Genomic DNA, 56680 nt, shown 5'->3' with positions numbered 1-56680 from the left:
ATCTCGACGCGGCCGCGGTCCTCGCCCACCGGGACCACTACACCTCCCACTGGAAGGACGACGGCCAGGTCGGGTGGCTGGAGAACATCGGCGCCGACATCTACCGCGGCCACGGCCGCCTCTCCGGACCCCGCGCGGTGACCGTGACCGGTCCGGACGGCGAGCAGCACATCCTCACCGCCCGGCACGCCGTCGCCGTCTGCACCGGCAGCCGAGCCCAGCTGCCCGACCTGCCCGGGCTCGCCGACGTACGCCCCTGGACCAGCCGCGAAGCCACGAGCTCCCGAACCGTTCCCGGCCGCCTGGTCGTGGTCGGCGGCGGCGTGGTCGCCACCGAGCTGGCCACGGCCTGGCAAGCGCTCGGCTCGCAGGTCACCGTCCTGGTGCGCGGCAAGGGCCTGCTACCCCGCATGGAATCCTTCGCCGGCGAGCTCGTCGCCGAGGCACTTTCCGAGGCAGGCGCGGAGATTCGCACCGGCACCTCCGTCGCCTCCGTGGCGCGCGAGAACGGCACGGTCGTCGTGACCACCGACACCGGCGACCACTTCGAGGCCGACGAAATCCTCTTCGCCACCGGACGCGCACCGCGCACCGACGACATCGGCCTGGAAACGGTAGGCGTGGAGCCAGGATCCTGGCTGTCCGTGGACGACAGCCTCCTCGTCACCGGCACCGACTGGCTCTACGCCGTCGGCGACGTCAACCACCGTGCGCTCCTCACCCACCAGGGCAAGTACCAGGCCCGGATCGCGGGCGCCGCCATCGCCGCCCGAGCCCAGGGCACGCCCCTGCTCGAACCGGGCCCCTGGGGCGCGCACGCCGCGACCGCCGACCACGCCGCCGTCCCGCAGGTCGTCTTCACCGACCCGGAGGCCGCGGCCGCCGGCCTCACCTTCGCCGAGGCCCAGCAGGCCGGACACCGCGCCCGTGCTGTCGACGTCGAGTTCTCCTCGGTCGCCGGGGCAGGCTTGTACGCCGACGGCTACCGGGGCCGGGCCCGCATGGTCGTCGATCTCGACAGCGAGACGCTCCTCGGCGTCACCTTCGTCGGGCCCGGCGTCGGCGAACTCGTCCACTCGGCCACCATCGCCATCGCCGGGCAGGTCCCGGTCAGCCGCCTGTGGCACGCCGTGCCGTCGTATCCGACGATCAGCGAGGTGTGGCTCCGGCTGCTGGAGACGTACCGGGGCTGACCGCGCCCGCGCGTCCACCGGCCGGTCACCTCGGCGCGCTCGATGGCGGCTTCGAACGCCGCGACATCGAGGCCGAGCACGCGAGCGAGCCCGACGAACGGTGGTCTACCTGCAAGAAGTGACCTCCGACGTCCGACGTGGACGAAACCCGTTGGCACGAAGCGGTGTTTGACGGAGCAGCACACCATTGGCCGCTTGCCCGAGCACGCCGGTCAGTTGGGCGCCGGGAGCGGCTTCGCACCGCGCTCGGCGAGCATCTGGTTCATGACTTCGATTTCGGTGCTCTGCGCGTTCAGCATCTGCTGAGCGAGGTTGCGCACCTGGGGTTGCTCCGCGCGCTCCGCCGCCTCGCTCATCATCGGGGCTCCGCCCTGGTGGTGCCGCACCATGAGCTGGAGGAAGAACGTGTCGAACTCGGTTCCCGCCGAACCGCGCAGCTTCGCCAGCTCCTCCGCAGAAGCCATCCCCGGCATCACCGCTGCCGCCTGGGCTCCCTGTCCGTGTTGGCCGTGCGACGGCATCTGACGCATCCAGGTCATGTACCCGCCGAGGGGCAGTTCCGGCTGGTTCCACAGGCCGAGCCAGCCCTTCATGCGCCCGGCCTGCTCCAACTGCGACGTCTCGACGTCGAAGGCCAACTGCCTGATCGCCGGATCCCCGCTGCGTTCGCGCGCGATGTTCGCCATCTGGACACCCTGGAGGTGGTGCGCGCTCATGTCCTGCGCGAAGCCCACGTCCACCGAGTCGGCGGCCTTGGCCGCCACGCGATCCGGGGTCGCGACGAAGAACACCCCTGCGGCGATCAGCAGACCGACCGCCAGCAGGACGCCTGCGGCGAGGACGAACTTCAACGGACGGGATACGCCGCGTTCCCCGGTCATCTCGCTCACATCCAGTTCCCTTGCCTCGCACCGGTCCCGTTGCCGGCCGCCATGGGCACGGCGTCGGGGCCCGGCGGATTCGGGTCGAAGGGCGGCGGCGCGTCGGGGTCGAACTGGCCGGCGCCGAGAGCGTCGCAGGACGCCCCGACCTCGGGGTGGGTGTACTGGTTGGTGCGGGTGGCCCGGATGAACTGGTCGACCCGCGGGTCGTCGGCGCGCTCGACCTTGAGCTGACGTCCCCACGACTGCAGCGAGATCGGCTTGTCCAGCCCCGGGTACGGCGACATCGTCAGGTACTGCTGCCCTTGGACCTTCTCCCGGAGCGCCGCAACACCAGCGTCAGCAACGAGTTCCGGGTCGTAGGTGATCCACACGGCACCGTGCTCGAGGGAGTGGATGAAGTTCTCCGTCCGAACCGGACTTTCGTAGACCACGCCGTTGCACGACGCCCAGGCCCCGTCGTGCGGACCGCCGAAAGGCGGGCTGGCGTCGTAGTCGACGCGCTGAGCCGGCGTCACGTGCTTCCCCGCCTCGTAGTCCTGGACCACGACACCGGGAATCTTCCGCGCCGGATCCCGGTTCGCCTCCGATGGCGTCCACTCGGCGACCGCGGCTTCGCGCTCCGCCTTGGCCGAGTACTGCAGGTAGACGTACCCGAAGATGGATCCGGCGAAGGCGACGACGACCGCCACCGCCGCGACCACGGCCCAGGATACGGATCTGCCCCGCACCGCAGCGACGCCGTTCTTCCTGGCCTGCTTCCCGCTCACCATTCTCGACCGTCCCGAGTCCGTGATTTACCAATTTCGATGGTGGAACTGCACCCGGGAACGGGGCGACATCGCGCCGAGCGCCCCATTCCGCCGCCAGCTGGCCTTCGGTGGGGGCGTCGATCATCTTCCCGCCCCCGACGTACATGCCGACGTGGTGAATGGCCGAGGGGTTGCCGCTGCCGTCGTCGAAGAAGATCAGGTCTCCCGGCTGCAGCTGGTCCTTCGACACCGGCCGCCCCACACCCCACTGGGCCCGGCTGTTGCCCGGAATCGTGATCCCGGCCTGCTTGTACGCCCAATAGGTCAGGCCGGAGCAGTCGAACGTACCGGGCCCCTTGGAACCCCAAACGTACTCGGAACCCCGCTTGGACAAGGCCGCCTGCAGGGCGGTGTTCGCCGCACCGGGCGGCCCGAGGTAGCTGCCGGTGTCGACCGGCCCCTTCAGGCCGGCCCTTTCCTCGGAGCTCAACGCGTTCATCGCCTTGCGCAGGTCGCCGACCTGCTCGTCCAGGTCCTGCTTGCGCTTTCGCACGTCCTCCAGGAGCCTGGCCGCCGTATCGGCGGCCTCCTGCGCACGTCGCTCGGCCGACTCGGCCGTGCCGCGAGCCTCCGTGGCGCTCGCGGAGGCGCGGGCGTACCCGCCCAGGACTTCGTTGTTGTCCGCGGCCATCACCTCGAGAGCTGTGGCACGGTCGAGGAACGCGTCGGGATTCTCGCTGGCGAGCAAGGCCGATAGCCCGTTGAGCCGCGAACCGCGATATGCCGCACCCGCGAGCTCGTCGACCCGGCCCCGCAGGCGCGCTTCGTCCGCCCGGCTCTGCTGCTCAACGCTCCTGGCCGCAGTCACTTGCGCCTTCGCGGCGTCGAGTTCGGCCTGCTTCCTGTCAAGTTCGTCCTGAGCGACGAGAACGTCCTCGTTCGCCTTGCTCGCGTCCTCGCTCAGCTGCTTGTAGCGCCTCATCTCGGCGGAACCGCTTGCCGGATCCGACGGCTGCGCAACTGCGGGCAAGGCCACCGACACTGCCGCCACGGCCACCGCGGAGGCCGAGATCGCGCTCCGCATCGAACGCTTCAACTGGCGCAAAGCCACGCTGGACCGCTCTCCTTCGTCTCTACGGGCTCCCGCCGGCGGCCGGTCGGGCACATGGCCCCAGCCGCCGGAGAGCCTGCACTCGAGTCGTCGATGTGGGCTCCCCGCAACCCGGGAGCGGAACCTGCTCGACGATCGAACACTTGCCTACTATTCACGTTAGTACCCAATCTACTAGCTCGCCTAGTAGAAAATCCAGAGTGCCGCAGCCCAGGCTCCGGCATCCACTATCGACACAGGACGCCAGCCATCGGATAGCGTTGCCGCACAAGAAAGAACACGTCATCGACGTGCCGCCACCAATGCCAACCCCGCCGAGCAGTGACCGGCAGCACGCGCTACAGTCGTCACTGTGCGAGCTCAGTCGTTCACCGTCCGCCACATCGGCGGGGCTTGGTCGTGCATCGCGCTTCTCGTGTTGACGGCGTTCCTCGCCACGCATGTGGTGATCGGACTCGACCCAGCGCACTCCGCCGCCGTCCATGCGGGCGCCAACGCTTCGAACCTCCCCAGCCAGGAGTGCGACAACAGCCAGCACCCAGGCGACGACGACACCACGCGGCACGGCCCGATCGACTCGCATTGCGGGCTTTCAGCACGGGACATCTCGCCGTTCCTGGACACGGCCGCGCCGGAACCGGAGGCGTGGCCGCCCTTCCCCCGCAGCGACCACGGGTGGATTTCGCTCGCGAGCTCCTCGCACCCGGCACTACCGCCGAGCGGGCGTCAGATCCTCGCCTCCTCGTGCACCTCACGAACGTGATCAGCGTTCGCTTCCCACGCTGATCACGATCACCGTGCCTTTCCCAGCGCGACCGAGGTCCTCCTGGTCACGCCGGACCGGCACGCCTTCCTGCCCTGCGCCTGAACGCGCAGCGATCCGAGGAACACGAATGGATACCCTTCTCCCACCCGCGCGAACCGATGCCGCTCTCGCCCAGCTGGCGAGGAATTCCGCTGCTCCCGCCACTTCGAACACCATCGACACGACGGTCGGGAACACCCCGGTGCTGTGGATCGACCGGCCGTTCAACCCAGCGGGCTGCGGTTTCTGGGCGAAACTGGAATGCCACAACCCGGGCGGCATGAAAGACCGGCCCGCACTGCACATGGTGGAACGGGCCCGCCAACGCGGTGAGCTGGCGCCCGGCGGCGCGATCGTCGAGTCGACCAGCGGCACCCTGGGACTGGGCCTGGCGTTGGCCGGCATCAGGTACCAGCACCCGGTCACCCTGGTGACCGATCCGGGCATGGAGCCGATCATGCATCGGATGCTGCGGGCCTACGGGGCCCGCGTCGATGTGGTGGACGAACCGCACGCCACCGGCGGATGGCAGCAGGCGCGCCGCGAGCGCGTGACCGAGCTCCTCGCGGAGAATCCCGGCTCGTTCTGCCCAGACCAGTACAACAATCCCGACAACGTGGACGGATACGCGTCGCTGGCGTTGGAACTGGTGACCCAGCTCCGCAGGCTCGACGTCCTGGTGTGCTCCGTCGGAACCGGTGGTCATTCGGCGGGTGTCAGCAGGGTGTTGCGAACGTTCTTCCCCGAGCTGCGCCTGGTGGGCGTCGACACCATCGGCTCGACGATCTTCGGGCAACCTGCGCGCCAGCGCCTCATGCGCGGCCTCGGTTCGAGCATCTACCCGCGGAACATCGACTACGACTCGTTCGACGAGGCGCACTGGGTCGGCCCGAGCGAAGCCGTGTGGTCGGCGCGAGAACTGGCGGCCGCCACCTACGCCAGCGGCGGCTGGAGCGTCGGCGCGGTTGCGCTCGTCGCCGGCTGGACAGCACGCACGGCAGGACCGGACACCCGCATCGCGGCGGTCTTCCCGGATGGGCCACAGCGATACTTCGACACCGTGTACAGCGATGAGTACTGCGCTCGACACGGTCTTCTGGGGACGACTCCGCCCGAAGATCCGGACTTGATCGAGCACCCCGGGCAACGCGAAGTGACCCGGTGGACGCGGTGCGAGCACGTGTCGAACCCGACCGAGGCCGCACCTGCCGGAGGTGGGCTGTGATCCGGACGCTCCGCCAGTTCCGGTCCTTCAGCCGACCGGTTCAGCTGCTCGTCATCAACCAGTTCACCATCAACCTCGGCTTCTACATGCTCATCCCCTACCTGGCCGCGCACCTGTCCGACGGGCTGGGCCTGGCGACCTGGCTGGTGGGGCTCATCCTCGGGGTCCGCAACTTCTCGCAGCAAGGCATGTTCCTGATCGGCGGCACCCTCGCCGACCGCTTGGGCTACAAGCCGCTCATCCTCGCCGGATGCCTGCTGCGGACGGCGGGATTCGCACTGCTGGGCGTCGTGGACTCGGTTCCGGCGCTGGTGCTCGCCTCGGCTGCGACCGGCTTCGCCGGGGCCTTGTTCAACCCGGCCGTGCGCGCCTACCTCTCGCACGATGCCGGTGACCGACGAGTAGAGGCGTTCGCGCTGTTCAACGTCTTCTACCAGGCCGGCATCCTGCTGGGCCCGCTGGTGGGGATGGTGTTGACCGGCGTGGCGTTCCAGCTCACGTGCTTCGTCGCCGCAGCCGTCTTCGCGGCCCTGACGATCCTGCAAGCCCGTGCTCTGCCACAACGCAAGGCGCAGCGGGCGGACTCGCCTGCGGGCCCCAGTCCGTCAGTCCTCTCGGACTGGCGAACGGCATTCGCCAACGGGCCGTTCGTCATGTTCTCCGTCGCGATGATCGGCAGCTACGTGCTGACGTTCCAGGTCTACCTGGCACTGCCCCTGGAGGCGCGCCGGCTGGCGGGGGAGGGCCTGCCCGGAACGGCAACCGTGGCAGCGCTCTTCGCGGTGTCGGGAATGCTGGCGATCGCCGGTCAAGTGCGGATCACCGCGTGGTGCAAGCGGCGATGGGAACCCGGCCGATGCCTCACCGTCGGCCTGGTGTTGATGAGCGCGGCGTTCCTCCCGCCATTGATCACCGCGAGCACGCCCAGCGCAGCCGGGAGCCTCTCTCCGGCCGAAGTCGCCGTTCGAGCGGTCCCGCTGCTGCTGTCGGCGGCACTCCTCGCGCTGGGCCAGGTCATCGTGTTCCCCTTCGAGATGGAGACGATCGTGACGCTGGCGGGCAACCGGCTCGTCGCGACCTACTACGGGCTCTACAACACGGTCTGCGGCGTGGGCATCATGGCCGGCAATCTCCTGACCGGCAGCGCGCTGGACATCGCCCGATCGTCCGGGTTCGCGATGCTGCCCTGGCTGGGCATGGCGGTCATCGGCCTGTGTTGCGCCGCCGGAATCAGCACTCTCGAACGGACCAGCCGCCTGAGCGCGGTCCCGCAACCCGCGCAGAGCTGACCGGGCAACACCACCTACTGGTCGATCGGTGTTCCGGGGGGCCGCTGGAGACGTCCTGGCTCCGGCGGCCTCCCACATCAGGACGGTCGCTCGGCGTCACGCCCGAACTGGTCGCTCCTGCGCACCGGAAGATCGCCGGGCGTCCAGCAGTACGCTCCGCCCGGTCGACCGCGGACAGAGATCGGGCGCGGCGGATTTCCCTTCCGAGCAACAGGTTTGCTGGCCGTCAAGTCCACTTCGGACTTGTCGGATCCGCTGCTGATCCTGTTCGGCTATCACCCGAGAAGAGGTATCGCTCTCCAAAGTGGAACAAGGCGAGCACGCTCACCGGGCGCGTGGCGTGTCCTGCCTGCGAAAGCCTGTCGAGTCGGGCGCACCGCTACGAATGACGGACGCAGAACCAGCCGCCAGCCAAACCCGACTGGGGCAGGCGGCGAGCGTTGCACCGCGTCAAGACGCAACAGGTGGCACATGAGCCGGTTCTGATCGGCGCGGCTCGCCGAGTCGTCAGGGCGTCACCGTGCCTGGGTGATTTCGCTGTGCTGGAGCGCGCGGTCCGCCGCCGGGATCGTCCAGCCGCGGAGCGTTGCGGGGATTGTCGATCGGAATGCGCTCTCGGCTGTGGCGGTGTCGAGCGCCCCCGCCAGTTCGAGGGTCACAAGTCCGTGCAGGGTCACCCAGAACGAGAGCGCGATAGATGTTGCGTCGCCAGTGAACACGGACGCCGCCAAGGCGCGATCGATAGCGTGCAGGAGGGGTCGGACGGGGTCGCCGGTTCCGACCGCGCCCGACGGGTCGAAGGTCTGCACGCCACCGAACAACACCATGTAGAGGTGGGTGTGCTCGCGTCCCCATCGCCGGTATGTGATGGCGAGAGCGTAGAGGTCGGCGAGGGGGTCGTCGGAGGTCGGCACTGCCGCCAGGTCGTGGAACAGCCCTGCGACCGCTCTGTTGCGCACCTCGTTGATCAGTGCGTCTTTGCTGCCGAACAGCGTGTACACCGCCGCTGTCGCGGTTCCGGCGGCGGCAGCCAGGGCGCGGACAGTGATCGACTCACGTGGACGGGTTGCGAACAGCTTGGTGGCTGCCTCGACAAGACGCTCTCTCACGGTGTCGTCGTTCGTTCTCGGCCTACCCACGGTGACCAGTCTAGCTCGCGTGCTAACGTCGTTTTGAAACTTAGTTTTGAAACTCTCGCAGGGACTCGTGATGCCAAAAATCCTCATCCGTCTTGCCCGCTCCACCGGTCGCCTGGTACTGGCCTTGGGCGCCGTCGTGGGGCTGGTCGGCCTGTTCCTGGCGCTGCTCGTCCTGACGGATGGTGCGGGATCGGGGCTCGCGGCATGGCTGACGACCCTCGGAGTCGGGGCCGCCGTCGCGATATGGCGGGGCCGCCGCCGTGCGGGGCCGCGCAAACTCGTGCCGCTCCTACCGGTGGTCATCGCGGTAGCGCTGACGGCGTCGGTCTGCATCCCGAGCGTGCCAACCGACCGGCGATTCCCAGCCGACCTGCCGTTCGTGGCGACGCAGAAGTGGAGTCTGGCCACGGGAAGCCGGGTCGCGGTATACCACTACCCGCCCGCCCCGGGCAGTCTCCGCCGCGCAACACCCCTCGTGTACCTCCACGGCGGACCCGTCCGCAGCATCTCGGTGCTCGATCACCGTTTCCTGCAGCTCTTGGCACGACAGGGCTACGACATCTACGCCTACGAGCAAGCCGGCGGTGGACGAAGCGAGCTGCTTCCCATGGATCAGTACAACCCCTCCAGATCGGTCCGCGACCTCGAAGCATTCATCGACCACCTGGACAAGGGCCGGGTCGACGTCCTCGGATTCTCCGCAGGAGGGGGCATACTCACCCGGGCCCTGGCCGAGCCGGACGTCGCCGCCCGCGTGCACAAAGCGATCATCGCCGAGCCTGGCCCGATGGACGGCCCCACAGCGCAGATCGCCGGGCAACAAGGACGGCCGACCGCGCGCGGCATCGCTCCGGCCCCGACCGGCCCACGTTCCACGAATGTCCCCAGGTATGCCGTCGCCCTCGGCCTCATGCGACTTGGGCTCCTCTCGCCCGATACCGGGCTGCTCGGACAGGCCGAAGGCGACAACGCCTTCACAGCCGCCGACCTCGGCAGCGACACCGCATCCGCTTACTGCGCACAGGACGCTGACCGCATCCCCACCGAGGACACGGCCGAGAACTTCTCCTTCAGCCCCGCCCCGAGCCTGCAGTTCCAGCAAACGATCAGGGACTCATCCTCGATTGCTGCGCAACTGGGGCGCTCCGACATCCCCGCAATGCTGATGATCGCCGAGTGCTCTTCGCAGATTCGTCAATGGGCGACCACCATTCTGGCCAACGATCCCGCCATCGAACGAACCCAGTACATGCCCGGCGTCGGACACCACATGTGGAACGGCCTCGACGACAACGACGAACGAGCCTACGCCGTCGTCAACGCATTCCTGCAAAGCGAGCCAGCACCCTTGCCGAACTACCCGACCCGCAGTGACATCCCCGCATTCCTCCATGGCCAAAGGTGACCGTCCCAACGTGAACGGTCGGTCGCGAACTCATCCGCCGCGCACTTGACCCAGCCACCACCAGCGGCTTCCTAAGGGGGCAAGAACCACGCGAGCTGGTCGGGTCAGCCCTGCTGGCCGCCGGCGAAGCAGCACGCCGAGCCCGACCTGCTCCGCAAACGCATCCTGTTCGGCGACTGATCCCCGGCCGGACTCTCGGGAACGTCGATCGCCGACTGTCCGGCGTTGCAGTGCCAGGCAGCCGGCGATCTCTGCTGGTACCGGTCGTGGTCACGGGTTCGACGTCCCGACGCGCGATGCCTCCGCTTCGCGGACGGTTTCATCGGCGTCTTGCTGGAGGTCGGCGGGCGGTCCGGAAGCGCTCGGCGCCCTCGTCCAGGTCGACGATCGGCTCCGGGTAGTCCAACCGCCGCCGGATGTCGGGATCGAGGCGCCAGGGCTGGTGCACGGCACCGCCGTCGATGCCGCGCAGTTCCGGCACGTAGCGGCGCACGTAGTCGCCGTTCGGGTCGTAGCGCTTCGCCTGCGCCAACGGGTTGAGGACGCGGTTGGGGCGGGTGTCGGTGCCGGTGCCCGCGACCCATTGCCAGTTCATCTGGTTGTTGGCGATGTCGCCATCGACCAGCAGGTCGAGGAAGTGCCGGGCTCCCCAGCGCCAATCGATGTACAGCGTCTTGACGAGGAAACTCCCGGCGATCAACCGGGCCCGGTTGTGCATCCAGCCTTCGCGGGCCAGCTGGCGCATGCCGGCGTCGACGATCGGGTAGCCCGTGCGGCCCTGCTTCCACGCCTCCAGCGCGCGCCCGTCGTGGCGCCACCGGTCGCCTCGAGACCGGTAGTCGTGTTGCGAGGCCGCTGGTCGAGCGGCCAGCACCTGGTGGTGGAAATCGCGCCAGGCGACCTGCCGCACGAACGCTTCGGCGCCGGGATCGCCGGTGCCGACCCGGTCGACCAGTTCCACTGGGGACAGACAGCCGAAGTGCAGGTAGGGCGACAGCCGCGACGTGTTGTCCGCCGCCAGATCGTCGTGGTCGTCCGCGTAGTCGCGCACCGACCGGGTCCACTCGTCGAACAAGCGCCGCGCCGCGCTTTCCCCTCCGACGGGCCGGTCGGGCGAGGTCTCACCTGCGCACAGCTGTGCCACCGAGGGAGACCGCCCCGCGCTCAGGCGGGGCATCGTCAAGCATTGGGGTGGTCCGAGCGGGCGGCGTTTCGGCGCGGTCGACCAGCGGCGGTAGTACGGGGTGAACACCGCGAAGTGGTCCTTGCCCTGGGGTGTCACCTCTCCAGCTGGAACCGCGGTGATCACGGCCTCGTGCACCACCAGGTCACGGTCCGCGGCCGATAGTGCGCGGTGCAGCTCCCGGAGGCGACGCTGGGCATAGCCGCTGACGTCGGCGGCCACATGCACCTCGTCGGCACCGACTTCCTCCGCGACCCGGCTGACCTCCGCCACCACGGAACCGCGGCGGACGACGAGCCGGCCTCCGCGCTCGCGAAGTCCCGCATCGAGGTCGGCCAGGCTCTCGGCGAGGAACGCCGCCCGGTTCGGGCACGGGTGGTCGCCGCCGATGATCGCTTCGTCGAGCACGAACAGCGGAACCACCCGAGCTGCGGCGGCGGCCGCGGACAGCACGGGATTGTCGTGCACCCGAAGGTCCCGAGTGAACAGAGCGATCGAAACCCCGGCGTTCCCCACCAGGTACCTCCGCATCCGACCTGACTCGCAGCGGTCGACCCACCGCAGGCCGTCGACGGGCCGAGCCCAGGATAAAACTGTTCAGAACCTACGAGCAGTTTTCATCCTCTATGCGGAATGCCTGTGCCTCCGGGTCGTGAGTGGTCATGGCTGCTGTGGCGACCACAGGCACTCACGACCCCGGTACCGCGCACGCATGCCGCCTGCCGGCAACATGTTCCGGCCCGGCGCACTACTCAGGCCGAATGCGCGCGTGCCCTGAGTAGTTCACCCCGTACGCGGCACAGGTGTCGGGCGTCACAGTGGATAGCGCGACCAAAACAGCCATCCGCCGACGAATCGGGGTGTGTGACCATGTCCCAGCTCATCCTGCAATCCCACACCGAGTCGCTGACCTCCTGCCCCCTGGACGAACTCGATCGTCGCGTCAAGCTCGCCGAGCTCTGCATGAACCACGCGCTCGAACAGCAGTGCTGGGACCTCGTACGACGGCACCGCCGCGAAGCGCTCGTCGTCCAGGCGGAGATCAGCCGGCGCCTGAACGCGCTCGAGGACGTCCCCGGCCACATCGGAACGCGCCTCGCCGAGTGGACCGACGACACGGCCGACTCCTGGTGGGACCAGAACGACCCAGCCTGAGGCTGGGCCGCCACCACGAACGAGACCGGTCCGGCCCAGCGGACATATTCCTCAGCGTCAACCGCGTCGTTGTCATATTCCTTCCGACGCACTCACGCGGAACGTTCGCGCCAGGGCACCTGCTGCGGGCCGAGAGTCGATTCACGCCCTGCGAAACTGGCACTCCACCCTATTCCCAGCCGGCATCGAGATCGGCACAGGAGATCGAGAGCGTGCCTCCTATGAACACGATCTCGTGACTGCACCCATGCTTCGCAGGGAGAATCTCGTCGAGAAGTACAGGTCCCAGATCGTCGACGCTCGCCCCTGGTGCAGCCAGGTGAAGGTCCGACACCTGCGCGTACCTGATCACGAGACCTGAATCGTGCTTCCACTCGTTCGGGCCGAGTGGATCAGGACTTCCTCGACACGGTGATCAGGCGAGCAGGTGGGTGGAGGCCAGGTGGAGGACTTCTGTTCGGGTTCGGGGGCCGTGGTCTGCCGCCAGTAGGTGCTTCGCTATTGCGAGGGAGAAGGCGATCAGACTGCGGGCTTCGACGTCGTCTTCGTCGGTGCAGAACTTCCGGAACTGTTCGCGGGCGTAGTCCATGCGGCGGTTGTCGACTCGGCGGAGGCGTTCGGCGACCGCCTGGTCGTACCGGGCCCAGTCCCGGACCGCCAGGTCGATCGGGACCAGCTCGTCGGAGAACGTGAGCATGCCCGCTCTGCGAACCTTGTCCCTCGCGTCTCCGCACTCGGCCTCCACCTGGTCGATCACCTCGTCGATGCTGCGTTGTTCCCAGGTGTTCAGCATCGCTTCGAGGAGCGCGCCGCGGTCCTTGAAGTGCCAGTAGAAGCTGCCCCTGGTGGCGCCGAGCTCCTTCGCCAGCGGCTCGATCCGCACCGCGTCCGGTCCCCCGCTCGCGAGGGCCTTCAGGCCGGCTTCGATCCACGTGCTCGGCGGGGTGCGAGTCGGTGGCGCCATTGACCTGCTCCTGTTCGGTCTCGTGTGCTCGGTCAAGTGAAGCATCGCCCCCGCTCCGGGGTTGACGCTGCCTTCCCGGCACCACTAGCGTCATCCATACAGTACTGAATGGATGGTGGAATCCGGTGGAGGTCCACCAACGATTCGAATTCCCGTGGAGGAGCAGCCATGGTTGAGTCCACGACGCAGACTTCGGCCGCAGTGCGCGAGATCGAGGTACCACCGGGAGCGCTCGCCCTGTGCACGCTGGCCCGGATCGACTACCAGAACGCCGTCATCGCCGAGTTCGACGGCGTGGCCGACCGGACCGCCGAGCAGTGGGCTCGCGCGACCCTCGAAGACCATCCGGCGGCGATGCGGGAGGCCATGACGAACGGGTTCGGCGCGCTCGGCGTGCGACTCGGCCCGATCCCGTCCGACGACCACGTGCTCGGCTGGCAGGTGCGGCAGCGCACCCCGGACCACGTGCTGCTCGGGGCGGGGTCCGCCATCGGGCTGCTCCCCGAGATCGTCGTTCAGCGCGCTGATGGCGCCCTGGTGTTCGCCTACTTCAACCAGCAGGAGACGGACGAGGCGCGGACGCGCTGGGCCGCCGTCGAGCACACGCACGTGCCGGCGATGATTCAGCTTCTCCAGCACGCCGTGGACCGCTTCCACGCAGGCCGTTAACCCTGGTGCGCGTAGTAGCAGCAGTGCTGGTCAGCAACGGGCGAGTACTGCTCGGGCACCGCGCCCGGCCCGGTGAGCGTCAGGTGGCTGGCAGCAGCACCGAGGAGTCCGGTTCGCGCCCGGTGCTGAAGCCGCCGACGATCGATCTGCTTCCCAGGTCCACGATGCTGACCTGATCGGCGTCTCCGAGCTGCGAGGCGTAAGCCAATGCCGCGCTCGGGTGGAACGACACCGCCGACGGCGTGCCCGGCAACTTCAGGGACCAGAGCCGTCGCAGGTCCGGGGTGAACGCGGTGAGGCTGTTGTCCGCGATATCGGTCACCAGCACGACACCGTCGGGACGTGCGTACACGCGCAGCGGATCGCCTGGCACGGACACCGTCGTGCGCACGGTCATCCGCTGCGCGTCCAACGCCACCAACCTTCGACTTCGCCGCGCACCGACGTACAAAGTGCGTTCGTCGTGGCTGAGGCAGAGTCCCTCGGGGCGCTCGCCCGGTGTCATCACGACGGGTCGTGCGACCGGGTCGTACGGCCGGACCAGGCTGACAGTGTGCGAGAGCAGCCCTGTCACGTAGGCGCGTTCGCCGTCCCGGCTGATCGCGAACAGGTGCGTCTTGATGCCATCGGTCGGCACCGCCCGCGTCGGCTCCTGGTCGGTGGACGGATCGTCGAAGCCCAGCAACGTCGCCTTCGCCTCACTCAGCGCGTACAGGCGGTCCCGCGCGTCCATCCCCACACCGTGAATCCGGTTGAACGGCCGGAGATCCACCGTGCGGATCAGTTTGCGCGCGGCCAGATCCAGCACGAAGACCGCGGCACCGCCTTCCCCGGTGTCGGAGGACATCCGGACGCCGTAGTGACCGACGTAGCCCCATCGCCGTCCGCAGTCCGCCGCGAGTTCGTGCGGATACTGCGGCAGCGCGATCGAATCCTGCCGCCGCCCGGTGGAGGTGTCGTAGAAGCTCACGGCATGGCCGCTCTTCTCGACCACGGCGAGCACATCTCCCCCGGGCGGCGCTGCTCGAATCGCGGAAGGAGCCACCGCGGCCACCGCCGCGGCGTTTCCGATTCCCTTGATCACCGCACGCCGGGTCACCATGCGCCGATCTTCACATCCGGGCAGGAATCCGGAACGGAAGCCGCCGAAAAATCACCGGGACGCCCGATGCGCGCGGGTGCGATCGGCCGAATCCGGCTTACGGATTCGGGAACTCCGGTCCGGTGTAGGTCGTTTTCACCTCCACCTCGCCGTCGACGATCTGCCGGCCGAGGCGGTCCAGTTCGGCGCGCACGTGGTCGGGGACGTCGGGGGCGAGGGCGAGGCGGACGGCTTCGGGGGATTCCAGGCCGATCCGGACGTTCTCGCCGCCGTGCAGTCTGCCGTGGGCGAAGTCGTCGATGGCCCGGAAGACCGCTTCGCCCGAGTCGGCGACGGCGGAGCCGGCGAAGACCGCGGGGGCGTCGGCGGTGAAGTCGCGGACGTTGCCGAACTGGCGGCCCTTTCCGGTGGCCCTGATGGCCTCGGCGACACCGGGGCGTCCGGCGTTGAGCATGGTGAAGATGTAGTCCGCACCCGCGTCGAGTTCCGCGGTGGCGATGCGGCGGGCCAGCGCGATGTCGTCCTGGTCGCCGGAGAAGTTGGTCAGCACCCTTGCCGCGGGATTGGTGTGCGCGACGCCGTCGACGAAGGCCGCGCGGCCCTTCAGCCCGGGAACCGGGCGGATCCCCGACATGTGGCCGACCACGCCGGACTTCGTGAGCAGCCCGGCGGCGGCACCGGCGAGCCAGGCCGACTGCTCCTGCAGGACCTCGTAGCTCGCCAGGTTGGGGCCGGTGACGTCGGACTGCGTGACCACGAACGTCGTCTGCGGGAACTCCGCGGCCACCACCTTCGCGGCGGCGTTGTTCTGCCCGCCCTGCGCCACGACCAGGTCGACCCCGCCGCGGGCCAGGTCCCGCATCGCCGCTTCCAGTTCGGGCTGCCGCGGCGCCACCCGGTCGACGACCGTGATCTGGGCGCCCAGCTGCTGCTCCGCCCGCTTCGCGCCGTTGTAGCCGGCTTCCATGAACCCGCCGTCGTGGGTCGGCCCGGCCAGCAGCAGCCCCACCCGAACTTCGGCGGGGCCTGGTTCGGGAGCGTTGCGGTCGGAGGCGGCAGGGGCACCGCACGCCCCCGCCGCGAAGATCCCCGCCGCAGCCACCGCACTCACGATCACCTTCGGAACAACCCGCATCTCATCCGCCTCTTCTAGATCACGAACGAGCAGGACGGTATACCAACTAACGCGATTCAAGAGGGAATGAATGGACCGTCCCAGCCTGCGAGATTGAACTCGGTAAAGCCGAAACCCGCGCGAAACAAATTTCGTTCCACTATTTGGTGGCCGCATTCCCCGGAATGTTGGTATACCAAAATGTGCTAGAGTGGACCGATGGATGAAGCGGAGGGAACTCAGACCATCACGGCGGACGACCACGCACATCTTCGGCGCTGCGTCGACCTCGCGCGCGAGGCACTGGAGGACAGGGACGAGCCGTTCGGTTCCGTGCTCGTCGACGCCCGGGGCGCGGTCCGCTTCGAGGACCGGAACCGGGTCAAGGACGGCGACGCCACCCGGCACCCGGAGTTCGAGATCGCGCGCTGGGCAGCCGAGCACCTCTCCCCCGCCGAGCGCCGCGAGAGCACCGTCTACACCTCCGGCGAGCACTGCCCGATGTGCAGCGCCGCCCACGCATGGGTCGGCCTCGGGCGCATCGTCTACGCGACGAGCACCGAGCAGCTGACCGCATGGCACCGCGAGTGGGGCATCGGGGCGGGCGAGGTCGCCGCGCTGCCGATCAACGCGATCGCACCGAACGTCCCGGTGGCGGGACCGGATCCGGAGCTGGCCGACGAGGTCCGGCACCTGCACGCACGCCTGCACGGCATCAGCTGACAGCCGTCCCCGGGTAAGGGCGGACTAACCTGTGGGTTCGTGGCTCGGGTTCACCTGATCTCCGGCGCGGCCGGTTCCACCGCCTTGGACCGGACTTGCGCGGCGTACTACTCGTCGATCGCTCAGACCGACGAGAGCCGCGATGGCACCGTCCGACATCGGCTTCGTCCTGAGGTCGGTGACGGCACGATCGAGGTGACGTCGTTGCGGAGCGGTTTCCACATCCTCCGCTACGACGTCGCGTTCACCGGCGGTCATCAGGTCGGGTACGCGTTCCCCGGTGACCACTTCGAGCTGGAGCACTGCGTCGACGGGCGCATGCGCGTCAGCGAAACCGACGCCGGCGTCGGCGAGCTGCACACCGGCTCGGTGGCGTTGAGCCCCCGGTGCGCCACCGGGGGCGCCGTCGCACACGGCGACGGCGAGCGATACCGGGCGGTCTCGATCACCGGGACCTGGAGCGGGCTGGAGTCCTATCTCGGTGGCGCGGACGCCCTACCGGCCACGGGGCCCGAAGAAGTTGCGCGCGAACGGTATCTGGGCCGGTCCGCCGCTCTGCGCGCGGTGGCAGGCCCGCTCGAGGAGATCTTCGTGCACCGGCGCTCGTCACCGGGACGCCTGCTGTTCCTGGAATCGCGGGTCGTGGCGGCGCTGGCCGCACTGATCGACGGGCTCGCGGTCACGCCGCCGCACGCAGACTCCCGGGACCTCGTCCTGGACGACCACGAGGTGGCCGCGTTGCGCCGCGTTCCCGAGCTGCTCTGGCAGCGACGTCACGCGCCGCCGACGCTGGCCGATCTGGCCCGCGCGTCGTCGATGTCGGTCCGGCGCCTCACGACCGGATTCCGCGCGCTGTACGGGACATCGGTGCTGGCGCACCACCGGCGCCGCTGCCTCGACCGGGCCGCCGCTTTGCTCGTCGAGACCGACTGGCCCGTGGCCCGGATCGGGCACGAGGTCGGCTACTCCTCGCCCACCAACTTCGGCTACGCCTTCCGGCGCGACCGGGGAATCACCCCCGCGCGGTTCAGGCAGGCGCACTCCTGACGCCCGGGAAAGCACCGCGCTCCACATGCGTGGGCACCTCGCTCCACACCACGGCACCGCTCCGGCTCCAACGATGTGACGCGTAGCGGCCGCACCGGCCGTCACGCGTCCCCGAAGCAGACATCCTCCGATGGAGACCGATGAACGCCAGCATCGAAGCCACTTCCCCGCGCGCAGGAGCGGGGCGGCTCATCATCGTCCTAGGTGGACTCTCGGCGGTATCGCCGTTCGCCACCGACATGTACGCGCCCGCCTTCCCCCAGATCGTCACCTCGTTCGCAACCTCGGGAACGGCCGTCCAGCTCTCCCTTACGGCGTGCCTCGTCGGGCTCGCCGTCGGCCAGGTCGTGCTCGGCCCGGTCAGCGACGCGACGGGGCGGCGACGCCTGCTCCTCGCCGGTTCCGGCCTGTTCACCGCGTTGTCCCTGGTCTGCGCGTTCGCCCCGACCATCGCCGTGTTCGACGTCGCCCGGCTGCTGCAAGGGGTCGCAGGCAGCGCGGGGCTCGTCATCGGGCGGGCCGTCATCAGCGACCGGTTCACCGGCCCCAGCGCGGCCCGCAAGCTCTCGACGCTGAGCGTGATCGCGATGACCGCACCGGTGCTGGCACCGGTCGCCGGCGGCCTCATCCTCGGCGTCGGCTCGTGGCGCCTGGTGTTCGTGGCGCTGGCCGCGACCGGGCTGGCGCTGGGGACCGCCGTCTGGGCGTGGGTTCCCGAGTCGCTGCCCGCCGAGCGGCGTCGGGCCGGCGGACTGCGGTCCGCGCTCACCGCCATGGGCGGACTGCTCCGGCGGCGCGAGCTCGTCGGGTACCTCCTGGTCATGGGGTGCGGACTGGCCGCCCTGTTCGCCTACATCACCGGCTCGCCCTTCGTCTTCCAGAGCGTCTACGGCTTGTCCCCCACCGGTTACAGCCTCGTCTTCGCCACGAACGCCGTCGGCACCACAGTGGCCGGCGCGGTGTTCGGACGGCTGGCCGGACGTGTGCGGCTCAACTCCCTGCTCGTCATCGGGGTGGCCGTCACGGTCGCCGCCGCGATCGCGCTGGTCGCGTTGCTGACCGTCGGCATCAGCACGTTCCCGGCCACCTGGGCCTGCCTGTTCGGCCTGACCTCCGGGTTCGGCGTGGTGCTGCCCGCGTCGACGACCATCGTCCTCGCGGTCGGCGGCGACGCCCCCGGAGCCGCTTCCGGCCTGCTCGGCGGCACCCAGTTCGTGCTCGCCGCCGCGGCCGCACCCCTGCCCGGCGTCCTGGGCAGCACCACCGCCATGTCGATGGCCGTCGTGGTGCTGGGCTTCGTCCTCGCCTCCGCGTTGGCGCTGATCACGCTCGCCCGGCCGCGGCAGGACCATGGCGAGTCATCCACAGTGGACAAGTCGCGCCCCGGAACGTCTATTGTCTGTTCGTGACGTTCGTATAGGATGCGACATGAACCGGCGTCGGCTCCGCCCGCTCGGGCGGGGCGTGAGGAGAACCGATGGTCGATGCGACGAACACCCGTCCCATCGAGGACGAGGTGGTCAGGGATTTCCGCACCGCCATGTCCTACGGCCAGTACCTGAACCTCGACCAGCTGCTCGGTGCCCAGCAGCCCGTCAGCGAACCCGAGCACCACGACGAGCTGCTGTTCATCATCCAGCACCAGGCGGCGGAGCTGTGGCTCAAGCTCGTGCTGCACGAACTGCGGACGGCCTGCGAGCACCTGGCGGGCGACCGGTTGCAGCCCGCGCTCAAGGGGCTGGCCAGGGTCAAGCACATCCAGCACACCCTCACCGAGCAGTGGTCGGTGCTGGCGACCCTGACCCCGACGGAGTTCGTGCAGTTCCGCGGATTCCTCGGCAGGTCATCGGGATTCCAGTCCTACCAGTACCGCGCCGTGGAGTTCATCCTCGGCAACAAGAACGCCGAGATGCTGGAGGTGTTCCGCCACGACGAGCGCGCCCACGCCCTGCTCTCCGGGCTGCTCGGGCGCCCCAGCATCTACGACGAGTTCCTCCGGCACCTCTCCCGCTGCGGGTACCCGATCCCCGCGCCGCTGCTGGAGCGCGACGTCAGCCGCGCGCACACCTACGCGCCCGAGCTCGTGCCCGTCTTCCGGCAGATCTACGAGTCGGCCGAGGAGAACTGGGAAGCCTACGAGGCCTGCGAGGAACTCGTGGACCTGGAGGAGAACTTCCAGTTCTGGCGCTTCCGGCACCTCAAGACCGTGGAGCGCACGATCGGGTTCAAGCGGGGCACCGGCGGATCCAGCGGGGTGCCCTTCCTCCGCGACGCCCTGGACCTGACCTTCTTCCCCGAGCTGTACGCGGTGCGCACCGAGATCACCCGGTAACCCACGGTGCCCAGCGACGACGAGGACTGGGTGATCGCCGATTCCGCCTGGTGGGGCCGGTGGTTCGACCGGTGCGCATTGCGCCGCATGGCCGGTGACGATCCGGAGCTGCCGCAGGTCCGGGCCGTCGGAGCCTTCCTGACCGCGCCGGGCGGGTATCCCAGCGACCGGCCCTGGGCCCCGCCCGGTAGTTTCCGGGAGGTGCGTTCGGTGGTCGAGGTTCTCGACCCGTCCCCCACGTCCTGACTCGACCACCAGCAGAGGAAGAACGCCATGCCCGACCGCACCGACCTCCTGGAGAAGGCGCATGCGCTGGACGAAGCCGATCCGCTGCGCGGCTTCCGGGAGCGGTTCCTGACCCCCGAGGGCGCGGACGTCGTCGCCTACCTCGACGGCAACTCCCTGGGGCGCCCCGCCCGCGCGCTCCCCGAGCGCATGGACCGGTTCATCTACCAGCAGTGGGGGCAGCGCCTGATCCGGGGCTGGACCGACGAGTGGCTCGACTGGCCGGTCGCGGTCGGCGACCGCCTCGGCCGGGCCGCGCTCGGCGCCGGGGCCGGGCAGGTCGTCGTGGCCGACTCCACCACGGTCATGCTCTACAAGCTCGCCCGCGCCGCGGTCGCCGCCCGGCCCGGCCGCCGCGAAATCGTCCTCGACACCGACAACTTCCCCACCGACCGCTACGTCCTGGAAGGCATCGCCGCCGAACGCGATCTGGTCCTCAAGTGGATCGAGACCGACCCGGCGGCGGGCATCACCGACGAACAGGTCGCCGCGGCGGTGGGTCCGGACACCGCGCTGGTCGTGTTCAGCCACGTCGCGTACCGCTCAGGTTACCTGGCCGACGCCGCAGCGATCACCCGCACCGCGCACCGGGCGGGCGCGCTGGTGCTGTGGGACCTCTGCCATTCGGCCGGCTCGGTACCCGTTGAGCTCGACGCGTGGGACGCCGACTTCGCCGTCGGCTGCACCTACAAGTACCTCAACGGCGGGCCCGGATCTCCCGCCTTCGGCTACGTCAACAACCGCCACATCGGCTCCGCGCAGCAGCCGATCTGGGGCTGGATGGGACATCGCGAACCGTTCGAGATGGGCCCGGGTTACCACCCCGCCGACGGCATCCGCGGCATGCTCAGCGGCACGCCCCCGATCCTGGCGATGCTCCCCCTGCTCGCCAGCCTGGACATGCTCGAAGAAGCGGGGATCGAGGCGGTCCGCGCGAAGTCGTCGCTGCTGACCCAGTACGCCCTCGAACTGGCGGAGGCATGGCTGTTCGACCGGGGCGTCCAGCTCGCGTCACCGCGCGAACCCGAGCGCCGCGGCAGCCACATCACCGTGCGCCGGGCCGACTTCCGGGAGGTCACCGAGCAGCTCTGGGACCGCGGTGTCATCCCGGACTTCCGCGCGCCCGACGGGATCCGCATCGGACTCGCCCCGCTGAGCACCAGCTTCACCGAAGTCCACAACGGACTCTCCGCACTGCGCCAGATCCTCGACGACCGCCTCGGCACCTAGTTCGCCCCTGCACCCGGATCCGCAATTTCCATTGAAATCGAAGGTTCGATTTCAATGGAAATTGCGGAGGACGGAGTCCAGGCGGCCGCGTAGAACCAGTCCGGAGACCGGTGGTCAGGCCCGGGCGCGCTCGCGGAGGACGAAGCGCTGGAGCTTGCCGTTGCTGGTGCGGGGCAGGGCTTCCAGGAACTCGATCGCCCTCGGGTACTTGTACGGCGCGATGCGCTGCTTGACGAAGTCCTGCAGCTCGGCGGCCTTGTCCGCATCGCCCACCAGTCCGTCGCGCAGCACCACGTAGGCCTTGACGATCGAGCCGCGCTGTTCGTCCGGCGACGCCACCACCCCGGCTTCGACCACGTCTGGGTGCCCCAGCAGCGCGTCCTCCACTTCGGGGCCCGCGATGTTGTAGCCCGCGGAGATGATCATGTCGTCGTTGCGCGCCTGGTACCAGAAGTACCCGTCGCCGTCGCGGACGTAGGTGTCGCCGGTGATGTTCCAGCCGTGCTGGACGTACTGCTGCTGCCGGGCGTCGTCGAGGTAGCGGCAGCCGGTCGGCCCGCGCACCGCGAGGCGCCCCACCGAGCCATCGGGCACGGGTTCGCCGTCGTCGTCGAGGACCGCCGCCTCGAACCCGGGCACCGCCTTGCCGGTGGCGCCCGGCCGGATGTCGTCGTCGGCGGCCGAGATGAAGATGTGCAGCAGCTCGGTTCCGCCGATGCCGTTGATGATCTTGATGCCGGTCCGGGCGTGGAACGCCTCCCACACCTCCTCGGGCAGGTGTTCCCCGGCCGACACGCAGCGCCGCAGCGTCGCCAGGTCCGCGCCCCGGTCGGCCGACAGCAGTGCTTTGTAGGCCGTCGGCGCGGTGAACAGCACCGTGACGCCGTGCTCGGCGATCGCCTTGGCCAGGTCGTCCGGGCCGGCCTTCTCCAGCAGCAGCGACGACGCCCCGACGCGCATCGGGAACACGACCAGGCCGCCCAGCCCGAAGGTGAAGCCCAGCGGCGGGGTTCCGGTGAACACGTCGTCGGCGTCGGGCTTGAGCACGTGCTTGGCGAAGGTGTCCGCATTGGCCAGCACGTCGCGGTGGAAGTGCATGGTGGCCTTGGGTTTTCCGGTGGTGCCAGAGGTGGGCGCGAGCAGCGCGACGTCGTCGGCGGCCGTCGGCACCGCGGTGAACTCACCGGTCTTCGTCGCGCAGCGGCGGTCCAGGCTTCCGTCCGCGTCGACGCCGTACGTCGCGATCGCCACCCCGGGGGTCGCGTCGCGGAGCTCGGCGGCGAAGCGGTGATCGCAGAGAGCCAGGGCGGGGCGGGTGAGTTCGATCAGCTGGCCGATCTCGCCGGAGCGCAGTAGCGGCATCGTGGTCACCGCGACGCAACCGGCTTTGAGGACGCCGAACCAGCTCGCCACCAGCCACGGGTTGTTCGGGCCGCGCAGCAGCACCCGGTTGCCCGGCTGCAGACCGAAATCCTCTGCGAGCACTTGCGCCACCTGGTCGGCGCGCCGCTGGAGTTCCCCGTAGGTCCAGCGCTCGGTCGGCGTGACCAGGCACGGCCGGTCCGGCCCCCACCGCGCCACCGCGTCGTCCAGCAGCACTTCGGCGCAGTTGAGGCGCTCCGGGTACGCCAGCTCGGGCAGGTCGAACCGGAACTGCGGCCACTGCTCGCGCGGCGGCAAGTTGTCCCGGCAGAACGTGTCGACGTGCCCGGACACCGATAACTGCGACGAGGGCTGCATCGGCAGCGCTCCCTCCAACGACGACAGGGGCCACGCGATTTGCCCCAAGTATTCACTTGATGTGACGACAGTCAATATCTCGCCATACTCCTCCTCAAACATGTCGCGTTGATGACGGCAGTCAAATTTCGGTGATACGCTCCCGGCATCCGGCACGCCCAGGGAGGACGCCCCATGAGCCCGTTCCGCGGATCGGTCCCCATCACCGCCGAGTGGGAGCACTTCGGCTTCGAGCACGCCGATGGCGTCGCCACCGTCACCTTCGACCGGCCGGACAAGCTCAACGCGCTCACCTTCGAGGCGTACGCGGACCTGCGCGACCTGCTGACCGAGCTCCCGCAGCGCGGCGACACGCGAGCGCTCGTGCTGCGCGGCGAAGGGCGGGCGTTCTGCTCCGGCGGCGACGTCAACGAGATCATCGGCGAAACGCTGAAGATGGACGCCGACCGGCTGCTGGAGTTCACCAAGATGACCGGCGCGGTGATCAAGGCGATGCGGGAGTGCCCGATCCCGATCATCGTGGCGCTGCACGGCATGGCGGCCGGCGCGGGCTCCGTCATCGCCCTGGCGGCGGACTTCCGCATTGCGTCCCGCTCGGCGAAGTTCGCGTTCCTGTTCACCAAGGTCGGCCTCTCCGGCGCCGACATGGGCTCGGCCTACCTGCTACCCCGCCTGGTCGGCCTCGGCCGCGCCACCCAGCTGCTGATGCTCGGCGACACGATCGACGCGGAGAAGGCGGAACGCTACGGCCTGGTGAGCGAACTCGTCGAGGACGACGAACTGGACGAAGCGGTGGCCGCGCTGGCCCGACGCCTGGCCACCGGCCCGTTCCAGGGCTACGCCCAGACCAAGGAACTGCTCACCCGGGAACTCGACATGAGCCTCTCCGGAGCCCTGGAACTAGAAGCGGTAACCCAAGCCCTGCTGATGAAAACGGCGGACTACGCGGAGTTCCACGCCGCCTTCAACGCCAAGCGCCCCCCGAACTGGCAGGGCCGCTGACGATCGCAGCCACGACCTGGCCATGCGCGAAGGGCTATATCCAGCCCAGGTCCTGTTCGGCGGATCATGCGACCTGCCTGAGGTTCAAGTCGTTGGCATGTCCATGGAGCGCCTATGTCTGGCACGGCACTGTCACCGCGGCCTCGATCCGTGCCGGCTCAAGCCATGATCAGCCGGCTTCCAGGGCATCGGCCCGCCTCTCCAGGTCTGCCGCGATGTCGTCCCAGTCCGGCCCGTGAAGCCACAGGTTCTCGGCAGCCTCGCGCATCAGCGCCGGCTGGTCCGGCCGCTGCAACAACACCAGCCGATAGGCCAGATTCCGGACCCAGACCGGCAACTGGCCGTCAACCACGTGTGGACTGAGCCCACGCAGCATGGCGAGGATCTCGTCCGCGTCCGCGAAGGTCAGCTCCTCGACGAAGTAGTGCTCCCGGTGTTCCTGGTCGCACTCCGGCGTGGGTCGGTACGGGTCCCCGTAGAGACACCGGGCGTGCTCCGTCAGAGTGCTGTGCATGTCCTGGAGCCTACGACGCCATGATCCGCCGGACAGGGCCTGAGACTGCGGTTGAAGATGGCCGACTACGCGGAGTTCCACGCCGTCTTCAACGCCAAGCGCTCTCCGGTGTGGCAGGGCCGCTGACGGCCCCAGCCACGATCCGGAGCGCTAGTCGGCAGGCGCATCGCCGGCGCCAGGCCACAGCAGTGCCTGAGCCACGATCACGCGCTCGCCGTTGAAGGTCACGGCAGGGCCTTCGTGCAAGCGGTAGCCGAGCGCGATCGCCTCGCTGACCCGGCGGCAGAACGTCGCGTCATCGGGGCCGGTCAGGACTCGGTAGACCGGCAATCCATCCGGGGGTGCGCTCATGCGGTCATCATCTCAGCCGGGATCAGCGGTAGAGGTCGCGGGCGATGATGGTGCGTTGGACTTCCGAGGCTCCTTCGTAGATCCGCGGGGCTCGGACCTCCCGGTAGAGGTGTTCGAGCAGGTGTCCTTTGTGGAGCGCTCGGGCTCCGTGGATCTGGACCGCAGCGTCCACCACGTACTGGGCCGTCTCCGTGGCGAAGAGCTTCGCCATCGCCGAGCGCCCGGCCAGGTTCTGCTCGCCCGTGTCGTAGGCCGCTGCCGCCGAGTAGACCAGCAGGCGGGCCGCCTCGGTCCGGGTGGCCATCTCCGCCAGCGGGTGCGACACCGCTTGGAGGTCCTTGAGCGTTCCGCCGAAGGCCCGGCGCGCTCCGGCGTGCTCGACCGCCGCGTCCAGGGCCGCTTGCGCCATGCCCACCGCGAAGGCGCCGACACTGGGGCGGAACAGGTCCAGCGTGCGCATCGCCACCCGGAATCCCCGGTCCTGCTCCCCCAGCAGCTCCGCGCGGTGCACCCGGACGCCGTCGAAGGTCAGCCGGCCGATCGGATGCGGGCTGATCATGTCCAGGTGCTCGCCGGACAGCCCCCGGCGGTCGGCGGGCACCACGAAGGCGCTCACGCCCCTGGCTCCGGCACCGGCCGTCGTGCGGGCGAACACCGCGTAGAAGTCGGCTTCCGGAGCGTTGGAGATCCAGATCTTCTCCCCGGTCAGCCGCCAGCCGTCGCCGTCGGGCTCGGCGGCCAGTTCCAGCGCGGCGGCGTCCGACCCGGCCTCGGGCTCGGTGAGCGCGAACGCCGCGACCGCATCCCCGGCCGCGACCGCCGGGATCCAGCGCCGCACCTGCTCGTCCTGGCCGGACTGCAGCACCGGGTAGCTGCCCAGCCCCTGCAGCGCCAGTGCGGTCTCGGCCTCGGTGCACACGCGCGCCAGCGACTCGCGCAGCAGGCAGAGGTCCAGCGAGGCCGCCTCCCGCGATCCCGCGCCGCCGGGGAAGAGCTTCGTCAGCAGGCCCTGCTCCCCCATCGCCTTGATCAGGTCCCGGTTGACCGAGCCGGGCGTGCCGGACTCGGCCACCGGCCGCAGTTGTTCGGCGGCGACCCGGCCCACGTGTTCGACGAACTCGCGCTGTTGCGCGGTGAGTGCGAAGGTGCTCATTCCGTCCCCTCCTCGGCGGGGTTCCAGCGCGCGTGGGCGGTGCCCCGGCCGCCGCTGCGGATCAGCTCCAGGCGGGGTTTCGGCCCGTCCGTGCGCCCGGTCTGCGGCTTGCGCCTACCGGCCCGGAACTGCTTCGGCCACACCGCACCGGGACCGTCGTAGTCCTGCTCGATCGCCGCGTGCAGAGTCCATTGTGGATCGTAGAGATGGGTCCGGCCGACCGCGCACAGATCGGCCCGGCCCGCCAGGATCAGCGAGTTGACGTCGTCGTAGGAGGAGATCGCGCCGACCGCGATCACCGCGATGTCGTGCTCGCGCGCGACCTCGTTGCGGATCCGGTCGGCGAACGGCGTCTGGTAGCTCCGGCCGAACGCCGGTCGCTCGGCCTTGACCACCTGCCCGGTGGAGACGTCGATGCCCGCCGCGCCGTGCTCGGCGAACGCGCGCGCGACCCGCACCGCCTCGTCGGCGTCCACCCCGCCCTCGTGCCAGTCGGTGGCCGAGATCCGCACCGTCATCGGCCGGTCGGCCGGCCACACCTCGCGGACCGCGTCGAAGACCCCCAGCGGGAACCGCAGCCTGCCTGCCAGGGAACCGCCGTACTCGTCGGTGCGCTGGTTGGCCAACGGGGAGATGAAGGACGACAGCAGGTAACCGTGGGCGCAGTGCAGTTCGAGCACGTCGAAGCCGGCCCGCGCGGCGGCTTGCGCGGCGGCGACGAACTGCTGCTTGATGTCGGCGAGCTCGGCCGCGGTGAGCTCGCGCGGCGTCTGGTTCGCCGCCGAGTACGGCAGCGGCGAGGGGCCGACGACCTCCCAGTTCCCCTCGTCCAGCGGGTCGTCGATGCCGTCCCACATCAGCTTCGTCGAACCCTTGCGGCCCGAATGCCCCAGCTGGACGCCGATCTTCGCGGCGGTGTTCCCGTGCACGAAATCCACCACCCGCCGCCAGGCCGCCTCCTGCTCCGGGGTGCACAGGCAGGCGCAGCCCGGCGTGATCCGCCCCTGCTCGGACACGCACACCATCTCGGTCATCACCAGCCCGGCCCCGCCGAGGGCCTTGCTGCCGAGGTGCACGAGGTGGAAGTCGTCCGGCACGCCGTCGACCGCGCTGTACATGTCCATCGGCGAGACGACCACGCGGTTGGGCAGCTCCAGCGGTCCGAGCCGCACCGGCTGGAACATCGGCGGCCGGACCTCGCCCGCGCCGGCGAACCAGGCGTCGATCCCGGCGACGAATTCCGGGTCTCGCAGCCGCAGGTTGTCGTAGGTGACGCGGCGGCTGCGGGTGAGCAGGTTGAAGGCGAACTGCGCGGGATCCTGGTGCACGTACTGGCCGATGTTCTCGAACCACTCCAGGCTGGCCTGCGCCGCGCGCTGCGTGGAGGTCACCACCGCACGTCGCTCCGCCTCGTACGCCTCCAGCGCTGCGTCGATCGAGGGCTGCTCGTGCAGGCAGGCCACCAGCGCCAGAGCGTCTTCCATGGCCAGCTTCGTGCCGGAGCCGATGGAGAAGTGCGCGGTGTGCGCAGCATCGCCGAGCAGCACGACGTTGCCGCGGCGCCATGAATCGCAGCGCACGGTCCGGAAGCTCAGCCACTTCGAGTTGTTGGCGAAGACCTCGTGGCCGGCCAGGGTGTCGGCGAACAGCTCCCGGATCAGCTCGATGGACTTCTCGTCGCTGTCGCCGGGCCTGGTCGAGGCCGAGGCGGCGAAGTCGGCGAATCCGGCGCGCTGCCAGACGTCCTCGTGCATTTCGACGATGAAGGTGCTGGCATCGCGGCTGTAGGGGTAGCCGTGCAGCTGCATGATGCCGTGGGGCGTGTCCTGGACGACGAACTTGAACGCGTCGAAGACCAGGTCGGTGCCCAGCCAGATGTACTTGCAGCGCCCGGTTTCCACGCTGGGCCGGAAGGTCTCCGGGTACCGGGCGCGCACCGCCGAGTTCGCGCCGTCGGCCGCGACCACCAGGTCGTAGTCGGCGGACAGCCGCTCGACGTCCGGCGCCTCGGCCTGGAAGTGCAGCGCCACGCCCAGTTCGCGGCACCGCTCCTGCAGGATGCGCAGCAGCCGCTTGCGGCTCATCGCGGCGAAGCCGTGGCCGCCGGAGGTGGACGAGGCGCCCCGGTGGTGCACGTCGATGTCGTCCCACCTGGCGAATTCCCGTTGCATGGCGTGGAAGATCCCGGTGTCGGCGTGCTCGATGCCGCCGAGGGTCTCGTCGGAGAACACCACGCCGAATCCGAAGGTGTCGTCCGGCGCGTTGCGCTCCCACACGGCGATCTCGTGCTCCGGGCCGAGCTGCCGCAGCAGCGCGGAGAAGTACAGACCGCCTGGACCGCCACCGATGACCGCGATGCGCACCGCGGGCTCCTTCCGTCGGTTCCGCTCCCGGCAGCGTATGCCGCATTGCGCACGACCGTCAATTCTACGTAATATCGCCTCCGTGACGACAAGAAACTGCCTGGTCACCGGCGCCGGTAGGGGCATCGGTCGCGCCATCGCCCAGCGACTTTCCGAATCCGGCAACCGCGTCGCGCTCACCGCGCGAAGCGCCGGGGAGCTCGCCGAGGCCGCCGCGCGGCTGCCCGGGCCGGCGCTCGACCTGCCCGCCGACCTCGCCGACGCGCAGGCCCCGGACCGCGTTTTCGACGCGGTCGAACGCGAATGGGGGCCGGTCGAGGTCCTGGTGCTCAACGCGGGCACCGCGACCTCGGCACCGCTGACCGCGACGACCGACGACGACTGGGAACGCGCGCTGCAGATCAACCTGACCGCGCCGTTCCGCTTCCTGCGCCGGGCGGTTCCGGCGATGGTCGAACGCGGCTTCGGCCGGATCGTGGTGATCGCGTCGATGGCCGCCAAGCGCGGTGACCCCTACGTCAGCGCCTACACCGCCAGCAAGCACGGCGTGCTCGGTCTGGTGCGCTCGGCCGCCGCGGAGCTGGCCAGGACGGGTGTCACGGTCAACGCCGTGTGCCCCGGCTTCGTCGACACGCCGATGACCGAACGCACCATCGACAACATCACCGCCAAGACCGGGCGGAGCGCGCAACAGGCCCGCAGCGCGCTGGAGGGCCGGCAGCCCATCGGCCGGCTGATCAGCCCGGACGAGGTCGCCGACGTCGTGGAGCTGTGCGTGCGCAACGCCGCGATCAACGGGCAAGGGATCACTGTGGACGGAGGAGCGGTGCAATCATGACCATCGAACGGATCAACCCCGCGGAACTGGCCCGCCCGGCGGGTTTCTCGCACGCCGTGGTGGCCTCGGACTGCCGCCTGGTGTTCCTGGCCGGCCAGACCGCGCTCGACGCGGACGGCAAGATCGTCGGGGACGGCGTCGTCGCGCAGTTCCGGCAGGCGCTGGGCAACCTGCTCACCGCGCTGCGCGCCGCCGGGGGCCGCCCCGAGCAGGTGACCGAGCTGACCGTCTACATCGTGGACGTGGACGACTACCGCGCGCACGCCCGGGAAATCGGGGCGGTGTGGCGCGAACTCGCCGGACGGGACTACCCGGCGATGGCCGGGATCGGCGTGCAGCGCCTCTGGGACGCCGAGGCGCTGGTCGAGATCAAGGGCACCGCCGCGATCCCCGCCTGAGAAGTGGTTGCACCGGGTGGAGGTTTCGCGCGAAGCCGCCACCCGCCTCCACACGGAACGCCGGTTTCGCGGATGGGCGTTCCCGGAGCCTTCCGGAACAACTCCCGAGCGATCAGCGCGCGACGGCTTCGACGTGGTCGTGGGCCTGCCGCTCCAGCAGGGACTTCAGCTCGAAGAACACCTCGGCGGCCACCGTCCCGTTCCAGTCCTTCGGCAGCAGCTCGGCGGGCAGCCCGGGGTCCAGGTAGGGCAACCGGCGCCAGTCCGTGAGCACCCGCACGTAGTCGGCGAAGGCCTCCGGCCCGCGCGGCGACCGGCGGCGCCGCCACCGCCGCAGCACCGGCTGGTGCACCCCGATGAACTCGCCGTAGAGCTCCTGCAGCTGCTCCAGGTCCCACCACTGCGCCACCTTGGTCCGCAGATCGCCGAAGGCGAGGTGCTCCGCGTGGAACAGATCGGCGTAGCCGGCCAGCTCGTAGCGCTGCAGGACGCTGCTCGCCGCGTCCCGCAGGTCGGCCGGGGCGATCCACACCCCCGGCGCGGCGGTGCCGAAGCCCAGGCGCGTCAGCTGGGTGCGCAGCACGTGCCGCTTCTGCCGCTCGGATTCCGGGACCGAGAACACCGCCAGCACCCACCCGTCGGCGAGGGTGGCGCGCTCCCGGCGGAAGATCCGCTCGTCGCCTTCGCGCAGGATCTCCAGCGCGGCACCGGACAGCTCGTATCCCGCCGCCCCGCCGCGCCGCTCGGCCAGCAGGATGCCGCGCCGCTTCAGCCGCGAGATCGAGGAGCGCACCGCGGGCTCGTCGACGCCCAGATCCGCGAGCAGCCGCACCAACGACGCCACCGACAGCCAGCCACCGGCCTCCCGCGCGTACAAGCCGTAGAGGGTGACGATCAGCTGCCTGGGCTGCATGCCTCGGCCGGTCAGCTCGCCCACCACGGCATCGCCGACCGATGCGCCATCCGTCACGATGTCCGTCGTCACGCGAACACGATAACAGCGGCCGCGCGGACCGACTCGATCCACAGTGCTGCGCCCGAATTCCCTGCCGCACCGGGTGATTCCCGGCGCATTGGCAGCGCCCCGGACGCGAAGTAGGATCCCGCACGTCGTCCAGTTCCCGGATTCCGGAGGCGAAGAACGTGGCCGTCCTCGACGAACTGCTGCGGGCGCTGACGTCCGGCCGGATCAGCGTCATCGACCTGACCGCGCCCCTGACGTCCGACGTGCCCGTCCTGCGGCTACCGGAGCCGTTCTCCAACACGATCGGCTTCAGCCTGGAGGAGATCAGCCGGTTCGACGACCGCGGCCCCGCCTGGTACTGGAACAACATCCACACCGGGGAGCACACCGGCACCCACTTCGACGCGCCGGTGCACTGGGTCACCGGCCGCGACGGCCTCGACGTGGCTTCGGTCCCGCCCCGGCAGATGATCGGCCCGGCCGCGGTGCTGGACTGCTCCGCGCAGGTCGCCGAGGATCCGGACTTCCTGCTGGAGACCGGGCACATCCGCGAGTGGGAATCCGCGCACGGCCCCCTGCCCGAGGGCGGCTGGCTGCTGGTGCGGACCGGCTGGGACGCGCGCAGCGGCGATCAGGCGGAGTTCCTCAACGCCGACGACAGCGGCTCGCACACCCCGGGGATCTCGCCGGACTGCGCCCGCTGGCTGGCCGAGGAGAGCGCCCTGATCGGCATCGGAGTGGAGACGGTGGGCACCGACGCCGGGATGGCGCCCACCTTCGAACCGGCCTTCCCCTGCCACTCGCTGCTGCTCGGCGCCGGCAAGTACGGCCTCACCCAACTGCAGAACCTCGCGCTGCTGCCACCCACCGGAGCGGTGCTGATCGCCGCGCCGCTGCCGATCGTCAACGGCTCCGGCAGCCCGACGCGGGTCCTGGCGCTGATCGAGCAGGACTGACCCACCGGAAGGGACGAGATGAACGTCGCCGAGGTCGTCGGCCGCACGGTGGCCGCACTGGGCGCCGACCACGTCTTCGGCGTCGTCGGCAGCGGCAACTTCCACGTCACCAACGCACTGGTCGCCGCGGGTGCGCGGTTCGTGGCCGCCCGCCACGAAGGCGGCGCGGCGACGATGGCCGACGCGTATGCGCGCACCAGCGGCCGCCTCGGGGTGCTCTCGGTGCACCAGGGCTGCGGGCTGACCAATGCGCTCACCGGCATCACCGAAGCGGCCAAGAGCCGGACCCCGCTGCTCGTGCTCGCCGCGGAGACGGCCTCCGCGGCGATCCGCTCGAACTTCCGGATCGACCAGGATGCGCTGGCCACGGCCGTCGGCGCCCGCGCGGAGCGGGTGCACAGCGCGGCCACCGCCGTCGACGACGTGGTGCGGGCGGTCCGGCTGGCGACCGAGGGCAGGCGGACCGTGGTGCTGAACCTGCCGCTGGACGTCCAGGCGGCGGAGTTCGACGGCGAACCGCACGTCCCGCAGCTCCCGGCGCTGAACCCGGTCGCGCCGTCCGCCGCGGCGGTGCGGGAACTCGCCGACCGGCTGGTCACCGCGCAACGCCCGGTCTTCATCGCCGGTCGCGGTGCCCGGCACGCCGGCGCCGAGCTGCGGGCGCTGGCCGAGTCCTGCGGGGCGCTGCTGGCCACCTCGGCGGTGGCGCGGGGCCTGTTCCACGACGACCCGTGGTCGCTGGACGTCTCCGGCGGGTTCGCCACGCCGCTGGCCGCCGAGCTGATCTCCGGCGCGGACCTCATCGTCGGCTGGGGCACCGCCCTGAACATGTGGACCACGCGGCACGGCAACCTGATCGGCGCCGGGTCCGCGCTGGTGCAGGTCGACGTCGAGAGCGAGGCCATCGGCGCGCACCGCCCGGTCGACCTCGGGGTGCTCGGCGACGTCGCCGCGACCGCCGAGGCGGCCCGGGCCGAACTCGCCGATCGCGGCATCCGGCCCGCCGGTTACCGCGATCCGGAGGTGCGGGAGCGGATCGCGAGCGCTGGGTCCTGGCGCGACGTGGCTTTCGACGACGAGTCCACACCGGACGCCATCGATCCGCGCGCGCTGACCATCGCCCTGGACGCACTGCTGCCCGAAGAGCGGGTGCTGGCGGTGGATTCCGGCAACTTCATGGGCTACCCGAGCATGTTCCTGCGGGTCCCCGACGAGCAGGGCTTCTGCTTCACCCAGGCCTTCCAGTCCATCGGCCTCGGCCTGGCCACCGCCATCGGCGCGGCGCTGGCCCGCCCGGACCGGCTGCCGGTCGCCGCGCTCGGCGACGGCGGCGCGCTGATGGGCATCGCCGAACTGGAAACGGCGGCCCGGCTCGGCCTGCCGATGGTGATCGTGGTCTACAACGACCACGCCTACGGCGCGGAGGTCCACCACTTCGGCCCGGACGGCCACCGGTTGGACACCGTCGAGTTCCCGGACACCGACCTCGCGGCCGCCGCGCGCGGCTTCGACTGCACCGGACTCACGGTGCGCACCGAGGCCGACCTCGCGCCGGTCCGCGACTGGCTGAACGGACCGCGTGCCACGCCGCTGGTGATCGACGCCAAGATCGCCCCGGGCGAAGGCGCCTGGTGGCTCGTCGAAGCATTCCGCGGCCACTGACCGTCGCGGATTCGCGACGGACCCCGGAATCGGCGCAGAAGGTTCGCCGTCCCAGCGATTCTGTTCCAGCGCAAGCAATTCTGGCGCTCGGCGATCTGCGGTGCCGCGGTATTGACTTCGCGCGTACGGGGATTCATCCTCACTGAAATACTTCACCCACACCGAAGGCTCGAAGCCATGATCGGCCCCCACCTCCGGGAGTTGCGCCAGAAGCGCAACCTCACCCTCAAGCAGCTGGCCGAACTCACCGGCCTGTCCACCGGGCTGCTCAGCCAGGTCGAGCGCAGCATCCACGACCCCAGCCTGGAAACCCTGCGGCGACTGGCGAAAACGCTGGAAGTCCCGCTGTTCAGCCTCTTCGCCGAGGAGGACGTGCAGCAGGTGGCCGTGGTCCGCCGCGAGCGGCGGATGAAGGTCGGCTCGCCGCACGGCGGGATCGCCTACACGCGCCTGTCCCCCGGCTCGGGCCGCCTGGAGCTGCTCGAAGGCCGCCTGGAACCCGGTGCCGCGTCGTCGGAGGAGCCGTGGAGCCACCCCTCCGAGGAATGCGTGCTCGCCCAGGCGGGTGAGCTGCTGGTGGAGGTGGGCGACTCCCGGATCCGGCTGGAACCGGGCGACAGCTGCTACTTCGACTCGCGAGTCCCGCACCGCTTCGTCAACCCGGGTACCGACACCGCCACCTTCCTGGTATCGGTGACCCCGCCGAGCTACTGACCCGGCCGAATCCGCCCACCCGCAGAGGAATCGCACCGTGAACGCCACCCCGGCACAGCCCGCCGAGACCATCACCGACCCGGACCTGTTCCGCGCCTCCTTCCCGTCGCTGGCCGAGAACGTGCACCTGGCCAGTTGCAGCCAGGGCGCCGCCTCCTACCAGCTCGGCGACGCGCTCGCCGAGTTCCAACGCACCATGCACGTGCACGGAGCGCCGTGGGAGATCTGGATGGACCAGGTCGAACAGGCGCGTCGAGGCTTCGCGAAGCTGATCGGGGCCGAGCCCGACGAGATCGCGGTCCTGGCCAACGCCACCGAAGGCGCCTTCCAGGCGGCGTCGACCAGGTCCTACGCCGAGCGGCCGCGCATCGTCACCACCGACATGGAGTTCCCCTCCATCGCGCACGTGTGGCTCGCGCAGCGCGCCCGGGGAGCCGAGGTCGTCCACGTCGGGGCCGAAGACGGGCAGGTTCGCACCGAGGACTACCTGGACGCGATCGACGAGCGGACCCGGCTGGTGTCGGTGCCGCTGGTGTCCTACCGCAACGGCCTCCTGCTGCCGGTCCGCGAGGTGATCACCCGCGCGAAGGAGCAGGGCGCGACGACGTTCGTCGACGCCTACCAGGCCGCGGGCGTGCACCGCATCGACGTCGAGGAGCTCGGCTGCGACTTCCTCGTCGCCGGCGCGCTCAAGTACGTGCTGGGCATCCCCGGCATCGCGTTCCTGTACGCGCGCCGCGGCGTGCAGGATGCGGTGGCACCGCAGCTGACCGGGTGGTTCGGCCGCGAGAACCCGTTCGCGTTCGATCCGCGCTCGGTGGATCATCCGGCGCGCGCGAGCCGCTACGAAACCGGCACGCCCGGCATTCCGGCCGCCTACGGCGCGAACGCGAGCCTGGACCTGGTCAACCGCCTGGACCCGACAGCGGTGCACGACCACGTCAGCGGACTGACCCAGCGGCTGCAGGACGAGCTGCTGGCGGCGGGCGAGCGGCTCTGGTCACCGTCCGATCCGGCGTCGCGCGGGCCGCAGGTCGCGCTCCTCGACGACGACCCGGGCGAACTCGCCGCATGGCTCGCCGAACGCCGGATCGCGACCAGCCCGCGCGGCACCGTGCTGCGGATGTCCTTCCACTTCTACAACAACGAGTCCGATGTGGACGCCGTCGCTGCGGCCATCGCCGACTACCGCAGATCCGGGAGATGAAATGGACTCCACCACAGGCAGTGCAACCGGGGTGGGCACGTCCGGCACCGGGCTGCGCCGGCAGCTGACGCGCCGCCAGGTGACCATGATCGGGCTGGGCGGCGCGATCGGCACCGGCCTGTTCCTGGGGTCCAGCCTGGCGATCTCGCAGGCCGGGCCGGCCACCGTGCTCGCCTACCTCGCCTGCGCGCTGGTCGCGCTCGTGATCGCCTGGGCGCTGGCCGAGATGGTGGTCCAGCACCCGGACGCGGGCGCGTTCGGCGCGATCGCGCACCGCTACCTGGGCCCGTGGGCGGGGTTCGTGGTGCGCTGGACGTACTGGACCATCCAGGTCATCGCGGTGGGCGGCGAGCTGATCGCGGCCGGGATCTACACGCAGTTCTGGTGGCCCCAGCTGCCGCTGTGGCTGCCCGTGGTGGCGTTCTCGGTGCTCATCCTCGCGGTGAACGCGGGCGCGGTCGGGCTGTTCGGCACCTTCGAGTACTGGTTCTCGATGATCAAGGTCACCGCGATCGTGGTGTTCATCCTGCTGGCGCTCGCGCTGGTGACCGTCGGGCTGCCGAACGCCGAGCCCACCGGTTTCGACAACCTGGTGACGCACGGCGGGTTCCTGCCCAACGGGTGGACCGGCCTGTACCTGGCGATGGTGTTCGCGCTGTTCAGCTTCATCGGCACCGAGGTCGTCTCGGTGACCGCGGCCGAGTCGGAGAACCCGGAACGCGACATCCCCCGCGCGGCCCGGCAGATGGTGCTGCGGTTGTCCCTGTTCTACCTGCTGGCCATCGCCCTGGTCCTGACCGTGGTGCCCTGGACGACGGTCGCGCAGAGCAGCGGGGTGTCCGAGAGCCCTTTCGTGACGGTCTTCGGCGCGGCCGGAATCCCGTTCGCCGCGCTGGTGATGAACTTCGTGGTGCTGACCGCGGCGCTATCCAGCGCGAACACGAACCTCTACCTGTGCACCCGGATGCTGCACTCCCTCGCCGGGCACGGCTACGCGCCGCGCTGGACCGCCCGGTTGAGCAAGGGCGGCGTGCCGCGCAACGCGCTGCTGCTCAGCGCGGCCGGGCTGCTCGTCGCCACCGTGCTGTCGGCCGCGCAAGGCAACGCCGCGTACCTGGTGCTGTTCGGGTTGTCCATCTTCGGCGCCCTGGCGGTGTGGATCCTCATCCTCGTCACGCACCTGGCGTTCCGGCGGGCCCGCGCGGCGGCGGGCCTACCGCTGCCGAAGGTGCGTCTGCGCGGCGCGCCGGTCACCGGAATCGCAGCGATCCTCTTCCTGGTGGCCATCCTGGTGTCCACGGCGTTCATCGACGACCTGGCGGTCGCCTGGTGGGCGGGCGTGCCGTTCTTCATCGTGCTGAGCGCGATCTACTTCGCCATCGGCCGGAAGCCGCGCAGGAGGTCTTCCGCGCAACCGGAGCGCAGATGAGTCTCGCGCCGACTGCCTTTACACTGCAGGCGAAGGCAGGTTCGTCTCGTGAGGAGCGGTCATTACAACCGACGGTTCCACCACGCGAGCAGCCCTGGTGGTGAATGCACGGGCCCGCACCGGCGCCAAGGCATACGCGCGGGCGATCGACAAGCTGCGCAGCCTGGGCGTGCCGCTGGACTCGACCTTCCCGCTGCACGATCCGGCCCGGCTCCCGGAGACCGTGAACTCGGCCGTGGACGCGGGCCACGACCTGATCATCCTCGGCGGCGGTGACGGCAGCGTCAGCTCGGTGGTCGACGTCCTCGCACACCGCGGCGTGCCGTTGGGCCTACTGCCGCTGGGCACCGCCAACGACTTCGCCCGCACCCTGCACATCCCCACCGACCTCGACCAGGCGTGCCGCACCATCGCACACGGCAAATTGGTCGACATCGACCTCGGCCTCTGCGGGAACAACTACTACGTCAACCGCGCGTCGGTCGGGCTCGGCGCGGGCGTGGCCGAGGCGATGTCGCCGACGCTGAAGAGGTGGACCGGGGCACTGGCATACCCGGTGGCGACCGTCAAGGCCTTGCTGCGACACCGACCGTTCTCGGCGCGTCTGACGTTCCCCGATGGCGACCACGAGCCGCAGGAGCACCACGGATTGCTGCAGCTGTCGATCGCCAACGGCCGCTACTTCGGCGGCGGGCAGCTCGCGGCGCACGACGCCGGGATCGACGATGCGACGCTGGACATCTCCGTCATGCGGCACGGCAGCCTCCACGACCTGATCGCCGCCGCGCGCGATCTCAAACGCGGTGCGCTCGACAGCGAGCACGTCCGCCATTTCCGCACCAAACGGGTCGACGTGACGACCGGGCCCGACCTCCCGATCAACGTCGACGGTGAACTCGTCGACGGCACCCCGCAACGCTTCTCGGTCGCGCGCGACGCTCTCCACGTCGTCGTTCCCCGAACCTGGAAGGACGCCAGCAGCCCGGACTTCTAGGACGCGCCGGGAATCGTTGCCGGAAGCAGAGACGGCGCTTCAATACCGGTCCGGATCATGTTCGACGAGCTGTCCACAACGGACGGAGATCCTGGCAAGCCCGGCCGATCAACGGGATTTGCATCGGCAGAGCGTCAACGACGGTCTGGCCGCAGCCCCGACTCGCGCAGCAGCTCGTAGGCCGCCCCGCCGGAGCCCATGGTGCTGGTGAGCGCGCCCGGATTCGCGGTACTACGGGTACATCCACCCCCGCCGAGAAGACCGCTGGGCGCTACCCGACCCGGTCGACGAAGAACCCTGACCTGTCCACTTCGGACATGCCACTGCCCGGCGCCGCCGCGGCGTGGTCATCCGTCGAGGAAACGCACCAGCTCCGCGGTGACGAACTGGGGATTTTCCTCGGCGAGCCAGTGTCCGGCGCGCGGCACGTCCACCGCGCGAACGATGTTGGCCATCCGCGGGTCCACTGTGGCTCGGATCGCGTCGAGTTGTCCTTGGGCGGTCATGAGCAGGGTCGGGATGCGTACCGGTGCCGCTGACACCGTGTCGCGCACGTCCTCGTCGAGGGCGCGGTAGAGCTCGAAGCCGCCCGCCAGGGCCTCGGGCCGGCTGTATGTCCGTGCGTACTCGTCGATCTCGCCATCGGTGAACGGGGACCGATCCGTGGTGCCGCCGAATGCCGTGCCCTCGAACGAGACCTGGGGGTAGAACAGTGCCAGGTACTCGCGGACGTCGTCGCCCACGATCGCCTCGGGGACCCGTCGCTGGGAGTGGAGGGCGATGTGCCAGCTCAGCGTGCGGTACGTGGCTGCGTCGATCGCGGGCCCGGGTAGCGGCAGGTCGAGGTAGCCGAGGCGGGCGGTGTCGCCGGGGAACTGGCTGGCGTACTGGAACGCCACCGCGGCGCCGAAATCGTGCCCGATGACGGCGGCGTCCCGGACCCCGATCCTGTCGGCGATCAGCGTGTGCACGTACCGCGCCAGCGTGGCTTTGTCGTAGCCGGTCGGCGAGCCGGTGCTGTCGCCCAGTCCAGGAAGGTCGACCGCGTAGACGGTGTGGTGTTCGGCTAGGGCCGGCATGATCTGCCACCAGCCGTACCAGGTCTGGGGCCAGCCGTGGATCAGCACCACCGGCGTACCGCTGCCGCCGGTCACGTAGTGCATGCGGACACCGTCGACGTCGGCGAACTCGTGCCGGAAGGTGCCCTGGAAAGCCGGATCGTCCTGGGTGGCGACGTCGTAGGGGGCGACGTCGTCCGCGGTCGGCGCGGAACAGGCCGCGCCGCCGATCGTGAGCAGAAGGGTGAGCCCGAGGGTCGCCATCGTGCGCGCGGGCCGGCGGAACCTGCGCGTCAGCGGCCGAGTTGCGGTGATCATGTGTTCCTGTCCTGCGGAGGAAGTGTGGAGTCGGCGCCGGTCGCGCCGTCGATCAGCACCCAGTCTCAGCAGGCCCGCACCGATCTGGCACGGAATCTTGCCGTTATGGCAAGACAAGCGCGTGGACCGCGGAGCGGACGCGGTGCTCGACGAGGCGGGGACGCGACTTAGCGCGCTGCGCCGACCATCACCCTCGCCTACCTCTACCGAACGTCTCACGGCGGAAGCCGGCGGTGAACGCAGCGAGAGATTTCAGTGTTCGCGCCCGGCAACGAGCCTTGCCATGCAGAAGCCGCAGTCGACGAACCTGCCCCGCAGACCAAGTCGAACGCCGGCTGCCACAGCAAGCCATGGCGTTCCGACGACAAGTCGGAACACAAGGCTCGCCGAGAACCGTTGACCGACAACGGATTTTCCACTTGATCGGAAGGTCAGCAGTGCGCCCTCCTCGACGAGCCCCTGTCCGCAGGTGAGAACTACGCGAAGAAGCGCAATCCGGCTTTGAAGAAGTCCGCGCCGGTCCCGGTAGCGGGCGCGTCGGTCACGCACCAGCGGTCAGCCAGGTCTGCACGAGATGGGGCCTTCCGGGAGCGAGTTCGGGGCGGCCAGTTGCACCAGCACCGCACCGGCGAGCAGTACCACCGCCCCGGCCAGTTGCGTCGGGCTGAGCGCCTGGCCGAGCAGCAGCCAGGCGAGTCCGGCGGCGACCAGCGGTTCCACCAGGGCCAGCACGCTGGCCAGCGCCGAAGGCAGAATGCGCAGCGCCCGCAGCCCGGCAAGGTAGGGCAGCGCGGTGCCGACCACGGCCAGCACCAGCAGGGCCAGCCACACCGGAACCTGCAGGCCGCCGAGCACCGCGGGGGCGGTGAGCAGTCCCGAGGGCAGCGTCCACTGCAAGGCGACCACGGCCACCACCACCGCGCCGATCGACAGCCCGGCCGCTGTCAGCCCGAACGAGTCGTACCTGCTCGCGCCGTGCTCGCCGAGCAGGAAGTACCCGGCCGAGCAGGTCGCCGCGGCCAGCCCGGCGGCGACACCGAGCAGGTCCAGCTCCGATCCCTGCCAGATCTCCGCGACCAGGACCAATCCGGCCACGGCCAGCCCGATACCCAGCCACATCAGCCCCGGCAACCGGGTGCGCCGCACCACCCGCACCCACAGCGCGACCAGTGCGGGCGCCAGGTTGACCAGCACCATCGCCACCCCGACCGGGACCCGGGCCACGGCCAGGAAGAAGAACAGCTGCACCCCGGCGACACCGAGCAGGCCGTAGCCGAGCAGCAGCCACAGGTCGGCGCGATGGAACCGCAGCGCTTGCGGCCGCAGCACCGCGACCACCGGCACCAGCAGTGCCGCAGCCAGCGCGATCCGCACCGAGGTCACCGCGGCCGGGGACCAACCCGCCGCCATCACCGCCTTGGCCAGCGGGCCGGAACTCGCGAACAGCACCCACGAGGTCAGGCTCAGCCCCGTCGCCCACGCCCGGCCCGGCGCCCGCGCGGTCTTCTCCAGTACGGCCACGCCTGCAGTCTGGCTGCGGGATGACTAACCTGGCCAGCGGTTTTCCGGCGCACGAGCTCAGGCCGGGACGCATCCCGAGGACGCCGGGCGCCGGCGGCGATTTCGCGCGAAATCGCCGCCCTGCACCCCAGACAGTCGCATCTGAGCAACATTCGTCCACAAAGGATGATGGTTCAGCTGTCGGCGGCCAGGCGGGCGAGGCGTCGCGGGGTCGGCCAGCGGACATGGGAGGCCCAGCCGAGCCTCTCGAAGATCCAGATCACCCGGGCCGAGATGTCGATCTCGCCGCGCCGGACCCCGTGCCGGGCGCACGTCGGGTCGGCGTGGTGCAGGTTGTGCCACGACTCCCCCATGCTCAGCACCGCTAGCGGCCAGAAGTTGGCCGCCTTGTCACGGCTGCGGAACGGGCGATCGCCGACCAGGTGGCAGATCGAGTTCACCGACCACGTCACGTGGTGCAGCAAGGCCACCCGCACCAGCCCGGCCCAGAAGAACGCCGTCGCCGCGCCCCACCAGGTCCCCGTGATCACACCGCCGCACAGCGCGGGCAGGACGAACGTCGCCACCGTCAACGGACCGAACAGCCGGTGCACCAACCGGATGTCGGGGTCGGCCAGCAGGTCGGGCGCGAACCGCCGCTGGTTCGTCAGGTCCCGCTCGAAGATCCAGCCCATGTGCGCGTGCCAGAACCCGCGCGCCAGCGCGGCGGGAGACGTGCCGAACGCCCACGGCGAGTGCGGATCGCCCTCCCTGTCGGCGAAGGCGTGGTGGCGGCGGTGGTCGGCCACCCAGTGCAGGATCGGGCCCTGGACCGCCATGCTGCCCGCGACCGCGAGCGCGATGCGCAGCCAGCGCTTGGCGCGGAACGCGCCGTGCGTGAAGTAGCGGTGGTAGCCCACCGTCACGCCGAGGATGGTGAACACGTACCAGCCGGCCGCGAGCAGCGCGTCCCACCAGCGCAGCCCCCACCCCCACGCCAGCGGCACCGCCGCCACCAGCGCCAGGAACGGCAGGAGGATGAACACGTACACCGACAGGTGCGGGGCCAACGGCCTGCGGCCGGCCAGCAGCGGCTGGGGCGTCGACCCGGACGGTTCGGTGGCGACCATCGCAGCAGGAACCTCGAATCTGCGTCACAGGAAGTTCTGCCACCACACAACCGGTCTCGCGCCCGGAGCACAACGAATCGGCCCGCAAGGATGGGTGAACGTCAGACGAGGGCGCGGTGTCGGTCCCCCGTCCAACACGCCGGGCTCAGGCTTCGGCCGCCTTGAGCCTTCCGGTTCCGGGGGCGGCGATCAAGATCGACGTTGCCGGGCCCGCACCCCTGTCGTCGGCGCCCGATGTGGCGGTTTCAGCGTGGCAGCGGCGGCAACTCGGTGCTGTCCAGCCAGTTCGTGAAGAACCCGGCGAGCGGCCGGTTCGCGAATTCGTCGGCCAGCGCGGTGAAGTCCGCCGTGGTCGCCGTGCCGTGCCGGTGGTCGGCGACCCACTTCCGCAGCAGCTCGAAGAACGGCTCGTCGCCCAGTTCGCGGCGCAGCGCGTGCAGCGTCAGCGCGCCGCGCTTGTAGACCTGTTCGTCGAACATCCCGGCCACACCCGGATCGGCGATCCGGAGATCCGGCGGGCCTGCGGCGATGTGCGCGTGCCAGTTCGCCGCGTGCTGCTGCGCCGACGGGCCGCCCGAGAACTCCGACCACAACCATTCGGCGTAGGTGGCGAAGCCCTCGTTGAGCCAGATGTGCCGCCAGTCCGCGATCGTCACGCTGTTGCCGAACCACTGGTGCGCCAGTTCGTGCACGACGAGCCGCTCGTTCGTGCGTCGGCCGTCCAGGTGGCCCGCGCCGAAGACCGACATGCCCTGCGCCTCGACCGGCTCGTCCAGGTCGTCGTCGGTGACCACGACGACGTACTCGCCGAACGGGTACGGGCCGAACAACCGCTGCAGCACGTCCATGATCTGGCCGTGCCGCGCGAAGTCCGCGGCGAAGCGGTCGCCCAGCCGCGCGGGGATCGCCGCCCGCTGCGGCACCGGGCCGCCGGCCAGCTCCACCTCGGTGTACAGGCCGACCTGGATGCTCATCAGGTACGTCGCGGTCGGTTCCGGCCGCTCGTAGACCCAGGTCGTGGTGCTGCCGCGGCGTTGCCGCGACACCAGGTTCCCGGTCACCTGCACCGAGTACGGCGAGGCCGTCGTGAACGAGATCCGGTAGCCCGCCTTGTCCGCGAGGTGATCGTTGCAGGGAAACCACGACGGCGCGCCGACCGGCTGGCTGGCGACCAGGGAGCCGTCGGTCAGCTCGTCCCACCCGATCTCGCCCCACCGCCCGGAAATCGGCTGCGGATTGCCCGAATACCGGACGTCCACCCGGAATTCCGCCGCCGCGGCGACCGGACGCGCCGGTTTGATCCGGAGCTTCCCGCCGCCGTGCGTGAACTTGGCGGGACGGCCGTCCACGAGCACCCGGCGAACCCGCAGGTCGGCCAAGTCCAGGCTGAACCGCGACAGGGCCTGCGTCGCCACCGCCGAGATCGTCGCCTGCCCGGCGAGGCGGTTCGGGCCGACCTGGTACTCCAGGTCCAGGTCGTAGTGCTCTACGCGATAGCCGCCGTTGCCGTGCTCGGGCAGGTAGGAATCCGTCGACCGATCCGCCCCCGGTGCCGCCGCACCCGACTGGTCAGCACCAGGCTTCACCGGCGACGTCCTCCCGCTTTCCGCCACGTCGAGATCGGGTTGCCGAGCCACCGAGAGTGCGCGGGCACCTCGTCTCCCCGGGTCACCAGCGACCCGGGGCCGATGGTGGTGTGCGCACCGATGCTCGCACCGGGCAGCACGATGCCGTGCGGGCCCAGCGTAGCGCCGGCGTCCAGGCGCACCTCGTCCAACCGCATGACCCGATCATGGAACAGGTGGGTCTGCACCACGCAACCCCGGTTGACCGACGCGCCGTCGCCGAGCCGGACCAGGTCCGATTCGGGCAGCCAGTAGGTCTCCAGCCACACCCCGCGGCCGATCTTCGCGCCCATGCCGCGCTGCCACGCCGTCAGCAGCGGCGTCCCGCCGGCCGAACCGATCAGCCACGGGACGGCCAGCACCTCCACGAACATGTCCGCGAGCTCGGTCCGCCACACGAAGGAGCTCCACAGCGGGCGTTCGTCCGCCTGGTAGCGCCCGACCAGCAGCCACTTCACCGCGGTCGTCACGGCGCACGCCAGCAGGCCCGCGGCCAGCAGCACCGGCCCGGCCAGCAACGCGGCCAGCCACAGCCCGCCTTCGGCGTGCAGGAACGCCAGCGCCGCCAGCACCAGCACCGCCAGCGCCGCGCTGAACACGACCGGCACGAACCGGAACAGCTCGACCACCGCACGGGCCATCTTCAGCCGCAGCGGCGGGGCGAACGTCCGGCTCGCGTCGGCCTCGTCGACGGAACGGCGCAGCGGCATCGGCGGCATGCCCAGCCAGGACGAGCCCTTCTTGGCCTTGCGCGGCGTCGAGGACAGCACCCCGACCAGGCCGCGCTTGGGCACCGAACGCCCTGCCGCGGTCATGCCCGAGTTCCCGAGGAAGGCCTGCTTGCCGATGCGGGCCGGGGCCACGTGCAGCCAGCCGCCGCCGAGCTCGTAGGTGGCGACCATGGTGTCGTCGGCGAGGAAGGCGCCGTCGGCGACCTTCGTCATCTTCGGCAGCGCCAGCACCGTGGAGGCTTCCACGTCGCGACCGACCTTGGCACCGAGCAGCCGCAGCCACACCGGCGTGAACAGGCTGGCGTACAACGGGAACAGGCCGATGCGGGCCATGTCCATCAGGCGCTCGGTCGCCCACACCTGCCAGGCCATGCGGCCGTGCACCGGGTGGTAGCCCTCGCGCATCCCGATGCTCAGCGCGCGCACGCTCACCAGCACCAGCAACGCGTAGGAAACGAGGTAGCACGCGCTCGCCAGGGGCACCGCCAGCAGCGCCCGGGTCAGCGCCGAGCCGAGATCGGATGCGCCGCCGAGAGCGAGGCCGAGCACGCTGACGCCGGGCAGTGCCGCCAGCGCCGGCAGCAGCCCGAGCAGCACCGAGGTGACCCCGTAGACCGAGGCCCACACCTGCGACCTGGGCGGACGGCTCGACGGCCAGGTGCGGCCCGCTTCGCGCACCGGGACGGCCGGGGACCCGGCCCACCGCTGCCCCGCGGGCACCGAGCCGCGCACCGTGGAGCCGGCCGCGATCTCCGCGGACTTGCCGATCCGGGCGCCGGGGATCAGCGTGGTGCGGGCGCCGACGCGCGCACCGGCGCCGATCCGGATCTTGCCGATGTGCACCTCGTCGCCGTCGACCCAGTGGCCGGCGAGGTCCACCTCGGGTTCGACGGCCGCGCCCTTGCCGACCTTGAGCATGCCGGTGACCGGCGGCGGCGAGTGCAGGTCGACGTCCTTGGCCACCTTGGCGCCCAACGCCCGCGCGTAGTGGGTCATCCAGGAGGCACCCGACACGCCCGTCGCGCCGCTGAACTCGGCGAGCCGCTCGGCCGTCCACAGTCTCAAGTGGACACTGCCGCCGCGCGGGTAGGTGCCCGGGCGCACCCCGGCGAGCAGCAACCGCGCCCCACCGGCCGACAACGCGATCCGGCCCGCGGGGCTGAACAGGACCAGCCACGCCGCGGCGATCCACCACCACGACGCCGTCGGCGCGAACGACACGGATCCGGTCCAGGCCAGCACGTTGCTCAGCGCCGCCAGCACGGTCGTCCAGCGCAACCCGACGATGGCCAGCAGCGGCAGCATGATCAGGGCCTGCCACAGCCCGGTCAGCCGCGGCGTCGGCCGGACGACGCGCCGCGAGGTCTCGGTCATCGCCTCCAACGCGTCCAGGTGCGCGGCCAGCGAACCGAGCGTCGGGTGCTGGTAGATGTCGGCGACCGACACCTGGGCGTGGCGCATCCGGATGCGCGCGATCAGCTGGGCGGCGGTGAGGCTGCCGCCGCCGGTGGCGAAGAAGTCCGCGGCGGGGTCGGTCACCTCCACGCCGAGGATTTCCGCCCAGCCCTCCGCGAGCCACGCCTCGGTCGCCGACATCGCCGACCTCGCGGCGGGATCGCCGCCGGCGGTGGGCAGCGGCCACGGCAGCGCGGCACGATCCACCTTCCCGGAGGTGCGGGTCGGCAGGTCGGACACGACCGCGAGCAGCGGCACCAGCGCGGCGGGCAGCTGTTCCTGCAGCCGCCGCACTGCGTGGTCGTAGTCGAACCGCGCGTCCGCGGCCTCGGACTCCGCACGCGGCACCACGTAGCCGACGAGGATCTGGTTCCCGGCTGCGGTGGTCTGCACGGCCGAGGCCGCCCCGGCAACGCCGGGCAGGGCCTGCAGCACCGCGTCCACCTCACCGAGTTCGATGCGGCGGCCACCGAGTTTGACCTGTTCGTCGGCCCGGCCGACGAACAGCAGCCCCTCGGGCTCGGCCCGCACCACGTCACCGCTGCGGTAGGCCCGGGACCAGCCGAGCGACGGCAGCGGCGCGAACTTCTCGGCATCCTTGCCCGCGTCCAGGTACCGGGCGAGGCCGGCACCACCGATGATCAGCTCGCCGGTGTCGCCCATCGCAACCGGTTCGCCGCGCTCGTCGACAACCACGAGTTGCCAGCCCGCCAACGGCAAGCCGATCCGCACCGGCCCCTCGCCGGTGAGCCGGGCGGCGCAGGCGACGACGGTCGCTTCCGTGGGCCCGTAGGTGTTCCAGACCTCGCGGCCTTCGACTGCGAGTCGTTCGGCGAGTTCCGGCGGGCACGCCTCGCCGCCGAAGATGAGCAGCCGAACCTCTTCCAGCGCTTCGACGGGCCACAACGCGGCCAGCGTCGGCACCGTCGACACGATGCTGATGTGCCGCGCCACCAGCCAGGGGCCGAGGTCGACACCGGTGCGCACGAGGGCGCGCGGCGCGGGCACCAGGCAGGCCCCGTGCCGCCAGGCCAGCCACATCTCCTCGCACGAGGCGTCGAACGCCACGGACAGCCCCGCCAGCACCCGGTCCCCGGGGCCGATGGGTTCCTCGGTGAGGAACAGGCCGGCTTCGGCGTCGACGAAGGCCGCGGCGGCGGCGTGGCTCACCGCCACGCCCTTCGGCTTCCCCGTCGAACCGGAGGTGAAGATGATCCAGGCGTCGTCGGTGGGCGATGGTTCGCCCGGGCGACCGAGCGGCTCGCGGCGCAGCGCGAACGAGCCCCCGTCGGAGAGCACGGCGCAGACCTCGGCTTCACCGAACACGAGTTCGGCGCGCTCGTCGGGGTCATCCGCATCCACCGGAACGTAGGCGGCGCCGGCGGCCAGCACGCCCAGGATCGAGACGTAGAGTTCCGCGGTGCCGGAGGAAATCCGGATTCCGACCCGGTCGCCGACGCCGATGCCGGCGTCGGCGAGCCGTCGCCGCACGACGTCGATCTCGGCGGTCAGCCGGCCGTAGCTGAGCACCGTCGTGCCGTCGTCGATCGCCGGGGCGTCCGGGAATCGACGTGCCGTGCTGCCGAGAACCTCGACCAGGGTGCGCTGATCGGGCGCGAAGTCCGACCAGAAGACCGCGCTGGCCGCGGTTTCCGGAGGCGCGGACGGGACGAGCTGTTCACCTGCTGCCGTCAGAGTCACCGAACGCGCCGTCCCGCCGACGACCCGTTGCCCCGCTGCCCGCCGCGCAGCAGGTCCCGTGAGATGTCGCAACTCCGAACAGGACGTGAAATCACTGTCTCGCTCCGCAGTAGTCCAGGCGCGTACTCCGACGACCCGCCCAGGGCAGGCAGATCAGCTTACGGATCGAACGGGTTTCCGCATCCCGAAGGCCCCCGCGAAGTGCTTGCCATCACAACTCGAGGCGGCATTGGTCGTGCTGGTCCATCCAGGTGTCAAGCGATCGCTCGTCGTTTACCGCGCGCCGCGCTCCGGGTAGCGCTCGGTGAACGATCCGTTGCGAGTGGAAGTGGAGGGAAGTCCGATGCCGGATGCCAGTTCGTTCATGGTGTTCCTCGTCGTCGGCGCCGCGCTGGTGGTCGCCGACGGTCAGCTGATCCGGCGCAGCGGAACGACCTACCTGCAGTCGACCGCCCGCGATTCCGCCGCCGCGGATTCGGTGAACCGACTGGTCGTGGTCGTGTTCCACCTGGCAGCGCTGGGTTTGCTCGCGCTGATCTCCGTCGTGCCGATGGACCTCGGCAGCGCGCCGGAAACCGTGGTGGCGCGGCTGGGGGTCCTGCTGCTGGTGCTGGCGGTGGCGCACGGCGTGACGATCTGGACGCTGGGCCGGATCCGCACGCGCCAGCAGTCCCGGATGCTGCAGGAGGAAGTCGTCCGCGCGCAGGAGGGTTCGACCGACCGCTGACCCGAGCGAGCTCTGCAGGTGTTGGGCACGACGCTCCGGGTAGTCCTGAGTCGACAGTGCCTGATTTCCCGGAGGGCGCCATGGCAGAACGTCATGTCGTTCGCGACCACGCCGAAGGCACCTGGAAAGTCGTCGACGCGAGCACCGGAAAGACGGAGTCGCGAACCAGGACCCAGGCCGGGGCCATCGCCGAGGCGGCGGACAAAGCCCGGCGCACCGGGGGCGGTGACGTGGTCATCCACGGCTTCGACGGCGAGGTGAACGAGAAGCGCACGGTCGCACCCGCCACCTGACCCCCGCACCCGCTTCGGGTAGCGGGAAGCGACCGACATCCGTGGTCGTGGCGCGTCACCGGCGCATCGCCGCCCCTCGTGTGCGTGCACGGGGCAGTTGTGTCCAGCAGCCGCTCCTGCTGGCCCTGACCATTCCAAGGTGTTGCCGACGGCGGCCCGCCTGTCCTGCTGTTCGTCCACAATGGTCACTTTCGGCCCACCACGGCCGCCGGATCGATCGGTCGCCGCCATGTCAACGCTCCACCCCGCGCGGCACCAGGTCCTGCGCTCCACCGGGACTAGAACCAGTGCTTCCGCCCGGCGATAGCGCGGCCGCTGGCGCCCGAGATGGCGAAAACGACGCCCACGACGGCCAGCACCACACCCAGGATCCACAGGATCGAGATGTTGAGGAAGAAACCGAGCAGCAGTAGGACTACTCCGAGCACGATCACGGAGAACACCCCCGTTCAACGGGAAGTCCGGCACCCCGAAAGGCTGCCTGCGCATCCGGCAGGAGATCCGCTCCGCCGGGACTCGTCTCCGTCTTACTACCCCGCCTGACCCGTTTCCACACCTCGCGGTGTCACAGCACTCAACGCGAGCGCCGAGGCTCCAAGGAGCGAGCTCTGTCGCCCTGATGGACGTCCGATGCCCCCGCACCGGGTGGCCGAAGGGGGGGAAGCGGTCACCGTTGCCGGCCAACGAGATCCTTTGTGGATGTCGTCAGGGTGCTGGTGTCAGGCTTGGAGGTCTACGACGACCTTCACCTCGTCAGGTCCCGTGTCGAAGACATCGGTCCAGTGGCGCAACGGGATCCGGCGGCTGATCAAGGATTCCAGCCAGTTCCGATCTGCGGCGGCCAACGCCTGCACGGCCTGTTTGTAGTGGCGCAGGTTGGCGTTCACGCTGCTCACAACGACGTCGTTGTCCAGCATCAACTCGTTGCCGATCGCTGCCTCCGCGGGGAAGGGCATGGTGCGGTGGTGGCCCGCGAGACCGGTCAGCACGGTGATGGCGTTGCGCGCGGTGTGCTGCAGCACCTCGAACACCAGCCTGCCGGATCCGGTCGTCTCGATCACGACGTCCGGTTCGCAACGCAGATCGTCCAGCGACGTGTGGTACGTGGCGCCCAGCGCGCGGACCAGATCGGGTCTCGTCCCCTCGGCGACCTGGTCGAGGACATGCACCTCCAAGCCGCGCTGGACGCCTAGCAGCGCGGCGAGCAGGCCGATCGGTCCGGCCCTGGTCACCAGCGCGCGGTGGGGAGCGAAGTAGGCGCGTCGACCGATCATGTCGACCTGCTCCCACGCCTTGGCCACCACCGATGCGGGCTCGGTCAGCACGCCCAGAGCGCCGAGCCCAGGACTGACCTTGATCGCGAACTGGGGCTCGACGGTCCATAGCTGAGCACCGAATCCGTCCAGGCCCCGGATGCCGCGTTCGGTGTACTCACCGTTGAGGCAGAAGTCCCACTGCCCGGCGGCGCACGCCTCGCACGGCTCCGGGTCCGGACGCCGGACGACACCGACCACGTAGTCGCCATCCTGGAATCCGCTGATCGCAGGAGCGTGGACCGCCTGGCCGACGGATTCGTGGAAGAGGACCATGCGGTCCTGCCCCGGCGGCAAGGCACCATGCGCGTGTTCGGTGACATCACGATCAATGCGGCAGAACCCCACCAGCAGTCCTCGCACGAGTAGCTCGCCCGGCTCTGGAACGGGATCGGGCAGCTCGGTGACCGCCGACAGCTCCGGCTTTCCTGGCACCACGGTGGCAGCCTTCACCGGAATGCTCCTCCCTCACACCGTTGGCCGGGAACGAGCAGAACCCCCGGTCAGCAAGTCGTATCAACGCTGGCGAACCCGTACTGCAGGAGCTGGTTCGCTTGCCCCACCTGTACTGCAGGACACAGCCCCCACGTGCAGCTGTCAATGGTCAGCGGACGAATCGCAGGACACGAACCGCTCCCGTCAATGTCATTCGAGGACGGCCGGCGCCACTCGCGCCCTTCCAGGTGGTCGTCAGTGCCTGTTTTCCGCGCTCCCGGCCCGACGGATGTCGTCACTCGACACGGGTGGACGCGGGGGCTTTCTCCTCACCGGGCAGGCGGATGTCGGTGACTGCGATGTTGACCTCCACGACCTCCAATCCGGTCATGCGCTCCACCGCGGTGATGGTGTTGCGGCGCACCGCCCGCGCCAGATCCACCAGCGCGGACCCGTACTCCACGGTGATGTCCAGGTCGATGGCAGCCTGCTTCTCCCCGACCTCCACCGCCACCCCCGACGTTTGCGAAGCGCTCGAGCCAGGGATCCGTTCCCGGATCGCGCCGAATGCCCGGGCCACTCCTCCACCGAGTGCCGCCACTCCCGGGACTTCGCGAGTGGCGATTGCAGCTATCTTCTGCACCACCCCAGCGGCGATCGTCGTGCGACCGTGCTCGGTCTCGGCGACCTCGGCCGTCGGTGCAGCCTCTCTGGCTCGTCCTGACGTGGTCGCCCAGCTCCCTTCCGTGCTGACGTCCTCTCGACTCCGCTTCCCGGTCTCTTCCTTGGCCATCACCACCGCCTCCCCTCCTCCTTTTCTTCGCCGGCTGGCCTCCTCGACTTCACGATCACGGAAACGGCGCGCCGCGGCGGTGTTGATGATCGCAGCCGCGGGTATGGCGTGGTCATGGCCAAGGACAACAAGACCAGCAAGGTCGTCACCGATCCGGACCGAGCTCTTGCCCGGGCACGAGCGGCCGCCGAACAGATCAAGCCGAAGGATGAAGCGCTGTACTGGGCGACGATGGCTCAGGCCCTGCTCTTGAGCGAGATCCGCGACTTGATTCGCGAAACCCGCGCTCATCAAGGCGGGAGTGTGGAACTACCCGAACAAGCGCCGCCACGGGAAACAGCCAGGGTCACCGTCGTCGAGAAGTAGCACGGCGCGACGTCGCTGGGATGCCCGGCTTCTGCCGGTCTCATCCGATGGCAGCCGCACCATGATCGCGTAGGCGTCTCGGCATCGCTGGTCGAGCGCGTGGTTCCTGCAAGGTCGGCAATCGCCGGCCATCAGCGGGAACCACGAAGCCGGGCCAGTCGCCTCGAGCCTCGACCTCGCTTCGCGGCACCGGTCGTTTCGGCTGCCCTGGCCGCTGGGATGGCGTCCTCCGGTGGGAACGTCTCCCCAGCCGGCCGAGCACCCTCGTCAGTCGATGCTTCGGCTTCTTCGGGGGCTTCCTCCCGCCCGAGCGGACGTTCCTCCGGTTCCTTCGACGAACGCACCATGCGGTAAACGACGTACGCCACGGCAGCCCCTGCCGCGCTCCCCGCTGCCACCATGCTCGTGCGCCGCAAAAGCATCATCCGCCGCTCGTGGACCTTTGACCTCCGGGTAAACCTGCGCTTGCCGTGACGCCTCGACGCACGAGTTCCAAGCACGTCCTGGGCAGTCTTTCGAACGAGGCGCAATGCGATCTTGGCCATGCCCCAGACGCGCAGCAAATAGCCAAGGAGCGTGGCCAGATAAGCCTTGATCTTTATCATGTCTCGAGCTCCAAATCAGCGATGCCACCACACGTGCCAACGGTTGCAACCCATTCTTCTGCCGCAGGGAGCCGGACGCCATTCGCGAGTTCATACCTTCAAGCATCGCTCGATCCAGTGAGGCACAAGTGCCTCAACCTCGCTGCGTTGCCGCGCGGAACGCCATCACAACGGCACGCACGATCAACACCAGCAGGAGAACCACGCCCAACACCACCAGCAGGATGGGCAACAAGATCATCACGGCTACCAAGATGAGTTTGGCCTGCCAGCTCATCCCGGCTATTGCACCCTTGATCGCAGCCCAGACCGGACTTTTCCCGAGGATCGCTGCCCGCACCGCCCGAAGGGCAATCCCAGGCACCGCCCCGGACTTGTCCGCGCGTTCGGCGAGTTTGCCGACCACTCTCTCGATCTTCGTCGAGATGAGCTGTGCGCAGGCTTCGACCACGGCGCGGACGAGGTGCAAGAGGCTGTTCTCCAACCGCTCCACCGCAACTGCCATGCCCTCGTCGACCTCAGCGGGCGCACCGCTGCGATCGGCCACGTCTCCGGCGGTCGACTCCGCCGACGCGAACGTCGGCCGCCTGTGGGCTCGTCCGGACGATGCGAATTCTCGTTGCGATCGGGACTCGTCCCGCCCACTTCGATCGCCGATTACTGCCCCGGGCTGTTTCTTTCGCCGCCCCGGAGGGGCGCTTGCTTCTCTCACATCAACCCCGTTTTCCAGAATCGACTCCGACCTGGATTTCACACGACTACCTCTTGCCGCCCAGGAGTTTCATTCGCTTCCCGCGATTCGCACCTGCCCCACCCGAGCCCCTTCCGCGACTGGAACGACGCCCGAGAACGCTTCTCGATTTCTTCGCGCTCCCGGAGAATCCGAACCTTCGCCCGAACGCCACATCTGGCACTGCCCGTGAAAGCCTTCCAAAAGCACCCGCGAGTGTCGCGGACAACGTTCGAAGCCGTTGGAATGCTTTGCGGCCGAGGCGCCCCAAGGCCGGTTTCACCCCACCCCACCAGCCGAGCAAGATCCTGACGAGGTTCGCCAGTGCCACCTTGATCCGAATCACGGCCATCACCGAACCTTCGTTCCACCGGGTACCCGGGACCGCGCAACCGGAATCGTCGGCCAGTCCGGGCAATGGACGAGTATCCGAATAGGTTGTCGAGCGACAACCTTATTCGGGTACTTCCAGCCTCGTAGCAATCCGTGCACAACAGCAGTGTCACACGTCACAAGCACCTTCAGGTGTACGGCTAACGCGTCGCGGGTAAGCGTGGAGCGACTTCGCAAGACCATCGGATTGAGCTTTACGCGAAGGTGAGCGGGGTCTCGAGCAGTCGCACCAAGGGAGCATGACATGAGCACAGGCGACAAGGCCAAGCACAAGGCCGAAGAAATTGCCGGCAAGGCGAAGGAGAAGCTCGGTCAAGCCACCGGCGACAAGGAGAAAGAAGCCGCGGGCAAGAGCGAACAGACCACGAGTGCTCTGAAGCAGGCGGCGGACAAGGTAAAGGACGCCGTCACCGGGCACAAGGACAAGAAACCCGACCAAGACGGCTAGCCACGTGTTTCGTGGGCCGCGCACCCCCGCTGGTGTGCGGCCCACTTCGCGGTGTCCACACGAACGCGCTGCACCGACATCACAACGGAGGTGACCATCACTGGTCGTCCCGCGGCAGCAGGGGGCCGAGCGGACCGAGGTCGAGGTTGAGATCGTCGGTGGAGAGCTCAAATCGATCGCGCAGTTCCGTCATCGCCTGTTCCAGCTTCATGAGGGCCAGACCCAGCTCTTCGACCTGCTCATCATCGAGCGTGCCTTGGTCGACTCGACGCAAGGCCTGGCGCTCCATGAGCTGGCGCAGCAACTCGACGATGGTCAGCACGAGCCGGACCAGATCGCGCTGGACCGACTCCGCATCGGTTTCGATGCGGTGCTGCAGTCTTCCCGACCTGCCGACCCGTTGTTCTCCGGACGGTTCACCCATCGCTGCCCCGCTCCCAGGAGTCGACGTTCATCGTGCTCTCTTGGATCGATGTGATGATGGCCCGCAACGAGACCCGCACCAGGTCTACTCCAGCCAAGGAGATGGTGACGTCTCCGGTGAGCACCACTCCGCCGGCCAACAGCCGGTCGAGAAGGTCGACGAGCGCGATCTCACGAGCATCCCGAACAGTTCGCGTGCTGACGTCGTGTCCTGTGGTCATCGCCGCGCTCACTGCCTCTCCGCGGATACCACCGCGAACGAGTACGGCGCCCAAGGTCCCGTGAGCTCGATCTGCAGGGAGCTTCCGCTCTTGATTTCGTCGATCGCGGAGGTGAACTCCTCGGTCCGCGAGTCGTCGACCAGGTAGGCGCCGTTGAGCACCATCAAGCCTCGATAGGCCGCGAGGTCGCGATTCTGCGGCGGGTGCACGCGGTTCGCGTGAGCGAGCTCGCTCAAGGCATCGTGGATCTCGCTTGCTCGCTCCACTGCTTCATGCTCTGCCTCGGCCCGCCCCTTCCGCTGCTCCCGGATCTTGCGGAGGTAAGCCTGTCCCGGACGCTCACCCTCGCCGGTCTCCGGCTCAGCAGGTTCCCCGGGCGCACTCCCGACGAGGTCCGCGTATGCCTTGACCCCCCACTCCGTGCGGCCGGCTATCAGCGCCAGGACGTCGAGGAACATGGGCGCTTGTTCGGTCAATGCGGCCTGGACCCGAGCGTCGTTGTAGTAGACCGTGGCCAACGCCAGTGGCGCGACGGTCGAGGTGGCAGCTGCTGCGTCGACGACGCGATTGTGCTCGCGCACCGTTCTTTCCAGCCAGCGCAGGTCTTCCAAGTTCTTCCGCAGCCCTTGCTCGCCGAACTCCTCAGCGGACACCGTGCTGACCAGCGCTGCCAACTCGCCAGAGCTGACGAGCCGAACCCCCGACCCGGCGATCCCCGCGGCGCCGGGCTGCAAGTCGGCGTCCTTCCGGGAGATCGCGTAGACGTAGGACAGGGTTTCAGCCACGGTCCTGCTCCTCAGAGGTGCGCCGAGGAGGTGCGCTTCGACGACGCTCACTGCGTTGTTCGTCTTCGCCTTGCTCTATCGCGCCCTGCGGTGTGCCGCGCTCGGACTCGAGCTCTCGGACCTGAGAGCGCAGCTGCCGGTTCTCTTCGGCCAGATCGCGGTGGCCGGACGACAGAGTGGGGTCGTGCTCCCACCAGTCGATCCCCATCTCGCGGGCGCGTTCCACCGAGGCGACCACGAGCCGGAGTTTGATGGTCAGCAACTCGATGTCGAGCAGGTTCACCTGGATGTCACCGGCGATGACGATTCCCTTGTCCAAGACGCGTTCGAGGATGTCCGCGAGGTTCGCGGATTCCTGTCTGGCAGGTGGCGCCCCGCGCTGTCCGTACCAGGCGGGCGCCCGCGCCCCGCCGCCTCGAACCTCCGGCGCCGTCATCCGCTCCTCGCCATCGTGCCCGTTCATCGTTCGTTGCCTCGTCCCCTGGAGTAGCGATCGACCCGGCGGTAGGAAAGGAGGTCGCCGTCCTGGTCCAGCTCCGCTTCGTACACCGCCAGGATGTCCGCCGTGTCCGGAACCCGGTGGCTCTCGACCACCTCGACGCTTACGAGCCAGCCGTTCTCCACGCGCTCGAGCGAGGTGACACCCTCCGGTTGCCTGCCCGTCAGTTCATGCACTTGGCGGACGGCCAGCTGCGCGGCCTGGGCCGCCTTGAGCGAACGTCCCCCATCATCACTACCTCGCCGGTCCTCTTCATCTTCCGGTTCCCGACGCACTCGCTGCGGCTTGCGGTCCCTCTCGGCACGATCGTCGCGTGGCGCCGACGCCTTCGATCCCGTTTGCCGCGGCCGAGGTCGCCGAGGGCGATCAGCTGGTGGCTCGCGGTCCCTGGCGTCGTCGTCCCGCGTGGTGGCCACCGGATTCACATCTCCCCAGCGTCACGCCGGCGCTGCGCTTCGAACAGCCTGGCCAGCAGGTCCGCATGCAGTTCGTCGCGCTCGTGATCGGTCAGCTCGCCGGCGGCGTGCGCGTCATCGACGTCGGCTATCTGGCGCTGGATCAATGCGGGGTCGTAGTACTGCCGCTCCGCGTGCTGCTTGATCTGCTCAGCCACCCAGACGGCACCTCGGACCGGTGCCAGCGGAAGCGTGAGCAGTCCAGTGATGAGCCCCATGTCAGGTCTCCGGCAGAAAGTCGTAGGGAGCGAGAGGCCCGATCAACCGCAAGTTGATGCGCCCATCCCACTGCCGTCCGAGATCATCCACTGCTTGCTCGAACTGCGCTACCGCCTCGCGATCAACGAGGAAGGCGACGTGCATGGCGTCGTCCTCACCAGCGACCGCATGTGAAGCGGAAGCAGCGGAGAACTTCTCGAGAGAGCTGATCAGCGTCTCGGTATCGATTTCGCGTTTCCTGACCACCGCGTTGTTGACCAGTTCTCCCAGCCTCAAGCGCTCGGCGTAGCCCGCATCCTCGGGCAGCCCTTGAAGGGCCGCGCGGAGGTCCTGGATCTCGGGCTCTTCGGAAACGATTTCACGGAGGTGCGCGTTGTTCGCGTACCGGCCGCGAACGGTGAACTGCACCAGCCCGGCAAGCTCTGCGAGCACTTCCTCGAAGTGCCCCTGATGGGGCGCCAAGAGCTCGTCGACGACGGCTTCCCTGGTTCTCACGACGGATCCGAAACGCATTGGTATCACTGTCGCTTCCGCCGCGAGGGTGTCGAGTACCCGTTCATGCGCGAGC

The 56680-nt window shown here is 69.5% G+C and carries 55 protein-coding genes and 1 pseudogene (2 of these 56 cut by a window edge); 25 read left to right on the top strand and 31 right to left on the bottom strand.

Annotated elements, in window-relative coordinates:
* Positions 1–1193 carry the 3' portion of an NAD(P)/FAD-dependent oxidoreductase gene (locus tag AB0H93_RS21815; RefSeq protein ID WP_358574824.1) on the top strand. The gene continues 349 nt to the left of window position 1, outside the view, so 1193 of the gene's 1542 nt are visible here — the last part of the coding sequence; the start codon falls outside the window, past its left edge; its stop codon occupies positions 1191–1193.
* A gap of 212 nt (positions 1194–1405) precedes the next feature.
* Here the strand turns inward: AB0H93_RS21815 and AB0H93_RS21810 are convergent, their stop codons facing one another.
* The 3 genes and pseudogenes from AB0H93_RS21810 to AB0H93_RS21800 all read right to left on the bottom strand — a co-directional run.
* Positions 1406–2074: a DUF305 domain-containing protein gene (locus tag AB0H93_RS21810; protein WP_358574882.1), complete on the bottom strand. Its 669-nt coding sequence runs from the start codon at positions 2072–2074 to the stop codon at positions 1406–1408.
* A 5-nt stretch (positions 2075–2079) separates the two neighbouring features.
* Complete coding sequence (locus tag AB0H93_RS21805) at positions 2080–2847, bottom strand: DUF3105 domain-containing protein (protein WP_358574823.1); 768 nt, start codon at positions 2845–2847, stop codon at positions 2080–2082.
* Between the two features lie 106 nt (positions 2848–2953).
* Positions 2954–3325, bottom strand: a pseudogene (locus AB0H93_RS21800) (C40 family peptidase); the annotation flags it as partial.
* Between the two features lie 964 nt (positions 3326–4289).
* On the opposite strand from AB0H93_RS21800, the gene AB0H93_RS21795 reads away from it, so the two are divergent.
* The 3 genes from AB0H93_RS21795 to AB0H93_RS21785 all read left to right on the top strand — a co-directional run bounded on the left by AB0H93_RS21795 (position 4290) and on the right by AB0H93_RS21785 (position 7256).
* Positions 4290–4700 (top strand): hypothetical protein, encoded by a 411-nt coding sequence (locus AB0H93_RS21795; protein ID WP_358574822.1) that lies wholly within the window; start codon positions 4290–4292, stop codon positions 4698–4700.
* Between the two features lie 130 nt (positions 4701–4830).
* Entirely contained in the window at positions 4831–5967 is a 1137-nt protein-coding gene (locus tag AB0H93_RS21790) for a PLP-dependent cysteine synthase family protein (RefSeq protein WP_358574821.1), read from the top strand.
* Positions 5967–7256, top strand: coding sequence for an MFS transporter (locus AB0H93_RS21785; protein WP_358574880.1), 1290 nt, complete (start codon positions 5967–5969; stop codon positions 7254–7256). Before AB0H93_RS21790 ends, AB0H93_RS21785 begins: the two co-directional genes overlap by 1 nt.
* A 515-nt stretch (positions 7257–7771) precedes the next feature.
* On the opposite strand, the gene AB0H93_RS21780 is transcribed toward AB0H93_RS21785, so the two are convergent.
* The gene (locus AB0H93_RS21780; protein WP_358574819.1) at positions 7772–8395 is read right to left on the bottom strand and encodes a TetR-like C-terminal domain-containing protein; all 624 of its coding nucleotides are present in this window, start codon (positions 8393–8395) and stop codon (positions 7772–7774) included.
* A gap of 70 nt (positions 8396–8465) precedes the next feature.
* Between AB0H93_RS21780 and AB0H93_RS21775 the strand changes: the two genes are divergently transcribed.
* On the top strand, positions 8466–9800 hold the full coding sequence (locus AB0H93_RS21775; protein WP_358574817.1) for an alpha/beta fold hydrolase: 1335 nt from the start codon (positions 8466–8468) through the stop codon (positions 9798–9800).
* Positions 9801–10119: 319 nt separating this feature from the next.
* Here AB0H93_RS21775 and AB0H93_RS21770 read toward each other — a convergent pair whose 3' ends face one another.
* Positions 10120–11514, bottom strand: a complete 1395-nt coding sequence (locus AB0H93_RS21770; protein WP_358574815.1) for a deoxyribodipyrimidine photo-lyase — start codon at positions 11512–11514, stop codon at positions 10120–10122.
* A gap of 339 nt (positions 11515–11853) precedes the next feature.
* Here AB0H93_RS21770 and AB0H93_RS21765 point away from each other — a divergent pair, with 339 nt between their 5' ends.
* A complete protein-coding gene (locus tag AB0H93_RS21765) occupies positions 11854–12138 on the top strand; it encodes a hypothetical protein (protein WP_358574814.1) in 285 nt (94 codons plus the stop codon).
* 415 nt (positions 12139–12553) lie between these two features.
* Here AB0H93_RS21765 and AB0H93_RS21760 read toward each other — a convergent pair whose 3' ends face one another.
* Entirely contained in the window at positions 12554–13102 is a 549-nt protein-coding gene (locus AB0H93_RS21760; protein WP_358574813.1) for a TetR/AcrR family transcriptional regulator, read from the bottom strand.
* 168 nt (positions 13103–13270) lie between these two features.
* Here AB0H93_RS21760 and AB0H93_RS21755 point away from each other — a divergent pair, with 168 nt between their 5' ends.
* Positions 13271–13771, top strand: coding sequence for a hypothetical protein (locus tag AB0H93_RS21755; protein ID WP_358574812.1), 501 nt, complete (start codon positions 13271–13273; stop codon positions 13769–13771).
* A gap of 79 nt (positions 13772–13850) precedes the next feature.
* Here the strand turns inward: AB0H93_RS21755 and AB0H93_RS21750 are convergent, their stop codons facing one another.
* Positions 13851–14873 (bottom strand): YncE family protein, encoded by a 1023-nt coding sequence (locus tag AB0H93_RS21750; protein WP_358574811.1) that lies wholly within the window; start codon positions 14871–14873, stop codon positions 13851–13853.
* Positions 14874–14970: 97 nt separating this feature from the next.
* A complete protein-coding gene (locus tag AB0H93_RS21745) occupies positions 14971–15984 on the bottom strand; it encodes a BMP family protein (protein WP_358574810.1) in 1014 nt (337 codons plus the stop codon).
* A gap of 222 nt (positions 15985–16206) precedes the next feature.
* On the opposite strand from AB0H93_RS21745, the gene AB0H93_RS21740 reads away from it, so the two are divergent.
* The 6 genes from AB0H93_RS21740 to kynU all read left to right on the top strand — a co-directional run bounded on the left by AB0H93_RS21740 (position 16207) and on the right by kynU (position 21604).
* Entirely contained in the window at positions 16207–16710 is a 504-nt protein-coding gene (locus AB0H93_RS21740) for a nucleoside deaminase (protein WP_358574808.1), read from the top strand.
* A 39-nt stretch (positions 16711–16749) separates the two neighbouring features.
* Positions 16750–17757, top strand: a complete 1008-nt coding sequence (locus AB0H93_RS21735; protein WP_358574807.1) for a helix-turn-helix transcriptional regulator — start codon at positions 16750–16752, stop codon at positions 17755–17757.
* A gap of 140 nt (positions 17758–17897) precedes the next feature.
* Positions 17898–19166: a multidrug effflux MFS transporter gene (locus tag AB0H93_RS21730; RefSeq protein WP_358574805.1), complete on the top strand. Its 1269-nt coding sequence runs from the start codon at positions 17898–17900 to the stop codon at positions 19164–19166.
* A 68-nt stretch (positions 19167–19234) separates the two neighbouring features.
* The gene (locus AB0H93_RS21725) at positions 19235–20089 is read left to right on the top strand and encodes a tryptophan 2,3-dioxygenase family protein (RefSeq protein WP_358574803.1); all 855 of its coding nucleotides are present in this window, start codon (positions 19235–19237) and stop codon (positions 20087–20089) included.
* Between the two features lie 6 nt (positions 20090–20095).
* On the top strand, positions 20096–20335 hold the full coding sequence (locus AB0H93_RS21720; protein ID WP_358574802.1) for a hypothetical protein: 240 nt from the start codon (positions 20096–20098) through the stop codon (positions 20333–20335).
* Positions 20336–20362: 27 nt separating this feature from the next.
* Positions 20363–21604, top strand: a complete 1242-nt coding sequence (kynU, locus tag AB0H93_RS21715; protein ID WP_358574800.1) for a kynureninase — start codon at positions 20363–20365, stop codon at positions 21602–21604.
* A 114-nt stretch (positions 21605–21718) separates the two neighbouring features.
* On the opposite strand, the gene AB0H93_RS21710 is transcribed toward kynU, so the two are convergent.
* Positions 21719–23344, bottom strand: a complete 1626-nt coding sequence (locus tag AB0H93_RS21710; protein ID WP_358574798.1) for an AMP-binding protein — start codon at positions 23342–23344, stop codon at positions 21719–21721.
* A gap of 174 nt (positions 23345–23518) precedes the next feature.
* On the opposite strand from AB0H93_RS21710, the gene AB0H93_RS21705 reads away from it, so the two are divergent.
* Positions 23519–24346, top strand: a complete 828-nt coding sequence (locus tag AB0H93_RS21705) for an enoyl-CoA hydratase family protein (RefSeq protein WP_358574797.1) — start codon at positions 23519–23521, stop codon at positions 24344–24346.
* A 169-nt stretch (positions 24347–24515) separates the two neighbouring features.
* On the opposite strand, the gene AB0H93_RS21700 is transcribed toward AB0H93_RS21705, so the two are convergent.
* The 4 genes from AB0H93_RS21700 to AB0H93_RS21685 all read right to left on the bottom strand — a co-directional run bounded on the left by AB0H93_RS21700 (position 24516) and on the right by AB0H93_RS21685 (position 28727).
* A complete protein-coding gene (locus AB0H93_RS21700) occupies positions 24516–24860 on the bottom strand; it encodes a hypothetical protein (RefSeq protein WP_358574795.1) in 345 nt (114 codons plus the stop codon).
* Between the two features lie 150 nt (positions 24861–25010).
* Entirely contained in the window at positions 25011–25211 is a 201-nt protein-coding gene (locus AB0H93_RS21695) for a DUF1737 domain-containing protein (RefSeq protein WP_358574794.1), read from the bottom strand.
* 22 nt (positions 25212–25233) lie between these two features.
* Entirely contained in the window at positions 25234–26364 is a 1131-nt protein-coding gene (locus tag AB0H93_RS21690) for an acyl-CoA dehydrogenase family protein (RefSeq protein ID WP_358574792.1), read from the bottom strand.
* A complete protein-coding gene (locus AB0H93_RS21685) occupies positions 26361–28727 on the bottom strand; it encodes a bifunctional salicylyl-CoA 5-hydroxylase/oxidoreductase (protein WP_358574789.1) in 2367 nt (788 codons plus the stop codon). The genes AB0H93_RS21690 and AB0H93_RS21685 overlap by 4 nt, the downstream gene beginning before the upstream one ends.
* Before the next feature lie 82 nt (positions 28728–28809).
* Between AB0H93_RS21685 and AB0H93_RS21680 the strand changes: the two genes are divergently transcribed.
* Positions 28810–29565, top strand: coding sequence for an SDR family oxidoreductase (locus tag AB0H93_RS21680; RefSeq protein ID WP_358574787.1), 756 nt, complete (start codon positions 28810–28812; stop codon positions 29563–29565).
* Positions 29562–29963, top strand: a complete 402-nt coding sequence (locus tag AB0H93_RS21675) for a RidA family protein (protein WP_358574786.1) — start codon at positions 29562–29564, stop codon at positions 29961–29963. Before AB0H93_RS21680 ends, AB0H93_RS21675 begins: the two co-directional genes overlap by 4 nt.
* A 112-nt stretch (positions 29964–30075) precedes the next feature.
* Here the strand turns inward: AB0H93_RS21675 and AB0H93_RS21670 are convergent, their stop codons facing one another.
* Entirely contained in the window at positions 30076–30948 is an 873-nt protein-coding gene (locus tag AB0H93_RS21670; protein ID WP_132495661.1) for a PaaX family transcriptional regulator C-terminal domain-containing protein, read from the bottom strand.
* A gap of 158 nt (positions 30949–31106) precedes the next feature.
* On the opposite strand from AB0H93_RS21670, the gene AB0H93_RS21665 reads away from it, so the two are divergent.
* The 6 genes from AB0H93_RS21665 to AB0H93_RS21640 all read left to right on the top strand — a co-directional run bounded on the left by AB0H93_RS21665 (position 31107) and on the right by AB0H93_RS21640 (position 37889).
* Entirely contained in the window at positions 31107–31883 is a 777-nt protein-coding gene (locus AB0H93_RS21665) for a cyclase family protein (protein WP_358574785.1), read from the top strand.
* Between the two features lie 18 nt (positions 31884–31901).
* On the top strand, positions 31902–33545 hold the full coding sequence (locus AB0H93_RS21660; protein ID WP_358574784.1) for a thiamine pyrophosphate-binding protein: 1644 nt from the start codon (positions 31902–31904) through the stop codon (positions 33543–33545).
* 177 nt (positions 33546–33722) lie between these two features.
* The gene (locus AB0H93_RS21655; protein ID WP_358574783.1) at positions 33723–34259 is read left to right on the top strand and encodes an XRE family transcriptional regulator; all 537 of its coding nucleotides are present in this window, start codon (positions 33723–33725) and stop codon (positions 34257–34259) included.
* 37 nt (positions 34260–34296) lie between these two features.
* Positions 34297–35466, top strand: coding sequence for an aminotransferase class V-fold PLP-dependent enzyme (locus tag AB0H93_RS21650; protein ID WP_358574781.1), 1170 nt, complete (start codon positions 34297–34299; stop codon positions 35464–35466).
* 1 nt (position 35467) lies between these two features.
* Positions 35468–36895, top strand: a complete 1428-nt coding sequence (locus tag AB0H93_RS21645; RefSeq protein WP_358574780.1) for an amino acid permease — start codon at positions 35468–35470, stop codon at positions 36893–36895.
* A 61-nt stretch (positions 36896–36956) separates the two neighbouring features.
* Positions 36957–37889: a lipid kinase gene (locus tag AB0H93_RS21640; RefSeq protein ID WP_358574878.1), complete on the top strand. Its 933-nt coding sequence runs from the start codon at positions 36957–36959 to the stop codon at positions 37887–37889.
* Between the two features lie 347 nt (positions 37890–38236).
* Here the strand turns inward: AB0H93_RS21640 and AB0H93_RS21635 are convergent, their stop codons facing one another.
* The 5 genes from AB0H93_RS21635 to AB0H93_RS21615 all read right to left on the bottom strand — a co-directional run bounded on the left by AB0H93_RS21635 (position 38237) and on the right by AB0H93_RS21615 (position 47401).
* On the bottom strand, positions 38237–39265 hold the full coding sequence (locus AB0H93_RS21635) for an alpha/beta hydrolase (protein ID WP_358574779.1): 1029 nt from the start codon (positions 39263–39265) through the stop codon (positions 38237–38239).
* A gap of 555 nt (positions 39266–39820) precedes the next feature.
* On the bottom strand, positions 39821–40786 hold the full coding sequence (locus tag AB0H93_RS21630; protein ID WP_358574778.1) for an EamA family transporter: 966 nt from the start codon (positions 40784–40786) through the stop codon (positions 39821–39823).
* Between the two features lie 173 nt (positions 40787–40959).
* Positions 40960–41895 carry an acyl-CoA desaturase gene (locus AB0H93_RS21625; RefSeq protein WP_358574777.1) on the bottom strand — a complete coding sequence of 312 codons (936 nt, stop codon included), beginning with the start codon at positions 41893–41895 and terminating at the stop codon, positions 40960–40962.
* Between the two features lie 245 nt (positions 41896–42140).
* Positions 42141–43481: a M1 family metallopeptidase gene (locus AB0H93_RS21620; protein ID WP_358574775.1), complete on the bottom strand. Its 1341-nt coding sequence runs from the start codon at positions 43479–43481 to the stop codon at positions 42141–42143.
* On the bottom strand, positions 43478–47401 hold the full coding sequence (locus tag AB0H93_RS21615) for a Pls/PosA family non-ribosomal peptide synthetase (RefSeq protein ID WP_358574876.1): 3924 nt from the start codon (positions 47399–47401) through the stop codon (positions 43478–43480). The genes AB0H93_RS21620 and AB0H93_RS21615 overlap by 4 nt, the downstream gene beginning before the upstream one ends.
* A 349-nt stretch (positions 47402–47750) precedes the next feature.
* Between AB0H93_RS21615 and AB0H93_RS21610 the strand changes: the two genes are divergently transcribed.
* Both AB0H93_RS21610 and AB0H93_RS21605 read left to right on the top strand, forming a co-directional pair.
* On the top strand, positions 47751–48134 hold the full coding sequence (locus tag AB0H93_RS21610) for a hypothetical protein (protein ID WP_358574773.1): 384 nt from the start codon (positions 47751–47753) through the stop codon (positions 48132–48134).
* Between the two features lie 80 nt (positions 48135–48214).
* Complete coding sequence (locus AB0H93_RS21605; protein ID WP_132486646.1) at positions 48215–48427, top strand: DUF2188 domain-containing protein; 213 nt, start codon at positions 48215–48217, stop codon at positions 48425–48427.
* A 278-nt stretch (positions 48428–48705) separates the two neighbouring features.
* Here AB0H93_RS21605 and AB0H93_RS21600 read toward each other — a convergent pair whose 3' ends face one another.
* The 5 genes from AB0H93_RS21600 to AB0H93_RS21580 all read right to left on the bottom strand — a co-directional run bounded on the left by AB0H93_RS21600 (position 48706) and on the right by AB0H93_RS21580 (position 52486).
* Complete coding sequence (locus AB0H93_RS21600; protein WP_358574771.1) at positions 48706–48861, bottom strand: hypothetical protein; 156 nt, start codon at positions 48859–48861, stop codon at positions 48706–48708.
* A 285-nt stretch (positions 48862–49146) separates the two neighbouring features.
* Positions 49147–50193, bottom strand: coding sequence for a glucose 1-dehydrogenase (locus AB0H93_RS21595; protein WP_358574770.1), 1047 nt, complete (start codon positions 50191–50193; stop codon positions 49147–49149).
* A gap of 277 nt (positions 50194–50470) precedes the next feature.
* Positions 50471–50971 carry an Asp23/Gls24 family envelope stress response protein gene (locus AB0H93_RS21590; RefSeq protein WP_358574872.1) on the bottom strand — a complete coding sequence of 167 codons (501 nt, stop codon included), beginning with the start codon at positions 50969–50971 and terminating at the stop codon, positions 50471–50473.
* A gap of 494 nt (positions 50972–51465) precedes the next feature.
* Positions 51466–51939, bottom strand: a complete 474-nt coding sequence (locus AB0H93_RS21585; protein WP_358574769.1) for a hypothetical protein — start codon at positions 51937–51939, stop codon at positions 51466–51468.
* Between the two features lie 133 nt (positions 51940–52072).
* Positions 52073–52486 carry a hypothetical protein gene (locus AB0H93_RS21580; protein ID WP_358574767.1) on the bottom strand — a complete coding sequence of 138 codons (414 nt, stop codon included), beginning with the start codon at positions 52484–52486 and terminating at the stop codon, positions 52073–52075.
* A gap of 820 nt (positions 52487–53306) precedes the next feature.
* Between AB0H93_RS21580 and AB0H93_RS21575 the strand changes: the two genes are divergently transcribed.
* Positions 53307–53510, top strand: a complete 204-nt coding sequence (locus AB0H93_RS21575; protein ID WP_358380091.1) for a CsbD family protein — start codon at positions 53307–53309, stop codon at positions 53508–53510.
* Between the two features lie 97 nt (positions 53511–53607).
* Here AB0H93_RS21575 and AB0H93_RS21570 read toward each other — a convergent pair whose 3' ends face one another.
* The 7 genes from AB0H93_RS21570 to AB0H93_RS21540 form a co-directional block, all read right to left on the bottom strand.
* On the bottom strand, positions 53608–53934 hold the full coding sequence (locus AB0H93_RS21570; RefSeq protein ID WP_358574766.1) for a gas vesicle protein K: 327 nt from the start codon (positions 53932–53934) through the stop codon (positions 53608–53610).
* Complete coding sequence (locus AB0H93_RS21565; RefSeq protein WP_093266352.1) at positions 53927–54154, bottom strand: gas vesicle protein; 228 nt, start codon at positions 54152–54154, stop codon at positions 53927–53929. The genes AB0H93_RS21570 and AB0H93_RS21565 overlap by 8 nt, the downstream gene beginning before the upstream one ends.
* Positions 54155–54162: 8 nt before the next feature.
* Complete coding sequence (locus AB0H93_RS21560; RefSeq protein ID WP_358574765.1) at positions 54163–54939, bottom strand: GvpL/GvpF family gas vesicle protein; 777 nt, start codon at positions 54937–54939, stop codon at positions 54163–54165.
* A complete protein-coding gene (locus tag AB0H93_RS21555; protein ID WP_358574764.1) occupies positions 54932–55375 on the bottom strand; it encodes a gas vesicle protein in 444 nt (147 codons plus the stop codon). The genes AB0H93_RS21560 and AB0H93_RS21555 overlap by 8 nt, the downstream gene beginning before the upstream one ends.
* Before the next feature lie 23 nt (positions 55376–55398).
* On the bottom strand, positions 55399–55713 hold the full coding sequence (gene gvpO / locus AB0H93_RS21550) for a gas vesicle protein GvpO (RefSeq protein WP_358574762.1): 315 nt from the start codon (positions 55711–55713) through the stop codon (positions 55399–55401).
* A 146-nt stretch (positions 55714–55859) separates the two neighbouring features.
* Positions 55860–56111 carry a gas vesicle protein GvpG gene (locus AB0H93_RS21545; protein WP_358574761.1) on the bottom strand — a complete coding sequence of 84 codons (252 nt, stop codon included), beginning with the start codon at positions 56109–56111 and terminating at the stop codon, positions 55860–55862.
* Between the two features lies 1 nt (position 56112).
* Positions 56113–56680: the 3' portion of a GvpL/GvpF family gas vesicle protein gene (locus tag AB0H93_RS21540; protein WP_358574760.1), read on the bottom strand. The gene runs 230 nt beyond the window's last position; only the last 568 of its 798 coding nucleotides appear in the window; the start codon falls outside the window, past its right edge — the gene reads right to left on this strand; the stop codon is at positions 56113–56115.

Source organism: Saccharopolyspora sp. NPDC050642, assembly GCF_040654735.1.
Lineage (GTDB): Bacteria > Actinomycetota > Actinomycetes > Mycobacteriales > Pseudonocardiaceae > Saccharopolyspora > Saccharopolyspora elongata.
This window is presented reverse-complemented; position numbering and strand designations above follow the sequence as displayed.

Coding starts and splice junctions, on each gene's coding strand:
- AB0H93_RS21810 (WP_358574882.1), bottom strand. CDS start 2,074: ATGACCGGGGAACGCGGCGTATCCCGTCCGTTGAAGTTCGTCCTCGCC.
- AB0H93_RS21805 (WP_358574823.1), bottom strand. CDS start 2,847: ATGGTGAGCGGGAAGCAGGCCAGGAAGAACGGCGTCGCTGCGGTGCGG.
- AB0H93_RS21790 (WP_358574821.1), top strand. CDS start 4,831: ATGGATACCCTTCTCCCACCCGCGCGAACCGATGCCGCTCTCGCCCAG.
- AB0H93_RS21775 (WP_358574817.1), top strand. CDS start 8,466: ATGCCAAAAATCCTCATCCGTCTTGCCCGCTCCACCGGTCGCCTGGTA.
- AB0H93_RS21770 (WP_358574815.1), bottom strand. CDS start 11,514: ATGCGGAGGTACCTGGTGGGGAACGCCGGGGTTTCGATCGCTCTGTTC.
- AB0H93_RS21765 (WP_358574814.1), top strand. CDS start 11,854: ATGTCCCAGCTCATCCTGCAATCCCACACCGAGTCGCTGACCTCCTGC.
- AB0H93_RS21760 (WP_358574813.1), bottom strand. CDS start 13,102: ATGGCGCCACCGACTCGCACCCCGCCGAGCACGTGGATCGAAGCCGGC.
- AB0H93_RS21755 (WP_358574812.1), top strand. CDS start 13,271: ATGGTTGAGTCCACGACGCAGACTTCGGCCGCAGTGCGCGAGATCGAG.
- AB0H93_RS21750 (WP_358574811.1), bottom strand. CDS start 14,873: ATGGTGACCCGGCGTGCGGTGATCAAGGGAATCGGAAACGCCGCGGCG.
- AB0H93_RS21740 (WP_358574808.1), top strand. CDS start 16,207: ATGGATGAAGCGGAGGGAACTCAGACCATCACGGCGGACGACCACGCA.
- AB0H93_RS21730 (WP_358574805.1), top strand. CDS start 17,898: ATGAACGCCAGCATCGAAGCCACTTCCCCGCGCGCAGGAGCGGGGCGG.
- AB0H93_RS21725 (WP_358574803.1), top strand. CDS start 19,235: ATGGTCGATGCGACGAACACCCGTCCCATCGAGGACGAGGTGGTCAGG.
- kynU (WP_358574800.1), top strand. CDS start 20,363: ATGCCCGACCGCACCGACCTCCTGGAGAAGGCGCATGCGCTGGACGAA.
- AB0H93_RS21710 (WP_358574798.1), bottom strand. CDS start 23,344: ATGCAGCCCTCGTCGCAGTTATCGGTGTCCGGGCACGTCGACACGTTC.
- AB0H93_RS21705 (WP_358574797.1), top strand. CDS start 23,519: ATGAGCCCGTTCCGCGGATCGGTCCCCATCACCGCCGAGTGGGAGCAC.
- AB0H93_RS21700 (WP_358574795.1), bottom strand. CDS start 24,860: ATGCACAGCACTCTGACGGAGCACGCCCGGTGTCTCTACGGGGACCCG.
- AB0H93_RS21695 (WP_358574794.1), bottom strand. CDS start 25,211: ATGAGCGCACCCCCGGATGGATTGCCGGTCTACCGAGTCCTGACCGGC.
- AB0H93_RS21690 (WP_358574792.1), bottom strand. CDS start 26,364: ATGAGCACCTTCGCACTCACCGCGCAACAGCGCGAGTTCGTCGAACAC.
- AB0H93_RS21675 (WP_358574786.1), top strand. CDS start 29,562: ATGACCATCGAACGGATCAACCCCGCGGAACTGGCCCGCCCGGCGGGT.
- AB0H93_RS21660 (WP_358574784.1), top strand. CDS start 31,902: ATGAACGTCGCCGAGGTCGTCGGCCGCACGGTGGCCGCACTGGGCGCC.
- AB0H93_RS21655 (WP_358574783.1), top strand. CDS start 33,723: ATGATCGGCCCCCACCTCCGGGAGTTGCGCCAGAAGCGCAACCTCACC.
- AB0H93_RS21645 (WP_358574780.1), top strand. CDS start 35,468: ATGGACTCCACCACAGGCAGTGCAACCGGGGTGGGCACGTCCGGCACC.
- AB0H93_RS21635 (WP_358574779.1), bottom strand. CDS start 39,265: ATGATCACCGCAACTCGGCCGCTGACGCGCAGGTTCCGCCGGCCCGCG.
- AB0H93_RS21625 (WP_358574777.1), bottom strand. CDS start 41,895: ATGGTCGCCACCGAACCGTCCGGGTCGACGCCCCAGCCGCTGCTGGCC.
- AB0H93_RS21610 (WP_358574773.1), top strand. CDS start 47,751: ATGCCGGATGCCAGTTCGTTCATGGTGTTCCTCGTCGTCGGCGCCGCG.
- AB0H93_RS21605 (WP_132486646.1), top strand. CDS start 48,215: ATGGCAGAACGTCATGTCGTTCGCGACCACGCCGAAGGCACCTGGAAA.
- AB0H93_RS21585 (WP_358574769.1), bottom strand. CDS start 51,939: ATGATAAAGATCAAGGCTTATCTGGCCACGCTCCTTGGCTATTTGCTG.
- AB0H93_RS21575 (WP_358380091.1), top strand. CDS start 53,307: ATGAGCACAGGCGACAAGGCCAAGCACAAGGCCGAAGAAATTGCCGGC.
- AB0H93_RS21570 (WP_358574766.1), bottom strand. CDS start 53,934: ATGGGTGAACCGTCCGGAGAACAACGGGTCGGCAGGTCGGGAAGACTG.
- AB0H93_RS21565 (WP_093266352.1), bottom strand. CDS start 54,154: ATGACCACAGGACACGACGTCAGCACGCGAACTGTTCGGGATGCTCGT.
- AB0H93_RS21555 (WP_358574764.1), bottom strand. CDS start 55,375: ATGACGGCGCCGGAGGTTCGAGGCGGCGGGGCGCGGGCGCCCGCCTGG.
- AB0H93_RS21545 (WP_358574761.1), bottom strand. CDS start 56,111: ATGGGGCTCATCACTGGACTGCTCACGCTTCCGCTGGCACCGGTCCGA.